Origin of the sequence: Leeuwenhoekiella palythoae (genome assembly GCF_900130045.1) — a bacterium.
Classification (GTDB): Bacteria; Bacteroidota; Bacteroidia; order Flavobacteriales; family Flavobacteriaceae; genus Leeuwenhoekiella; species Leeuwenhoekiella palythoae.
Genome location: NZ_FQXT01000003.1, coordinates 749,728 through 794,559, shown reverse-complemented (window position 1 = coordinate 794,559; position 44,832 = coordinate 749,728). Strand labels below are relative to the sequence as shown.

Genomic DNA, 44,832 nt, shown 5'->3' with positions numbered 1-44,832 from the left:
TTCCTGCGCTACGATCACTGAAGCATCGGTAGCATTCTGAAAGCTGATGTTGTGTATCTTTTCAAAACGCGTTTCTTCAAACTTTCCCGCGGGTTGGTAGGAGATTTTTTTGTTATCTTCTGAAGTTATTTTCATAATTAATAAAAAACTTAGATTAGTTGTTTTTGGTTGTGATTTGGTACGTCTGATCTGCCTCTACTGAAAAAGTAGTAAGAAAATAGTCCCCATCTGCTTTTAAGTCAAAAATTTTGATGTTCACATCAACAGGTATTTGCGTGCGTAAGGTGATTTTTCCAGTATTGTTTGCTTTTATCTTAGCAGATCGAAGTCTTCCCTGTGACCATTTTATGTCTACGTCAAAATTTCCACGGGCTTTTAATCCATTTACCTCACCGTTAGGCCAGGCACCGGGCAGGGCAGGAAGTAGGTGCAATTCATCCAAATGACTTTGTAACAGCATTTCGGCGATGCCGGCAGTAGCTCCAAAATTCCCGTCTATCTGAAACGGCGGATGCGCATCAAACAGGTTAGGATACGTCCCACCTTTATGCTCTTTGGAGTAGGGGTCAACGTACTGCATCAATTCGCGGATCATCTTATATGCGTGATCGCCATCAAGCAAGCGGGCAGCGAAATTGATTTTCCAGGCTTTGCTCCAGCCAGTTCCTTCATCGCCGCGCAGTTCAAAGGTTTTTTCGGTAGCTGCAGCGAGTTCCGGAGTGGTGAGCGGCGAGATGGAAGTACCCGGATGTAACCCAAATAAGTGCGAAACATGACGGTGATGCGGATCTTCTTCTTCAAAGTCCAGATTCCATTCCTGCAACTGGCCTTTGCCACCTATTTGATAGGGAATCAAACGCTCCTGAGCAGCAACAAGTTTTTCTCTAAACTCAGTGTCGGTACCCAGCACTTCAGAAGCTTTAATGGTATTGCTGAATAATTCACGAATGATGGCGATGTCCATAGTCGCCCCTTCGGTAACCGCATATCCTTTTCCGTCTACCAAAAAGAGGTTTTCAGGAGAGGTAGAAGGCGCTGTAGTCAATTGCCCGTCGCGTTCTACCAGCCAGTCTAAAGTAAAAAGAGCTGCTTCTTTCATTACCGGATATACTTTTGCCAGATAGCCTTCATCCTGAGTAAAAGCATAGTGCTCCCAGAGGTGCAGCGTAAGCCAGTTGCCACCCATATACCAGTTTGCCCAAAGCGGATCACCGTCACCAAGATCACCCACCGGGTTTGCCGTTGCCCAGATGTCTGAATTGTGGTGCAACACCCAGCCGTCTGCATCGTAAAACTCTTTAGCCACGCGGCTTCCGGTAACCGAAGCATTTTGAATATAGGCCAACAACGGCTGATGCATTTCACTCAAATTAGTGGTTTCTGCCGGCCAGTAATTCATTTCGGCATTGATGTTTGTGGTGTAATTTGAACTCCACGGCGGGCGCATTTCTTTATTCCAGATTCCTTGCAGGTTTGCCGCAGTTCCGCCCGGTCTTGAGGAAGAAACCAGTAAATACCTGCCGTATTGAAAATACAAAGCTTCCAGTTCAGGATCATTAGCTCCTTCAGAGTAGGCTTTTAAGCGAGCATCAGTAGGCTTATTGAGTTGGTCTTCTTGCGTTGTGCCTAAATCAAGGGTTACACGCTGCATATAGGCCGAAAAATCAGCGATGTGATCTGCTTTGAGTTGATCATAAGTCTTGGCTGAGGCCGCCTGCATAGATTCAGTCGCAAGTTTTGCTTCGTCAAGTCCGTCTTTATCCGGGCATTTGTCAAAACCGTTAAAGCTGGTTGCTTCGGTAAGCAGCACAACCACTTCGGAAGCATCAGCGATTGCCAGACTGTTATTTTCTACACGGAGCGTCCCGTCGGTATTTAGCACTTTGATGCGGTATTGAAAACGCATACCGTCACAGCCCTCAGGATCTTCATAGGTTATGGGTTCTACACCTTCGGGATTGTAATAGTTGGGGTTTACGTTTGCCGGAGCTTTCCCGCTAACGACCAACACCTGATCTTCGGTGACCGAAACTTCAGATCGCAGCTGGCTTTGCGCAGAAAAATTTAGGCTTAAGGCTTTTGCTGCATCAGCAGTAAGTTTTATTACCAAAACATTATCGGGTGCCGAAGTAAAGAGCTCACGGTTATACTTTACGCCATCTGCTTCAAATACCGTGGTGGTAATAGCATCGGCCAGGTTCAACGTACGTTTGTAGTTTTGCACAGAATCGTTTTTCAAGTCCTGATGCAGCAGCAAATCACCCATAGGCATGTAAGACTGGGTGTAATAGCCCTGCATTTTTTTGGCTAGAAGGGTTGCCTGCTCGTAATCTTTGGCAAAAATAGCTTCGCGTAAAGGTTCTAAATATTTAGAAGTATCGGGATTTATGCTTTGTGGTACGGGGCCACCGCTGTAAAGCGAACTTTCATTAAGCTGAATCAGTTCATCACTTACACGCCCAAAAACCATCGCGCCTATTTTACCATTCCCCAGCGGAAGGGCTTCAACCCATTCACGGGCAGGGGCATCGTACCAAAGCTCGGGTATTTCAGATTTGGCTAATTCAGGATTTTGAGTTTCTTCTTTTTTACAGGAAGAAATTATCAGGAGTATCAATAAAGCGAGATAAGAGCTGCGAAAAATAGTGTTTCTCATCAAATTTGTGTTTAGGTAAGGAATGTTATCCTTCTTAAATTTAAGGTTCTGGGTTTATAAGTTTCAAAATATAGCTGTAGGAATAGTCATCGTTTGTAAGGCGATATTCGGAATGCGGATATTCGCCCCAGCTGTTGTCGCCGCCTAGTCCACGTTGTGCCAAATCAATATGCAGAGTGGTTTCATCTCGGTAACGCAGGTTTGTAGGATGTTGATTCTTTTTTGTTTCACCGGGATCCAGCGCTTCGGTTTTGATGGGAAGTGCGCTAAACGATAGCGGTTGCAATCCCTCGACTTCAATCCCGTTTCCGCTGGCATCGGTGAGTTTTAGCCAGCGCGTATCGGTATGATAGCCGTATTCCTGGGGGCGAATGTATGGCATCTTGAGGCTGTCTACCTGAGCCTTGTAAATTCCGATAAAAGCAGCAGAATTACGGTCTGCATAATTTTCTTCCGGTCCACGGCCGTAATATTCCAGATTATCAAAACCGGCCGGTAGCTGCATGCGCATACCAAAACGTGGAAGTTCAGGCAGTTTTTTAGCCTTAAGATCAAGCCTGGCCGTCACACGGATGCTTCCGACATTTTGGATTACATACGCAAGTGTATAAGGCAGGTTAATATCGTTCAAATGATAGATGACTTGAATGGGCAGGCCTTCTTCGGTTTGTTTTTCAACTTTTACATCCTGAAGCGTCACATTGCTGTGAGCACTGCGCCAGATGTTCAGTTCTTCGGGCATTTTGTTCCCAAAATCGTTATCAGTAGGAGCGCGCCAAAAATAGGGCTGTGGTAATGCATCAAGCGTTACGGAGTCACTACTGTAAGAAGTAAAAACTCCTTTTTTAAGATCAAAAGTTCCCCGTGTTTCACTCGTCTCAAATATCAGCTGATTTTCTGTTTGTTTGACTTCCAGTTTTCCGGCTGTGGATGCTGATATGAAAACAGGTGGATTCAACGAAAACTGTGCTTTGGCAATCTCGTGACCGGCTGGTACAAGAGCGGTAGCGGTTTTGGTAAAGGCGTAAACATTCAGCAAATATTCAGCATCAGCCTGCCGTTTGGGTAATTTGATTTTTGCCGTACCCAAAGTCTGAGGAGCAATCGCTAGCGAAAAATCTTCGACCTCAATCACTTTTCCATTCTCAACCAACGCCCATTGAAATTGATACTCCTTCAGATTCGTGAAGTCAAATTCATTGAAAACCGAAAGCTTTTTCGACTCTTCATCAAAGTCGAACTGTACATTTTGGTACACCATTTTAACTTCCTCCAGAGCCGGATGCGGAGTGCGGTTTGAAGAAACCAACCCGTTGGCGCAAAAATTTTCATCATTCTGAAAATCGAGTCCGCCCAGATCACCACCATAGGCCCAATAGGTTCCCATATCGTCTTCAGTTTTAATTCCCTGATCTACCCAGTCCCAGATAAAACCTCCCTGCATCTGGTCGCTACTTCTAATGATGTCCCAGTATTCTTTAAAATTACCGGAGCTGTTGCCCATCGCATGTGCATATTCACACATAATATAGGGGCGGTACTTATCGGTTGCCGCGGCGTATTCCTTCATATGATCTATGCTGGGATACATGGGGCAAACCACATCGGTATTACGTTCTTCATTGGCCTGTTCAAATTGCACCAGCCTCGAGTCATCTCGCTCCTTAACCCAATCGTAAGCTTGCGGGAAGAAAATTCCGTTGCCACACTCGTTACCCAGTGACCAGACAATCACCGAAGGATGGTTCTTATCGCGCTCTACCAGGCGTTGAATACGATCCATTTGCGATGGGAACCATTCAGGTTGATAAGCCGGATGTTGATCTTTATTTTTAACCGCGTGGACATTGGCGCCCATTCCGTGAGATTCAATATTGGCCTCATCTACAAGATACATCCCGTATTGATCGCAGAGCTTGAACCACAACGGGTTCTGCGGATAATGGCTCGTACGCACAGCGTTAATGTTGTTTTGCTTCATCAACTTTAAATCTTTGAGCATCACCTCGCGCGAAGGTACGTGGCCTTTTACATCATCGTGAATGTGCAGGTTTACGCCTTTGATCAAAACGGGCATTCCATTGACCAGCAATTGCGCATTTTTAAGTTCGATAGCCCTAAAACCTATCTGTTCTGAAGTAAGCATCAGGGTTTTTCCCGAAGCGTCTTTTAAGGTCAATACTACATCATAGAGGTTGGGCGTTTCAGCACTCCAGGTTTGTACGTTTTTAATCGTTGTGTGAAAGTTCACCGGGGTTTTGGTTGTGGTAAATTTTTTAGTCGCGGAATAAACAGCCTTGGAAGCATACGCCGGAATGATTTCAAGTTGTAATGAACCTGATTGGGCGGCGTTATCAAAATTCTTCAAGTTTACTGAAGCATTAAAAACCCCGTCTTTGTAGTTGTTTTTAAGATCTGCTTTCAGGAAGAAATCCCAGATACTGGTTTTGGGCAGGGCATATAAAAATACATCCTGCTCCAAGCCGCTGAGCCTCCAGAAATCCTGATCTTCCAGATAGCTGCCGTCATGCCATCTACACACCTGAATGGCGAGTTGATTGCTTCCTTCCTGTAAAAAAGGAGTGATATCAAATTCAGAAGGAGATTTGGCGACTTTAGTCATTCCCGCTTCTTTTCCATTTACAAAAACACGCGCATAGCCCGATACCGAAGAAAGGTTCAGGATTACTTCTTGATCATCCCAGGTTTCAGGTATTGTAAAGCTGCGGCGGTACGTGCCCACCGGGTTATAGCTGTTATCTACAAAAGGCGGATTCTTAGGAAAGGGATAATCGATATTGGTATAAATAGGTATTCCAAAACCTTCCAACTCCCAGTTAGAAGGAACCGGAATGCTATCCCAGTCTGAATCATCAAAGTCTGTTTTGTAAAAATCAAGTGGTCGATCTTCCGGTTTTTTCACAAAATGGAATTTCCAGATGCCGTTTAAGGATTGGTAAAAGGGAGAAGTTGAAAACACATCGGCGCGTGCATCGGTTTTGTTAGAATATGCGATAAAATCGGTATGTGGCTCCAGTTTATTGCGCTCATAAACCAGCGGATTTTCCCATTCGTTAACCTCCTGGGCAAGACCTGTCAAGCAGAATAATAAAATAAAATATAGGGATGCGATAACTTTCATGAATTCAATTTTCTATACTTATATTTTGACGTAGATTTTCTTTTTGTCCATCCAGTATCCTAAAGCCCAGCAGAGGAGCATAAAGACAATAGCGGTCATCAACGCCCCGAAAGATCCCGGGAAGATGCGCTGAAAGATTTCTTCACTTACCCTTTCAAAAGCATCCTGATTTTCGTTTACCGGTATCAGACGCAGCGTAATGTAAAACAATTCAGAAAACAGGTAAATCACCAGCGGATTCTTTCCGAAGGTGTTGAAAAAATCGCTACCAAATTTGATGTTTTTTAATTCTACCGCAAAGATGAGTGCAGCCAGCATAGACAGGTTAAGGCCTATGGTTAGCATCGCAAAGGGGCTCGTCCACAATTTTTTGGAAATGGGGAAAATTAAGCCCCACCATTCGGCTAAAGCAAAAATGATAAACCCGGCCAGCATCAGTTTGGCAATAGTCTCGTAGGTTTTGCCTTTTCGTCTGATAAAAACACCCGCGAGATAACCAGCAAGCACGTTTACGATACTGGGCAGGGTGCTCAAAATACCTTCCGGGTCAAAAGGGATGGCATCTTTTTTATAGATATGGCCTTCGCCCAAAATGGCAAAGTCAAATTTAGCAGCGGCATTGGTTGCCATCTCGAGTTCGGCTCCGGGTTCACCAAAAGCATAGAGAATTCCCCAGTAGGCGAGGAGCATTGCGATACAGGCTATGAAAATAGCTTTGACTGAAAAATACCGCACCATCACTGCACCAAAAAAGTAGCACAGGGCAATGCGCTGCAAAACGCCCATAACCCGGGTTTCGGAGAATGGGGATAACTGCAGTTGCCCATCGTTGTATTCAAAGAACGGAAACCAGTACATCAAAAAGCCCAGAAGAAAGATGATTGCGGTGCGCTTGAGCACTTTTTTCCAAAAATCTGCAGGTGAAGCCTCCTGAAAGCGGCGCATCGAAAAGCTCATCGCGTTACCCACGGCAAACAGGAAGGATGGGAAAACCAAATCAGCCAGCGTAAACCCAAACCATTGCGCGTGCACCAAATAGGGGTACATCTCAGCACCGGTGCCCGGCGTATTTACCAAAATCATCAGGGCGATGGTTAGCCCTCTAAATACGTCGAGCGATAAAAAGCGTTCTGAAGTTTTGACGGTCATAAGCAGTGGATTAATAATTATAGTCAATAGGCGGCATGATCTTAGTGATCGGGGTGATTTTGCTTCGGTATTTGGTGTAAAGCGCTTTTGCTATTTGGTAAGCGTCACCACTAGGCTCAGTGGGGTAGGATTCTTCTTTGTTGACCCATTCCCATTCCCATTGTTTAATTTTTTCATCAAAGGCTTCCTGGTCAAAATTGCCCCAATCGGCTTGAACATCGGTGATGAATTGTTGCCAGCGTGGTTTGTAAAAATCGTTAAGCACCCCGCTCCACTGGCGGCATGAATACTCGTGCAACGGATTGTCAGGACCGCCCCAAAGCGTGATGAGGTCGCGGGCATTGCGCTCGTAAAGCGCTTTTTCTTCAGGTGTGGTGCCCCAGCTTCGCGCATCGGCAATCCAGGGACCCAGCAGGAAGTCTTTTCGCGTAGCAAGCAATTGATCCAAATCGCTGATAAGCGTCAACAATTCTTCGCTGTGCTTTTTAAAAGCCTCCTGATCATTATTGCGATAGGCAATAGCCATCTGTTGCTGCACAGGCAGCCCATAATTAGCAAGCACCTGACGGGTAAGATCAACAAGATCGTATTCAAAACCATCAGCATTTTTAAAGGTGTCACTGGCTCCAACAAATAAATCCCAGGCGGGCAGCAGATCAAGCGGATCGTAATTCATCTTAGTGCGTGCCCAGCGGCGGTAGCCTTCAAAAGTAGGACGCGCAGCGATGATAGATTCGGCGCCATCGCGTATCGTTGTGCCGTTGTAAGCCGTTTCTACCAGAATATCCCAGGCTTTGGTAATGCTGTCGTTTACCGCACCATAGCGGTTGCGGGTGTAATGCTTTAGCCAGGGCTTGAGTTCAATGGGCGTGTCGCGCCAGGTATTATCGGTCATCAGTTCGTAAAGCACCGGGTTTTGCTCAATGGCTTCCATCGTAAGACCGATTCCTTTTAAATTACCCGAAGTGCTGTCGCTTAAAGCTTTTGCAGGTTCCTGTGCGACCGTCTCGATGCGGCCAAACATACTGATATTTCCGCCAAAATTGTGCAGCATATTCCAGATCCATTGTTTGCCGTAGAAGGCTTCGGTTTGTTTCCAAACCGGTTCAATTTCGGTAGCCAGATCGAGAATGATCATGCGATCATCAGGCACGGTGCTAAGCAAACCTTTTATTTGAGGGGTTTTCCAGAAGTCTTTGTGGCTGTAAAACAACCAGCCCTGCATCACCCAGGTTGCCTCGGGATCTGCGGCTTTCATGCCTTCAAAAATCTTTTCGCTCAACTCACCCAAATACTGCGGATCGTCTGAAGGTGGCTCATTTTCGTTAAAGGTATCTGCCGTGTAGAGGTGATCTGTGCCAAAAACCTCTTCCTGTTTTTCTAAAAAGCGTTTTCCTATTTCTGCGAAAAGCGGATCGCCTGCATCCAGGATGTAAGTATCGCCAAAATCATTGCCCCAATTGGTTTTTTTGAGATTGGCATCGGGGAAGAATTTTTTGAAGGAAGCCGGAACGTGACCGGTAAATGCCGGAAGCACGGGCTTCATTCCCAGTTCGCGTGAGCGCTGCAAAATCTTTTTCTGCAAATCGCGATGACTTTCTTTCCAGCTTTGCGGAAGCGGACCGCCCCAGCCGTCCAAATTTCCCATCCAAAACCAGGAGAAATACGAAGGACCGCTGAAAAAGTCGTTGAGATCTTCATCGGTAAAGCCGTACGACTTGTAAACTTCGTCCCAAATGTATTCTTCACCGGTTATGGCTAAAGGCATATTGATACCGTGAAGCGCCATCCAGTCGATTTCCTTTTCCCAGCGTTCCCAGTCCCACCAGCTCATCGAGTAGTTGAAGGTGCAGTAGTTGAGGTAGTAGCGGTACTCGTAAGGTGATTCTTTACGTACAGACTGCTCAGGCAGGGGCAGGGTATCCGGGAAGTTGAGGTTGGTGCCATTCCAGGTGATCTGCCCATGAGCGTACTCTTTTATGTAATAATACAGGGCCGAAGCAATAGCCACGCCGTTATTTCCCCTTAAACTGATTTTACCATCCTGAGCTGCAATTTCAAAGGTCTGATCGCCGGCACCGGGTAGCGAATCAATACTAAATTGGTCAGCATACTCGGGCACCACGCGTTTTAGGAGACTCGTGTAGGGCGTTCCTTCCTGTGTCTGAATTTCTGGTTCTTTTTCTTTTTTACAGGAATTAAGCCCTGCAATTAGAAAAAGGCAACAGGCAAGCTTTAAGACAGATTTGTATTTCGGTTTAAGAATCATAACAGGTACTATAAAAATAATCTAAAACTTTAGGGTGTCCGGCAGGAATTTGGCAGCCAAATCCTCGTAATAGGGACGCAATTCTTTTACGTTTGGCGGGGTAGGAGCCTTAGAATACAAATCATACGGATTGAATTTTTCTACCCACTTAAACATTTCGTGATCGTGTTTGCTCATCAGGTGATCGTAAGCGCCCTCGCGGTGCTGCGAGTAAAACGAATGATAACGTATCATATACAAAGCCGGCTCGGGCAGATAGTCTTTCATAATGTGGTACAGGTACTCATCGTGACCCCAGGACATATGCACGTTATCTAAGCCGCAATTGGGTTTGTAAACCCCGTATTTGGTATTGAGGCGCTCATTGGTATAATCGGGATTTTGCTTGAAAAACTCCGGATACACGATTTTGTCTGAATAGGCACAACCTACGGGAAAGGTATCGCCCACAACAGCCCACTGCGGTTCGCCAAAAAGGCACAATACTTTACCCAGATCGTGTAAGAAACCGGTAAGCACAAACCAATCCGGATGCCCGTCTGCGCGTATGGCTTCAGAGGTTTGCAGTAAGTGCTGGGTTTGATCGAGATCAATGTCCGGGTCAGAGTCATCAACGAGCGTATTTAAAAATTCGACTGCATCCCAAAGCGACATCTCACGACGGTTAAATTTGAGGAAGTCGTTTTTCTTTTCGAGGACAAAATCATAAGTCTGGTTGATGTGATTGATGCGGTAAAACTCTTTTACCGTATCACGAGCCGGAGCTTCGTAATTGCGAAATTCTTCCTTGGCTTTATGAGCCTCTTCGGGATAACGTCGCACCACATCATCTTCCCACTCGTCAAGACTACCCAGCGGTTGCGCGTTTTGATTGCTATCTTTCATAACTATAAATTCAGGTTAAACAGTTCTTTTTATTTTTTTTTGCGGTTTTCTAGTTCCGTTTCATCAATTCATTAATCAGGACCCGAGGGAAACCATCAGGTAGAGCAAACCAATAATGAGTATAACTACGAGACAGGCGAGCAGGAAGCCCGCGCTGTCTTTTCTATTCCAGGTGTACAATTCCCAATTGCTATTGGGAAACAAAAGCCTTTCAGTAACCGGTTGATTTTTCAAGGTACTGTTGTCAATCGCCCTGGTGCGCATCTTCTGGTAGAAGAACATTAAATGTTCGTCGGGATCAGGTTTTGTTGCCAAAGCGATGAAGATGAGTGCCAAAAATGGAAATAACAAACGGATACCGAGTCTTATGGTTTCGTTTAAAGCATAGGGATTCCTGGAAAGATCCCAGCCCAGACGGTCGAGCAGGTACAATTCCAGATAAATGTAGCCGCGGCCGTAGCGCTCATCAGCTCTATTTACCGAAACTCCTTTAGACCAAAATATAGCTTGTTGCGGCATCGCATAGTCTACCGCGTTAGTACCTCCCAGCGTAAGCGCTTCCGGTTTTTTGATTTGTTCTTTTTCGCTTTGCGGAAGTTTTTCCCATTGCGCTATATCGTGTTTCCGGTTTTCAAGATCTACTTCTTTTACGTCATAATTTCGGGTAACGATTAGCGATTCGGTGAGCTTCGCCAGGCTTTCATCGGTGCGCATCGCCGGAAAGACTACCGGCAGGATCATGGGGATCAGATAAAACAGGAGAAGGGTGAGCAGAATCGAACACCAGGCTGCAATTCGGTTGGCACGTCGCCATTTTAATCCCAGCCAAAATGCTGCCACAAACACCACAAAGAACTCCCAGATAAACTTTAAAATCTGAAGAATCGTATCAAACTGCGTCGTGATTACCGCAGCCCCGATGAGAAAAATAGCGCCCGATATTCTACCGGCCCAGATGTAATGTCGGGCAGAGCGTTCCGGGTAAAAATACTTATAAAAGTTGTTGACGATGAGTCCGGAAACGGTAATCATCAGGCAATCTGCCGTTGACATCAAGGCAGCCATCAGACTGGCCAGCATCAATCCGACTAGGCCTAATCCCAGCGGTGCCAGTAATTGTGTGGTGGCATGACCCCAAACAAAATCGGAGTTCATGATTTTACCCCCGTAGAGTAAAATAGCGCAAAGCCCTACCATTCCCCAGAGGATGGTCACAATACGTTTCATAAACGTTCCGGTCACAAAGCCTGTGCGTGCCGCGTCTTCACTTTTTGCAGCACCGGCAGTTACCAGTTGGTTAGGCTGGGCTACGACCGTCATCCCCGATACCAGGGCCGCCATAATGATAAAATACCAGGTAAAGTCTAAAGTTGCTGGTGAACCAAAAACTTCAAAAGTACTTTCGGGCAATTGCTCGTGTAGGTTGGTGAGCGCCTGCATCATGCCGCTACCGCCGAATTGCTGATTAATCGCCTGCCAGGCGAAGGGTATGAGAATGATTGAAAGCAGAATGATAAAAATCCCCTGAAGCAAATCGGTGTAAAACGCGGCTTCGAGTCCTCCCAATGCCGTGTAAAACAGCACGATAAAACAGATGGTCCAGATGAGTAGATCTTCAGAAAAATAACTGAAAAGCGCCCGTGGATTTTCCTGTCTCAATTCAGTTAATTCCTGTTTTTCGGCCTGAGAGAGGTAGGTGAAGTTTTCGTTAGAAAGTTCAAAAAGGCGATCTGCTTTTTCTTTTTCGATCTTTTCGGTTGGGGTAAGCGCGGTTTCCGGCTTTCCGGTCATTGCCAGAGCCGTGGTGGTTACCGCTTTATAACCTACCGAAAGTAAACCCATCATGCCAATGGTTCCCACTAAGGCATAGGTTGCGGCCATTTTTCGCGAAGCGTAACGCTCCTCATAAAAATCGCCCATCGTGGTGATGCGCAGGCGTCGCAACCAGGGTGCCGTAATCCAAAACAGGGGCGTGGCAAAAAGCATTAAAAGCGAACTCCAAATGCCGCTGGCACCGTTTTTAAAGCTGGTGGTAGCCACTCCTGCGGGGCCATCGGCTGAGGTGGCCTGCCCAAAACTGGCGAAGGTAGAGAAGAGTTTTCCAAATTTTCTGCCTCCCAGAAAATAGTCTTCTTCCTTTTTGATCTTGAGGCTAGACCGTATGCCGATATATACTATAACACCAAAGTAAAGCGCCAGTACTATTATATCCAGATATGATAAGCCTAAAATCATGATTAATTTGAAATTTTTTCGAGTTGTGTTTGTCCTTGCTTAACGATGCTTTCCAAATGGTCAAATGCTGCTGAACCATTAAAATTATCGAGAACCAGCGGAGTGATATTTTCCGCATAAACCGCATTACCGTAATAATCAGGTATTTGAGTACCCCAGTTTACCGTGGTGTTTGAGATGTAAACATTGCTGGCATTTACCATGTAAAAACCGGCGGTTTGATCACCGATGAAATCAGCATCTTTGCAGGGTCTGCAATCGTAATACCCTCCCGGATATTCGGTGGTTTTTGAAATCTCGAGGTCAATATCGTTAAAGCGAATGTTATCCAGGAGGTCAGGCGATGCTGCTCCCAGAAAAATCCCGTTTTCACTTTTACATCTGATGTTTGCAAAGGTGATATTAGAAACCTTACCAATACCGGCTTCGGCAGCTCCGGGCTTTAATCTCCAGCCCGCGTCTTTGTGATCGTGCGAGGCACGTGGATAGGCGGTAATGTAGATAGGCTCTGCCATTCCCCACCAGACGTCAGAAAACTGTTTGCATTCTACCATAATATTCGAAAAAATGATGTCTGACACGGTGCCTTCATCGCGGTTTTGAATACCTATACCCCGGCAACTACCTGTAATAATGCAGTTATTAAAGGTGACGTGGCTGATGGCATCCATATTTTCAGAACCAATTTTAATAGCGCACGAAGTGCTGATCAGGGTACAGTTTGAAATTACGATATTTTTGCAAGGGCCTAATTCTTCGTATTCCCTTCGATTCTTAAGGCAAATACAGTCGTCACCAGATTCGATATGGCAATTGCTGATGCGTACATTTTGACAGTGATCGAGATCGATACCATCGCTGTTACGCACTTTAAGGTCGTTATAGATCGAAATATTTGCGATAGAAACGTCGTAACAACCTAAAAAATGCAGCGCCCAATAGGCAGCATTGCTAACAGTGATGCCGTGCATTTTTACATTTTTACAGGATACCAGTGTGAGTATGTGCGGTCTGGGGTCTATCGTCTCAAAAGGCTTCAGTTCATAGGAATCGTGAAGCTCATCGCCCATAAAAAAGATACCGTTGCCATCTATGGTTCCTCCACCGGTAATGGAAATCTGGCTGAGGTTTTCTCCACCTATCCAGATGGTACCTTCACCCAGATTTTGTCTGAACGCGCTTTTTACATAAACACTTTCGTCAGGAAAGGCCTTGAGTACTGCGCCCTGCTCCAGGTGTAATTCAATATTTGATTTGAGTTCAAAGGGGCCCGACAGGAAGGGTTTTCCTGCAGGTATAACGACTTTGCCACCGCCATTTGCAGCGCAACTATCTATAGCCTTTTGAATGGAAACCGCATTATTCGTAAAATTATCATTTACGGCTCCAAATTCGTGTATATTCGTTATGTTCATTAATTTTATATGTAGGACATATTTTAGATAGCAATATATTTAAAATATGTGTTAAAATTCCATTTTGAATGTTTTAAGTTTTCAATGTTTTTATCAGAAATTTGCCACTAACTATCACATCGCTATGTCTTCTAAAATAAAGCCCATTAAATCAGTTTCTCTGGTAGAGCAGGTAGAACAACGTATTCTTGAATTTTTAAAAGAGAATCGTTTTAAGTCTGGAGATTCTTTACCCGGAGAAATAGAGCTCGCCGAAAATCTGGGTGTTAGCCGAAACATCGTGCGTGAGTCACTTAGCCGTTTGCGTATGCTGGGCGTCGTTGAGTCTAAAAAGCGCAAGGGAATGTTTATAGCAGAACCCGATATTTTAAGCGGAATAGAACGCATCATGGACCCCGACCTGCTTGGCGAAGAAGCTATGCAACACATATTTGAGTTGCGACTGGTGCTTGAAGTAGGTATGAGTGAATTGCTGTTCATTAGAAAAAATGATTCCGATGTTGATAATTTACAGGAGATTGTAGACCGGGAGGCTAATGACCCCCTTTGTAAAACCGATCTTCAAACCCGTCTGGCTCACGAGATTGAGTTTCACTCGTATCTCTATAAAATGTCTGGAAATGGTACTCTAAACCGTTTTCAGTCTATGCTTTTACCCGTTTTTCATTATATGATGCAGCAGGAATCAAAGTCTGCGGCACAACCCAAGCGGGGTAGTATCTCGCATAATGATCTGGTTGAAACCTTGCGTAGTGGTACTGCTTATGAATTCAGAGAAAACATGCGCAATCACCTTACACCGCACTTTAGCAAACTGAGCTAAACGCTCATTTAATAACTGAATAAAAAAAATCCGTCAATCCGGGCCTTGCCTTGAGATTGACGGATTTTCTAGTTTTAGTAACCCGGGTTTTGGCTAATTGTTTGTCCGGAAGCATCAATCTCAGACTGTGGTATGGGTCTTAGAAGGTGTTTTTCGGCTATTGCATTGTTAAGCGCTGCGTGTGGGTTATATTCTAAAACGCGGGATATTAAAGTCCCGGTACGTTTTAAGTCCATCCAGCGGTTTACTTCACCAATCAATTCACGGGCGCGCTCATTTAAGATAAGAGCAAGATCAACATCTCCTGCAGTAAGCGGGGTTGTGATACCTGCACGTGAACGTACGGCATTAAGATAGGTTGCAGCAGCACCCGGATTATTGTTTTGCAATGCAGCTTCGGCAGCTATCAAATAAGCTTCAGCTCCACGCATAATAACCATATCGCGATCTCCAAAGGCACGCTCGTTAGCATACGTAAACGGAGCGCCCGGGTCGTCAAATTTCTTAAACATCGGCCAGTGGGTATTGGTAACTCCATCGTTAACCAGATACTGATCTGCATTAATAACCGCGTAAGGCTTGCTGTCTATACGCTCCTGACTCCAGGCTGTTTTTGGGAAATAAATAGCCGTATCGCCTACTTCAATACCGTCTTCAGCTACATCTGCGTAAATAACATATCTCAAGGTTTCGTCATTACGGGTATCTTCCTCATCAAACATATTAAAGAAAAACGGAGTGGGCATTCTAGCGATTCCATTTTGATATAAACTACCACGTGCTAAACCAGGATAGTTGAAGTATTCAAACTTATACAATAAGTGTTTGGTATTACCCCAGCCCAAACTAGAGGTTTCAGTACCAAACAGGAAGGAGAAGACCACTTCATCATTGCGTTGGTTTTCAATATCAACTACATCTGCAAATGTAGGCTCAAGCGGGTGATTGTCTATCACGGTTTCTGCCAGGGCAATCGCACGGGTATAATCGTCTGATGCGGCAAAAGACTTGTAACCACGGGTCAATAAAACTTTAGAAAGTAGGTGACGTGCTGCATCTTTAGATACACGACCAAATTCTTCCGGATTTTCATCAACCGCATTGATGGCATCGTTAAGGTCACTTACGATCAGCTCATAAACTTCCTGCTCTTCATCACGTAGAAAATCAGATTGAGCTGTAGTGATAGGTTCGGTGACAATAGGTACTCCACCATAGTTCTCTACCAGATTGAAATAAGACCAGGCTCTGAAGAATTTAGCTTCGCCGACCCCTCTATTTTTCAAACTTTCTTCAACACCTTCAATTAAATCTGCATTGGCAAGCAAGGTATTTGCAGCAGCAATCTGCTTATACTGATTAGACCAGTACACCTGCAATACATAGTTTGATGCGTTTAGATCTACATAGTCATTTATTGCGTCAGTACCTGTAAGAGGTGAGGCTCTTGTCACGATATCGGTACCCAGGTCTTCCAGCACATAAAGCATGTCTGGCTGATAGTGGGTAGTGTTTTCGCGTGTTATTTCGTAGATATAGTTAACGAGTTGGACAAAACTTTCCGAATTCTCCCGTGAAGATGGAATACTGATCGCCTGTCTGTTTGTTTCCTCCAGGAAATCGTCGCAACCGGTTACCAGCGTACCAGTAAGCAGTAAAGCGAGTGCTGAAGTATAAATTGATTTTTTCATAATACTAATTATTTTTTTAGAATGTAAAGTTTATACCGGCCATGTAGGTGCGTGCCATAAATGAGGCGCCATAAGTATTTCTACCAGCGTTTTCAGGATCCCAACCATCATATTCTGAAAAGGTGAATGGGTTTTGAACGGTAGTGTATAAACGTAATTTTTGAATTCCGAATTTTCGAATAGTCTCCTGAGGAAGCGCGTATCCCAAGGTCATAAAACCAACTTTTACGAAAGACACATCCATATTTTTAATGGCTTGCTGATACGGGCCACCATTACCGGGCTGAAACCAGTTGTTAGTGGGGTTGGTTGGTGTCCAATAATCGGTATCGTAACCATTCCATAATCGGGCGGGTTCACCATCATAGGAGAATGCACGCGCATTGTGGAAATTACTGGAGATGGTAACGCCCTGGCTGGTGTATACAAAGAAAGAGAAGTCAAAATTCTTATAGTTCATGGTACTGGTAAAACCTCCGGTCCATTTAGGGAGTGGGTTTCCAAGAATTACGCGGTCTCCCTGCTCTGTGATTTGCCCGTCACCATTCACGTCAACCACACGTACCTGACCCGGCTTTTGACCGTAGGTAGCCGCTTCTGCAGCTTCATCCAGTTGCCAGATTCCGTCAAATTTAAATCCGTAAAGCGATCCCGTAGGTTCTCCTACTCGGTGGATGAAAGTACCTCCCTGAGCTCCAAAAATGATTTCGTCACTATTTCCGTATAGGTTAACAATCTCATTACGGTTGCTGGCAAAGTTTAGATTGGTACTCCATTTAAAGTTTTCACCATCAAAAATCTTGGCGTTAAGACCAACTTCAATACCGCGGTTACGGGATTCCCCGATGTTATCAAAAGTTCCTCCAAAACCAGTCACGTTAGGTAAAGGTCTGTAGAAGATGATGTCTTTAATATCTCTATTGTAAATATCTACACTACCAGTAAGTCTGTTGTTCAGGAAGCCAAAATCAAGACCAAAGTTAACCTCAGAAGTACGCTCCCAGCTTAAGTCTTGGTTTGCCAGACCGTTTACGTACAATGTAGGTACACTCGCGTCGCCTATATTCGTGTAGCTTGACTCAAGTAATGAAAGTGTACCTAAAGGATTTAATCCTCCACCAATACCGTTATTACCGGTCTGACCATAACTTAAACGCAATTTCAGATCTGAAAATACTTTTTGGTTACGCATAAAATCTTCACGTATCACACGGTAAGCGAATGAAGCTGAAGGGAAAAAGGCCCATTTGTTGTCGTCAGATAATACAGATGCTCCGTCATATCTACCGGTAAGGGTAAGAATGTATCGATCCATCAAATTGTAATTAAGACGTGCGGTATAGGACTCTAAAGTTTGTCTGCTAAAACCACTGCCGTAGGAGTTTACGTTAGAACCTGCTCCCAGATTATAGAATAAAAAGTTGTCTGAAGTAAAGTTTCTAACCTGGATTCCGTAAGATTCATTGTCCTGTAAAAATCTGGAGTACACCAGAGTAGCAGCAAGACTGTTGTCCTTATTAATATCAAGACTGTAGTCAACAATATTATCCCAGGTATACGAATAATCTAGGAAGTTGTTGACCTCTGCCCGGGTATTACTCTGGTTACCGATGGTACTTTTGGTTAACAAACCGCGATACTCACCCACACGGGTGTATTTTACGTTAGGAGCAAATTTTGTAGTAATGCTCAAACCTTCAACAGGCTTTACGCTAAGCGAAATATTACCGATAAAATTGATGTACTTATTCTCAAGTTTCCAGTTTTGCGTATCGAAAATAGGATTACTAACCTGAGTTTCTTTTTGGGTTGGCAAGAAAAGCAAATCTCCGTTGTCGTCATAGGCTCTACCAATTGGTTTTAGACGGTATGCACTTCTGAAAGCTTCTAAACTACCTTCATTGGTTGTAGCCAAAGTAACGTAGTTATCATACCCAAAGGTTAACCAATCTGTAAGGTCACTCTGAATATTTCCTTTTAGGGTATAACGGTTAAAGTCTTCTCCGTAAATAGTTCCCTGATCTTCGGTATACCCCAAACCGGCGGCATAAACGGTTTTGTCGTTACCTCCGCTGATATCAAGGGTGTGGTTTTGTTGGAAACCGTTTCGAGTAATCAAATCTACCCAGTCAGTACTTACGCCGTTCGCGATGTTTTCACGTTCTTCTTCACTGAGGTAATCGTTGATATTTACTGCTTCTGCAGAATACTGACTGAAATTTCCATCTGTATTAGAAGCAAACTGGTTACCTACCACCACATCTCTTAAGAAAGGGATATAGGTCTGACCATTAAAAACAGGAGGAAGGTTGTAGATTTCTTTAAAACCTATGTAGTTGTTGTAACGTACGGTCATTTTTCCTTCTTTACCTTTTTTAGTCTGAATAATTACAACCCCGTTGGTACCACGCGAACCGTAGATCGCAGCAGAAGCCGCATCTTTAAGTACATCCATACGTTCAATATCTGCAGGGTTCAGGAAGGAAATATCATCAACAAAGATTCCGTCTACTACAAATAATGGGTTTTGTCCCGGGCTATAACCTCCATTACCTGCACCGGTATTAATCGTGTTAGCACCCCGTACACGAATGTTGAAACCTCCTGCACCGGGCTTGTTGTCTGTACGTTGCACGGTAACACCCGCAACCTGTCCCTGGATAGAAGAAACCGCGTCTACTTTATTAGTTTGTTCAAGTACTTCACTGCTTACGGTAGATACAGACCCGGTAAGGTTGGATCGTTTTACCTTACCATAACCAATTATAGCCACCTCTTCAAGTGATTGAACATCGGTTTCCATATTAACGGTTAGTGAGGTTTGATCGCCTACAGGTACTTCCTGCTTCATGTAACCTACATAACTAAACACCAATACGGCGCCCGGCTCAACCTGTAGTTGAAAAGAACCGTCAAAATCTGTAATCGTACCTGTTGTTGTTCCTTTAATACTCACACTTACACCGGGAAGTGTCTCTCCCGATTCGGTGTCATAAACAACTCCCGAAATCGTTTTCTGATCGTAATTGTCAAAAACTTCTCCCAATGCCGGAGAAGCCATAATTGTGGTTGTTCCCAGCAATGCCAGCACAACAAGTGTGATCTGTTTAAGCATCCTGAGTTGTAAAAGTGTTTTCATAAATGTTGTTTTAGTTTTGATATTCAAATCATTATGTATTTATGTAATTATGTAGGACATAACAAGATTAAAAAAAAAATGTTTGATAAAAACGATATAGTTAAAAATTTAACATTAATTAATTCTTTAAAGAATTTGATTTATGAAAAAAATATTAATGCTACTTATGAGAATAATTTCACAGGACGTCATTTTGAATTAAATATTTTTAGGCTAGGAACCTCTAATTAGAATTGCCTATGTACTGAAGCAGATTGATTCATACTACAGTGAATTTATAAATATACACTGTAATGGACTTGAAATAGAAAAACAAGACCTAAAGTGAAGTGATTATGCTGATATTATACTAATCTACTTCAAATTCTTTAGTGATTCTGTTTCCTAAATAAGAACGTCTACTTCTTCTGGTATTGTACGAGGTTTCTATCCGCTGAAAGATTCATTACTCCGCCTGAGACCTAAGCTTATCTTATGCCAATATCCCCACTCTATATTTAGAGAATTAAAGGAGTCACCTACGGCATTTTTCCAGCAGTTTCCTTTCCGACCCATAAATCGTTTTAACAGATCATTATAGCTTTTAGTATATTAGTAAATTTTTGGCTTTACGTCTCATTATTGCTAAGTTGACAACTGCAATAATATTCTCTCAACTCTATATCCTGTCTAATGCTGTAATTTCATATTCTATAAAGTAATAGTATGATATAAACTAACCTAGAGCAAAAGATGTAATATCGCAGCTTAAAATTCAAAATTGAAACCTTTTTGTTGCAATTTTTGATAGACCTCAGGATTGAATCTATAAAGTTTAGCAGCCCGATGGGAGACGTCTTTCTGCTTTTCATCGAGCGCTGTCAGCAAATTCATTCTAAGAATTTTTCTTCTGAAATTAGGCTTGTCCATCTCATAACCTAAAATCTCTTCGTATAAATGCATCAATTGAAGCAACGTAAATTTTTCAGGTAACATGTTAAATCCTATGGGCTCTTGCTTTATTCTACGGCGTAATCTTTTGAGACCTATTTCTAAAATATGAAGGTGGTCGTATATAAGGGTTTCTACTTCAGAAACCTTGAACCATGCTACTTCAGAAGCGGTGGCTCCAGGTTTTAGACCAACCCAATCTTCACGCTTTAGTAAGGCGTAATATCCAATGGTAATGACCCGAGATACCGGAAAACGATCCGGAGCACTAAAGGCACGCAATTGTTCTAAATAAATGTCTTTTATCCCGGTAAGAGCTAAAAGAAGACGGTTGGCTGCATCGTCGGTACTTTCGTCGGTGTAGATCCAACCTCCGGGTAATCCCCATTTATCTTTGCTTATTCCGTCTGCATGCTTAACTAAAAGTACCTCTAGAGATCCCTGATTGAAACCAAATATGACGCAATCAATGGTTATACTGTCTAAAATAGGAGCACTGTGGCTGGTGGTCTTACTGGCTTCGGTTGTAGTCATTCAGACTAATTTTAATAGTTCGAGGTTGCTAAAGTATAAAAATTTGTGAAATCAATATTTTAGCGTATACTTGTAGTCAAATAAACTATAAGATAATTAAGTAAAATTGATATATGTATTTTTTAGGAATCGATCTGGGCAGTTCATCAATCAAGCTTGCCGTACTTGATGCCAACACCGGTAAATCGGTAGTCGGCTGCACGGTTCCTGAACACGAGATGATTATGGATACCCCGCAAAGTGGCTGGGCAGAACAGGAACCCGAACAATGGTGGAATTATACGTGTAGGGGTATTCAAGAAATAGAAAGGAAAGGTTTTGATCTTAAACAAATTAAAGCCATTGGGATTTCGTATCAGATGCACGGTCTGGTACTTACAGACAAAGATCTTAACGTATTGCGGCCTTCTATCATCTGGTGTGATAGCCGTGCTGCGCCCATTGGCGAACAGTACTATCAGGAAAAAGGAGCAGCATTTTTTCAAGACCGGGTTTTGCAAAGTCCGGGGAATTTTACCGCAGCAAAGTTAAAATGGGTGCAACAACACGAACCGGAGCTTTTTGATCAGGTCGCACATATGATGCTTCCGGGAGATTATCTGGCCGCTAAATTTTCGGGCGTAGCACAAACCAGCAAATCGGGGCTTTCTGAAGCAGCGCTTTGGGATTTTAAAAAGAATAATTTAGCCGAAGAAGTCCTCAATGCTTTAGATCTTCCGCGTGCGGTGATTCCTGAGGTCGTGGCTAATTTTAGTCATCAGGCGACTATTGCACCTCAAATCGCTGAGTGTTTGGGCCTTTCTAAAGATGTAGCAATCACCTATCGCGCAGGAGATCAACCTAATAATGCGCTCGCACTTAACGTAAATCAACCCGGAGAAATCGCCACTACTGCCGGAACTTCCGCAGTAATCTATTCGGTGACCGATCAAGATGCCTTTGATACCGAAAATCGCATCAACACTTTTTTGCACGTGAATAACACCGAAACTCAAAAACGCAACGGCGTATTACTCTGCATTAATGGTTCAGGGATCTTGTACCAGTGGTTGCGCAAAATACTTTCCACCGGAAAAGATGAGTTGTTGTCCTACGATTTCCTTAATGCGCAAGCAGCGCAAGCTGGTCCGGGTAGTGCCGGACTTAACTTTTATCCTTTTGGCAATGGAGTGGAACGTATTTTTAATAACAAGAAATCCTTCAGCGGGTTGCAGAATTTAGATTTCAACAGGCACGGAGCCACCCATATGGTTCGTGCGGCTTGTGAAGGAATTGTTTATGCGATGAACTATGGCTTTGAGGTGATGCAGCATATTGGCGCCGATGGACATTCCGTAAAGGCAACAAAAGCCAATTTATTCCTGAGTCCGGTATTCAGAGAGATTTTTGTAAATACCACGCAAACTACCCTAGCGCTGTACAAAACGAATGGCGCTGAAGGTGCTGCGAGAGGAGCAGCCCACGGTTATGGATTTTATACCAGTCTGGATGAGGCCGCTCACGGACTAGAGTTATTAAGCACTCAGGAACCTCAACCCGAATTAAAACAACAGTACACCGATTTATATCAAACCTGGAAAAATAATATTCAAATAATAGAATAATGAGTACCTATTTTAAAAACATAGACCCTATAAAATTTGAAGGAAAAGAAAGCGACAATCCGCTTGCCTTTAAATACTACGATGAAAACAAAGTAGTCGCAGGAAAAACCCTTAAAGAGCATATGCGTTTTGCGATGGCCTACTGGCACACGCTTAACAATAAAGGTGGAGATCCTTTTGGCGCTCCCACCGAAACTTTTGCTTGGGATGCCAACCCTGATCCTATTGTACGTGCTAAGGATAAAATGGATGCCGCTTTTGAATTTATGACCAAGCTAGGTCTTCCGTACTACTGCTTTCACGATGTTGATCTTGTAGATGAAGCTCCTAGTCTTGGAGAGTTTGAAAAACGCATTGCTGCGATTGTAGACTATGCAAAAACCAAACAGCAAGAAAGCGGTATTAAACTGCTTTGGGGAACATCAAACCTCTTTAGTAATCCGCGTTATATGAATGGTGCTGCAACCAATCCTAATTTTGATGTGGTGGCCTATGCCGGTGCGCAGCTTAAAATTGCCATTGATGCAACTCTTGCGTTGGGTGGTGAAAATTATGTGTTTTGGGGTGGTCGTGAAGGCTATATGAGCTTGCTGAATACCGATATGAAACGGGAGCAGGATCATCTGGCGCAGTTTCTAACCATTGCCCGTGATTATGCGCGTAAACAAGGATTTAAAGGAAACTTTTTAATCGAACCTAAACCTATGGAACCTACCAAGCATCAATATGATTTTGATGCAGCAACGAGTTTAGGTTTCATTAATAAATACGGACTACAAGATGATTTTAAACTGAATCTTGAAGTGAATCACGCAACCTTAGCAAGTCATACATTTGAGCACGAATTGCAAGTAGCTGTTGACGCAGGAATGCTAGGCAGTATTGATGCCAATCGCGGCGACTACCAAAACGGTTGGGATACAGATCAGTTTCCTATTGATGTGTATGAAGCGACTCAAGCGATGCTGGTTATTCTTGAAGGTAGTGGAATTCAAGGCGGCGGCATCAACTTTGACGCTAAAGTGCGCCGTAATTCTACTGATCTTGAAGATAAATTTATCGCCCACATCGCCGGGATGGATACTTTTGCCCGCGGACTGATCGCTGCAGATCACGTGCTTCAGCATACTTCTTATAAAGAACTACGCAAAAACCGCTATGCTTCTTTTGATCAGGGGAATGGTGCAAAATTTGAATCTGGGGCTTTATCGTTAGAAGCGCTCAGTACCTTGGGACACCAAACCGGAGAACCAAAACCATACAGCGGAAAGCAAGAGTTGTTCGAGCAGCTTATTGCTAATGCCTTTTAAGGAATACTATTTAATTACCAATACAAAGTTTGTTAGTTTAATTATAAGTGTGTGTTGACTAACAAATCAAGAGTCCCATTTTATGGGACTCTTTTTTTATTATAACATTTGGAGACAACTTGTTTCAAAGAAGTAATTAAGTACACTGCAATGGTTATGTACTATATATGACACTACTTAATATTATTTATGGTAATACTATTGTTTTTCATTTTTCTTACCTCTATTATTCATCAAGAGTAATAGATAGTTTACGCTAGGTTACATAAACATAAAATGCGTAAAATGTAACCTAGAATAAAGTATATGTAACATACCTTTAACGAATTTTAAGATTATCCAAATACATTTGTTAACGGTTATTAATAAAAGCATAACGTTTTATAATGATCGCTTTTGGATGTTACACAGGATAAAGAATAATTTGGTTTTGTTTAACATTTGATAAAACATAAAGAGTGTGTACTCAATCGATTTCGGATTCTTCGATAACTGAACTATATCGATGTAATTCTCAGTTAAACTGTAAAGCTAATATGTTAATATGAAAATAAAATTCTCAAAAAGTGACTATGCGTTTAAAAGTGCATTATTTGGAGTAATATCTCAAATAATCATTTCTGGTCCTCTATTAGGGAAGGAATCTACTCTATTAAACCCTTTAGAATATTCAATTCAACAACAAACTACCATTTCTGGAACCGTGTTATCTGAAACTGATGGTTTGCCAATTCCAGGAGTAAATGTATTGGTAAAAGGAGTGTCTGGGATGGGAACCGTAACAGATTTCGATGGTAATTTTACTTTAAATGTACCTTCATCAGAAAGCGTATTGGTTTTTAGTTTCGTAGGATTTCAAACTATTGAGCGACGTGTTGGTACCAATACATCTTTTACCATTCAATTGAAGACTGATGAAACCTCATTGGAGGAAGTTGTTGTAATTGGTTATGGTCAACAGAAAAAAGAAAGTGTAGTAGCTGCAATAGCTCAGGCAAGCGGTGAGGATTTAGAGCGTGCAGGAAATGTACCCAATGTTGGCTCTGCTTTAGCAGGGAATGTGCCAGGGGTTATCACAACTGCCAGTACAGGCCTTCCCGGAGCTGAAGACCCAAGAATTTATATCAGAGGACAAAGTACTTGGAATGATTCTAGTCCTTTAGTGCTTGTGGATGGAATCGAACGTCCCATGAATACCGTGGCAATAAGTTCAGTAGAGTCCATTTCGGTTTTGAAAGATGCGTCTGCTACAGCTGTATACGGTGTGCGAGGCGCAAACGGTGTCATATTAATTACTACTAAAAGAGGAAAATCTGGAAAAGCTGTTATTCGGGCACGTCTCAATTCTTCAGTAAAAACAGCCTCTAAACTTCCGGGGAAAAAGGATGCATACGATACCTTTTTAGTACGTAATCAGGCTATTGAAAATGAATTGTCTCTTAGACCAGAATCCTGGGGCTTTTATCAACCTCAAAATATTATTGACAAGTATCGATTTCCTGCAAACCTAGAGGAAAGTGAACGTTATCCAAATGTTGATTGGGATAAAGCTTTATTTAGAGATTTTGCCCCGTCCTATAATGCCAATCTAAATATCAGTGGAGGCTCTGATTTTGTAAAATATTTTGCAGGCGCAGATTTTCAATATGAAGGAGACTTGATTAGAGAATATGACAATGGAAGGGGGTATCAACCTGGTTTTGGCTTTAACAGGCTCAACGTGCGCACGAATTTAGATTTTCAATTAACCAATACCACAACACTTAAAGTTGGATTATCTGGATCTTACGGAGTACGTAAAACTCCTTGGAATTTCGGTGGTGGTGATTATGTGTATTGGATAGCCGCCTATACAACTCCGCCAGATATTTATTTACCACAATATTCAGATGGATCTTGGGGCTACAATGCGCCTTCAGGCGGAGGTCAAGGTAATGCTATTAGAAACTTGGCGATCAGTGGAGTGCAATATTTGACGAATACACAATTGCAAACCAATTTTACTCTTGAACAAGATTTGGATATGCTTATTGATGGGTTGAGTTTTAATGGGACTATAGCTTTAGATAACACGTTTGTTGAAGCCAATAGAGGGATCAATGACCTATATAATGATCCGCAGGAAAAGTACATTGATCCTGATACAGGGATTGTAACGTACAGACAAACTTATGATGCTAACACTGGATTTGATTATCAACAGGGGGTGAAGTGGTCTGCTCAAGACGGGGCTGTAAACAATGGCGCAGCCTATCGCAGATTGTTCTATCAAACACAGTTGAATTACACCAAGAATATAGCACAGAAGCACGATATCACCGCTATGGGATTGTTTAATAGAAATGAGTTTGCAACTGGTAGTGTATTGCCATTTTATCGAGAAGATTGGGTGTTCAGAGCAACATATGGCTATGACAATAGATATCTCTTAGAATATAATGGAGCCTATAATGGATCTGAACGTTTTGCTGCAGGGAATCGTTTTGCCTTTTTTCAATCTGGTGGTCTCGGATGGAATATATCTAACGAAGCATTTATGGAGGATATAAACTTTGTTAATAATTTAAAACTAAGAGCCTCTTATGGAGAGATTGGAGATGATAATATAAATGGAAGGTATTTATATCTCACCCAGTGGTCTTATGGAGGACAATCTCGATTGGGAGTGACAGGAGAACAGGCAGAAGCAAGTCCATATGTATGGTATGTAGAATCAGCAGTGGGAAATCCAGAGATCAGTTGGGAAAAAGTAAAGAAATCAAATATTGGTCTTGATTTTGGGTTTTTGAACGGAAAAATAAGTGGAAGTTTTGATCTTTTTAGAGATCAGCGTGTCGATGTATTAATATCTGGTGACCAGCGGGCTATTCCCGAGTATTATGGAACTACCGCGCCAGTTGCAAATCTTGGAGAAGTTGAAAATAAAGGATATGAAATTGTTCTCAATTTAAAACAGGATTTCGGAACGGATTGGAGACTATGGGCAGAACTGAATATGACTCATGCGGAAAATAAAGTTATAGAAGGAGATAACCCGCAACTCTTACCAGAATATCAGAAAAATAATAATAAAGCCATAGGGCAGGCCTATTCCTACGTTGATAATGGGTTTTATAATACTTGGGATGAGCTATATGCTACTACCCAATTTAACACCGATGATGCTCAAAAATTACCCGGAGGTTATCAAATTATAGATTTCAATGCTGACGGAGTTATCGATGGATTTGACAATATACCTTATGGATTCTCAGGAGCACCACAAAATACTTACAACGCTACAGTAGGATTCCAGTGGAAGGGCCTAAGTGGATTTGTACAGTTTTTCGGAGTAAATAATGTTACCCGCCAAGTCGTATTTAACAGCTTCGGAAATCAAAACAATATTGTATATGATGAAGGTAGTTATTGGAATTTAAATAATACCAACGCAGATGCTCCTGTTCCAAGATACGTGTCAACGCCTAATGGAGCTAGTGACGGTTCTCGATTCTTTTATGACGGATCTTATGTCAGACTAAAAAATGCAGAGATTGCCTACACCTTGGATGAAAACTCAAAACTTCTTAAAGGTTTAGGGTTTGAAAGCTTACGCCTATTTGTTAATGGAAATAATCTCTATGTATGGACTAAAATGCCAGATGATAGAGAGTCCAATTTTGCGGGTACCGGATGGGCATCTCAGGGGGCTTATCCAACCTTAAAACGATTCAATTTAGGACTGAATATTACCTTTTAAAAATTATTGCTATGAATATAAATACCCACGGAATTATGCGAATACTAATAATGATTGTTGCGGTTTTAAGTCTTTGTTCTTGTGAAGACTACCTCGATAAAGAACCCGCTTCAATAATTTCAGAAGAAGAAGCATTTAAAAATTTCACCAATTTTCAAGGGTTTACTGAAGAACTGTACCATTGTATACCAGATTTTTCAAACGCCTACTGGACCAATTCCTGGAATTGGGGAGATGATGAAATTACTTCTGCAGATATGAATTTTCATGTCATCCATAAATTTGATAATGGAAACTTTTGGGGATGGCAAACAGAATATGACGGCTGGGGGGCCTCTTGGATGAATCAAGCAGATGCATCAAGAAATGATGATCGATTTCAGAAGGATTTATGGAAAAATGCTTGGTATGGACTGCGTAAGGTGAATTTAGGTCTAGAAAATTTAGAGCTTATGACTGACGCAACGTCACAGGAAAGAGATTTTATCAAAGGTCAATTACTCTTTTTTAGAGGTTGGTTTCATTTTCAGTTGATACAGTATTTTGGAGGAATGCCCTACATTGATTATGTATTACCAAGTGACGAACCCCTAGAATTACCACGACTGAGCTACCACGAATGTGCGGATAAAGTTGGAGCAGATCTAAGAGAAGCTGCAAACCTTCTTCCTATTGATTGGGATGATACTCAAGCAGGAGCCGCAACTCGTGAAAAAAATGATCTTCGTATCAATAAGATCATGGCTCTTGGATATCTTGGAAAAAATTATTTATGGGCATCTAGCCCGCTGATGAATTTAGAATCTACAGGTTCTAAAAGTTATAATGCTGATTATGCCAAAAAAGCTGCAGCTGCCTTTGGAGAGCTTCTGGACTTGTGTGAAAGCGGAGCAGCACCTTATGAGCTGGTAGCCTTCGAAAACTATAGCGTAAACTTTTACACAACCGGTCAAGGATGGCGTATTCCTGGAGGATCCGAAGCAATCTTTAGAGGTCCTTACTACGGAGCTAATGGCTCTAACTGGGGTACAAGTAAACAATACCAACCAGCTATTATTCAGGATGGGAGTAATTTTATGCCTACTGCAAATTACGTTAGTTACTATGGAATGGCTAATGGCTTACCTATAGCAGATATTACCAAACCAGATCCGATATCGGGCTATGATCCTGAATATCCTTGGAAAGACAGAGACCCAAGATTCTATCATGATATAATCTTTGACGGGGTCAAAGTTGTTCAGGGGGCTATGCCTGATGATGTTGAACAACATCGCTTTGCAAACCTGTACACCGGAGGTAGCTACAGGGATGTTAGCACCGGAAGTAGATCTGGATTTTTGAATTATAAATTTATTCCCATAACAGCAAATAGATATGATGACGGCTTTAATTATGGGAATAACCTTAATCTTCATTTGCCTTGGATGCGCTTAGCGGATGTTTATTTGATGTATGCCGAAGCTGTTGTACAAGGATACGGAAGTCCAAATGCGAAATCTAATAATTTTTCCAAAACTGCAGTTGATGCAGTAAATACCATCCGTAATCGAGCCGGTGCAGGAGAGTTGTCTGAGAGTGAAGGTGGATATATTTCATCAATAGATGGTTTTATGAGTGAATTGCGCAGAGAACGTGCTGTGGAATTATCTTTCGAAGGACATCGTTTCAATGACCTTAGAAGATGGATGTTGCTTATCGAAAAGCCTTACACCTTAAAAACCTCATTGGAATTTGATCGTTCCGGAACACTCAATACTGAAGATCCCACAGAAAATAGGGTACTTAACCTTAGAGAGGAACTGATATTAGAGCGGAACTATTCTTCTAAACATTACTGGCTTCCATTGAAAAATGCGGATACCAATATGTATGTGGAGTTTCCACAAAATCCGGGTTGGTAATTTACGCTAGCCTCCTATTAAAATTCAATTATAATCAAAGTAAAACTAAATGAAATACGCACAATCCAATATAGTATTGTTGGCTTTAGCTATTCTATCCTGCTTGACACTTACTGCTCAATCAACTAACAGCGTGTTGGTTGAAGCAAGAGTATTGAATGATCAAGGAACACCTATTCAAGATGCACTTGTTGAAGTAGATGATACGGAGCTATTCTCAGTAACTGATGAAGAGGGGCGCTTTAGCATTCAAATGAACGATACTTCCGTTTTAGAAATATCAGCAACAGGATATCAAGAAGTCACCTTAAGTGGCTTAGAAGATCAAGAAGATGTGATTCTTATTTCCAATCTGGATTCTAAAGTTCAAGTAGCTTATCGCGAAGTGGATAAAGATGAACTGATAGCAGGAGGAATCTCGCATATAAATTTAGAACAGTTAATTGAAAAAAATTATACTACCTACAGCCTAGAGAATCTAAATGGTTTTATAGGAGGTTTCAATGGAGGAAATATTTGGGGGATGAGTAATTATCTCGTTTTAGTCGACGGTGTTCCCAGATCCGCTAACAGTGCCTTGCCTATAGAAATTGAACAGATCTCATTTTTGAAAGGTGTTTCTGCAGTTTCACTTTATGGAAGTAGAGCAGCACAAGGAGTAATTAATATAACGACCAAAAGGGGGCAAATAGGTAAACAACGAATTGATGTGCGCGTTAATGCAGGATTATTTGTTCCTAAGCGTTATCCAAAATATTTAGGTTCTGCAGAATATATGACCTTGTATAATGAGGCCAGAGCCAATGATGGTTTAGCACAACTTTATAGTGATGAGACAATTTATAACTACGGTTCAAACACTAATTCTTACAGGTATCCTAATGTAAATTACTATAGTGATGCGTATTTGAAAAAGGTAAATCAACGTTATGATGCTACACTACAAATCTCTGGAGGGAATGAATCTGCCAAATATTACACAGATATAGGTTTTTTAAGAATTGGTGATTTTGTGAATTTTGGACAGGCACGTCAGAATAAAACGGAACGCTTTAATGTAAGAGGGAACGTTGATTTAAAAATCAATGATTGGATCAAAGCTTCTCTTGGAGCCAATGCAATCTATTATAGCGGTAGGGGAGTCAATGCTAACTACTGGGAGAGTGCAGCCACCGTTAGACCTAATCGATTCGCTCCTTTGATTCCTGTTGATCGTATTCCAGCTGATAATCAAGCTGCACAACTATTAGTCGATAATAGTTCCAACCTCATCGATGGACGCTTTTTATTAGGGGGTACACAACTGGATCAGACCAATGCCTTTGCATCGATTTATGCAGGAGGATATAACACCTACACCAGTCGTGAATTTCAATTCAACACCGCAATTGATGCAGATCTTAATCGAGCCTTGAAAGGCTTAACATTTAGAACCATGTTCGGTGTAGATTATGCGACTTCTTACAATCAATCTTATAATAATCAATATGCAGTTTATCAGGCCAGTTGGAATACAATGAATGGGGTTGACGAAATTGGTGGACTGACAAAATACGGACAAGATGCAACAGATGGGATTCAAAATATTAATAATAGTGCCTATCAGCAAACCATCGCTTTTTCAAGCCAGTTAAATTATTCTGCTGATATCGATCAGAACCAACACTTTTCTGCGATGCTTGTTGCAGGAGGATGGCAACAAACACAATCCGGCGCTTATCATAGAATTAGCAATGTCAATCTTGGACTACAATTAGCATATGATTATAAAAATAAATATTACCTCCTGTTTAATGAAGCGGCAATACATTCAGCGCGATTGGCAAAAGGTAACCGTACCGGGTATTCACCTACTGCCACTTTAGCTTGGAAAATAGATAAGGAACCATTTCTAGAAAACTCAACACTTATTGATGATTTACAATTGTCAGTAACAGCAGGTATTGTAAGTACTGATTTAGGAATTAATGATTATTACCTATATGAGAATGTTTATACTCAAACTGATGGCGCCTGGTACAGTTGGCGGGATGGAGCACTAACTAGAACCACAGATTCAAGACAAGGTGGAAACAAAGGGCTAACCTTTGCAAAACGTAAAGAATTCAATGTGGAACTCAAAGGATCACTTTTTGAAAAATCATTTGATTTTCAAACAGCTTTTTTTAGAAATCGAATGAAAGGCAATATTATTCAAGCCTCTATATTATATCCAAACTACTTTCAGAATTTTTACCCCAATAGCTCGTTCATTCCTTACATCAATTATGAGAACGATGATCGTGTAGGTTTTGATTTTGACTTTACCTACCATCATCGATCCGGTAGTGTAAATTGGTCTTTAGGTGTAGCTGGTATTTATTATGATACCCAAGCCTCTAAACGCGCCGAAATGTTTGAAGATGCCTATCAATATAGAGAAGGTTTACCTCTAGATGGATTATGGGGATTACGCAGCGATGGACTTTTTGATAATGAGGAAGAGATCGCAAATGCACCAAGTCAAGATGCTTTGGGGAATGTTGCTCCAGGAGATATAAAATATATCGATCAAAATAATGACGGAGTTATTAATGCTCAAGATGAAGTTTACTTGGGCAAAGCGGGATGGAATGGTGCCCCACTTTCTGCTGGAATTCATTTAAGTGCAACCTGGAAAAATTTAACGCTATTTGCACTTGCTACAGGGCAGACAGGAGCGTATGCCATGAAAAACAGTTCTTACTTTTGGATAGACGGTGAAGACAAATATTCAATTATAACCAGAGATCGCTGGACTCCTGAAACTGCTGATACAGCCACTTTTCCAAGATTAACTACCCAAAATAGTGCTAATAATTATAGATCCTCTGATTATTGGATCTATAAAACGGATCGGATTGACCTGGCTAAGATACAATTGAGTTATGAATTGCCTCAAAATGTATTAGGAGATTCTCTATTCAAAAACTTGAATATATACATCAGTGGAGCTAATCTATTGACCATTTCTCCTGAACGTGAATTATTAGAATTAAATATAGGAGGAGCTCCCCAAACGCGCTTTTATAATTTGGGTTTAAAGGCTCTTTTTTAATAAATAAATAAGATTCAATACTTATGAATACCAAAATACTATTGCTCTTAATTGTAGCTTGTATAGCTACAAGTTGCGACGACCTCTTTGAACCAGCAATTGAAAATAATCGTGGTTTAGAAGATGCCTATGGCGAAGCAACTTATGCTGAAGGCCTATTGCTTAATGGTTATATCCGCATTCCAACTATGAACTGGTCATTCAATGACGTCGCAACCGATGATGCAGTTTCTAATGACATTACTAATGATTTTCGACAAGCAGCTACAGGACAATGGGCATCGAATTTTAATCCATTTACACAGTGGCAGGGCTCAAGATCAGCCATTCAATATTTGAACATCTTTTTATCTGAAGCAGATAATGTGGAATGGTCAACTGATAACGATATCAATGTATTGTACAATAGAAGACTTAAAGGAGAAGCTTATGGTCTTAGAGGGCTCCATATGTACTATTTATTACAGGCGCACGCTGGTCTTGCAGAAGGTGAGTTATTAGGAGTGCCCATAATATTAGACCCAGAAGATCCGGAATCTGATTTTAATATTCCAAGATCAACTTTTAGAAACTGTATGATTCAACTTCTCAGTGATTTAGAACGTGCCGATGAAATGTTAGCACTTGATTTTGAAGATATAAATGATCCCAGTCTACTGCCAAGTGGTATTGATAATATCAATGATTACAACCGTGTTTTTGGCGAACGAGGGAGACAACGTATGAGTGGAAGAATAGTAAAAGCACTGAAAGCACAAGCAGCATTATTAGCAGCAAGTCCCGCTTTTGGAGCTTACAGCGGTATATCGTGGGAGCAAGCGGCAAACTATGCAGGTGAAGTAGTTTCTTTAAATGGCGGAATATCAGGAATAGCACCCAATGGACATACTTGGTATACCAATGCTTCACAAATCAATCAATTGGGTGGGGGGTCAAATCCTCCTGAAATTTTATGGAGAGGTGATGTAGGACAAAGTAATAATCTTGAAATGGATCATTTTCCACCTTCCCTTAATGGAGCGGGGCGTTTAAATCCAACCCAAAATTTAGTCGATGCCTTTCCAGATTCTAATGGTTATCCTATTTCTAATCCTCTAAGTAATTTTGATCCGAATGCCCCCTATGAAAATAGAGATCCGCGTTTGCGTACCTACATATTAGTTAACCAGGGTACTGCTGGGGTAAATAATGCAACCATTACTACTGCTGCAGATGGTAACTCTATCGATGCCATTAATCGCGAAGCTACCTCTACTAGAACAGGATACTATATGAAAAAATTGCTGCGTCAAGATGTAAATCTTGATCCCGTTACTACCAATACTCAATTGCATTATAAACCACGCATCCGGTATACAGAATTGTATTTGATATACGCAGAAGCAGCAAATGAGGCTTGGGGTCCAAGAGGTACGGGCACTCAGGATTTCTCAGCTTATGATGTAATTGCTGAACTGCGACAACGCGCTGGAATATCGCAGCCTGATCTTTATTTAGAATCAATAGGTTCTGATAAAGTGGCTATGCGGGAACTTATCCGAAATGAAAGACGCTTGGAACTCTGTTTTGAAGGATTTCGTTTCTGGGATTTGAGAAGATGGAATTTAAACCTCAGTCAAACAGCAATGGGGGTGTCAATAGAAGATAACAATTTTGATTATATAAATGTTGAGAATAGAGCATATCAAGACTATATGCAATATGGTCCTGTGCCGTATAGTGAACTTTTAAAATTTGAAGCCTTACAACAAAACGAAGGTTGGTAAATGCAAACCTATAAACATACTATTATGAGAATATATTTTAATTTACTCCTGATACTTTTAATCTGTTGTTACAGTTCTTGTGAAAATGGGGAATGGGAATTCCCAGATTATGAATATCAAGCTGTTTATTTTGCCTATCAATATCCCGTGAGAACGATTACTCTAGGGGAAGATATTTTCGATACAACCTTAGACAATCAAGGGAAGTGTGAAATTCGTGCAACTGTCGGAGGGGTCTATGAGAATCAAAACGATATAGCCATAGGTTTTCAAGTTGATAACTCTCTTGTAGAAGGATTTTTGTTTGGAGAAGGCGAAAACCCGATACTTCCTTTACCTACTACACATTATAGTCTCGCAACAGATAAGATTGTCATTCCTGCTGGTGAATTATCAGGAGGAGTAGAGGTACAGCTTACAGATTCCTTTTTTAATGATCCAAAAGCATTAGAGCGTAACTATGTGATTCCAATTCGAATGTTGAGCGCCACTCCAGTAGATTCTATTTTGTCAGGTGAGGCTCAGGTGACAGATCCAAGACGTGGTAATGCTCTGGATTGGGCAGTACAACCTAAAGACTTTATATTTTATGCTATTAAATATATCAATCCTTGGGAAGGATATTATTTGAGAAGAGGCCAAGATATAATAACTGGTAGAAATGGTAATTCTGAAGCCGATCAGACAATTATAAGACGCGAAAGCAATGTCATTGATGATGAAGTGGTAATGCTAGATTCTAAATCAAGGTATCAAATCAGTTTTGACACAGGAATTCAGAATAAGGAGGGGGTTGATTTAGGAATTAGTTTATTGGTAACTCTTCAAGACGATGGTACTGCTACAATTAGTTCTCCAAATCCAACGGAATACAGCATATCAGGTAGTGGAAGTTTTATAAAGGATGGAGAGAAAAATAGCTGGGGTTCTCAAGACCGAGATGCGTTATACCTCACTTATGAAGTTGAAACCGAAGAACTATCAGTTTCAACAAAAGACACCCTTGTTATGCGTAATCGTGGTGTAAGTCTAGAAACCTTTTCACCCATACTTCAGTAAATCATAAGAATTAAAAATTCTCGATAATCATTTTGCCATGGAAACATTTTATTTAAAACGATTGCTTTTAATAGTTCCGATTCTTTCTGTTTTTAGCTGTGTTGATCTAGATCCTTTGGAATATCAAGTAGAAAAACCTTTAAGTATAGAGCAGCAAGAGGAACTGGATCAATTAGAGCCTTTAAAGGAATATATAGGTGAATCCTCTTTAAAGTTAGGCGCCGGAGTAAGTATCTCCTCTTATAATAGTCAAGGAACCGTTTTCAGCCTAAGTAATTCAAATTTTCAAGAGCTTACAGCAGGTTACGGTATGAAACATGGTGCAGTAGTCAATGATAATGGAGAACTGAATCTTGATGAGGTGAGCCAATTTGTTAATCATGCCAAGGAGGCCGGATTAAGTATTTATGGGCACACCTTAGCGTGGCATTCCAATCAAAATGCTACGTTTCTAAATAGTACCATTGCCCCAACTATTCTTCCAGCACAATCTAATCCAGAATGGGAGACTATACTAAGCATTGACTTTGAAAGCGATGATCAATCGGGATATCAAAGCAACGGACCAAATGCAGCATTGGCTTTCACCTCTGATGGTGCAGGTTTTAATGGAGAAGGAAGAGCCTTAACTATCACTAATGCAGAGGTTCGTCCTAATGAATGGGATTCGCAACTTTTTGTAACATTCCCAGAAGCCACAGAAGTTGGACAGGTTTTCAGATTAGAAATGGATATTAAATCTGACGTGGACACCTCTATAAATACTCAAGCCCATACCGCACCAGGAAGTTATAAGCATTATGATTTTTTTGGAACACTTACGGCTAACCCTACTTGGAAGCACATTAGTATTGATGTTACAATCAACGAAAATACGTCTGGCTGCAATACTATAGCCTTCAACTTAGGTACCACTGCTGCAACTTATCAATTTGATAACATTGAAGTATCAAAATATAACGAAAATGGTAACGGTCCTGATTGGGAAGATCTTCTAGACCAACCTTTCGAAACTGATGCTCAAAATGGTTATCAAAGTAATGGTCCTAATGCGGTATTATCATTTACCGCTATGGGAGAAGGGGCAGAGGACTCCGGTAGAGCTTTAGAAATTACCAACGCTGAGGTGCGCCCAAATGAGTGGGAATCTCAATTGTTTGTGACTTTCCCCAAGGTTACAGAGGTTGGACAAAAGTTTAAACTAGAAATGGATGTAAGAGCTGATGCAGTAGCAGCTATAAATACACAGGCACAAACCGCCCCGGGAGCCTATAAACATTATAATTTTTTCGGAACCATTAATGCCACAACCCAATGGAAACACATTAATACAGAAGTTACTATTAATGAAAGTACTGCGGGTTGCAATACGATAGCATTCAATTTAGGTCTTACTGCTACAACCTATTACTTTGATAATTTAAAAGTCAGTTGGTTTAATGAAGAAGCGGGTCAAGATATAATCATCGAAATGTCGGAGGAGGAAAAGAAGGATACTTTATCATTCCATCTAGATAAGTGGATATCTGGAATTATGGAAGTTTCCAAATCCAATACATTCGCTTGGGATGTTGTTAACGAGCCCATGGATGACGGTAATCCATATGAACTTAAGTCTGGTATAGGCAAATCGGAAATGGCCGCTGACGAATTTTATTGGCAGGATTATTTAGGAAAAGATTATGCGGTAGAGGCATTCAATCTCGCGGCGAAATACGGCAATGCAGATGATATATTATTTATAAATGATTACAACCTTGAATATAATATAGATAAGTGCAAGGGGATAATTGCATATGTGAACTATATAGAAGAACAAGGTGCTCGAGTTGATGGAATTGGAACACAAATGCATATCAATATTGATTCAGATCGATCTAAGATAATTGAGATGTTCAAACTCCTAGCAGCTACCGGGAAACAAATTAAAATCTCCGAATTGGATATTGGTATAGGTGTTCAAACAAAAGACGCTACTGAAGAGTTATACTTGGCTCAAGCAGATATGTACCATTTCGTAATTTCAGAATATTTTAAACTAATACCACAAAACCAACAGTATGGTATTACGATTTGGAGTCCTACAGATAGTCCTAGCAATTCATCTTGGAGAGCAGGTGAACCTATTGGATTATGGACTGAATCGTTTACAAGAAAGCTAGCCTACAAAGGCGTTGTAGAGGCACTTCAATCGAAAGAAATTAACTAATAGTCATTTTAACTATATACCTCGATTTTTTTGTATATTCTTGTATAACATTTAGTTCTAATAAAGTTTAGTCTACCGCTCCATTATCAGATTTTAAATATCACGAGTTTGATTTAATAACTGCTCAATCTTCACGGGGAGAGCTCTAGTGTGTAGAATGAACTTAAAAAATAGTTGAAATACGATGAAACCTAACCACAATACGATTTCTATTGTAGAGAAAATAGGCTATAGCTTAGGAGATCTTGCAGCAAATCTTATTTTTCAGACTTTAATGACTTTTCTGGCATTCTTTTATACAGATGTATACAAGATACCACCTAGCAAGGCATCCTTTATTATTTTTACAGGTGGGATGATAGGTGCTTTTTTCAACCCGGTGATGGGTATAATTGCAGATCGAACCAAAACTCGCTGGGGAAAATTCCGTCCCTGGATTCTATTTACATCCATTCCTTTTGGAATTGTAGCAATTCTTGCATTCAGCACTCCGGATTTTGATTTGACAGGAAAAGTAACCTATGCTTTGATTACCTATATATTGTTGGTAATCATTTATTCAGCTAATAACTTACCGTATGCTTCTCTTAGTGGGGTTATGACCGGAAATATGTCAGAGCGTAACAGTATTTCTTCATATCGCTTTGTGGCCGTTATGATTGCTCAATTTGTAGTACAAGTACTCTTATTACCGCTAGTACTGATTTTAGGAGATGGAGATAAAGTAGAGGGTTTTAAGCAAACCATTTGGTTGTTCGCCATTGTTGGTGTTATCTTTTTTATCATAACCTTTTTAACTACACGGGAGCGCGTCTTACCTAAGGCAGAACGCGATTCGTCTATAAAACAGGATGTTAAAGATTTATTGAAAAATAAGCCTTGGCGAGCTGTATTACTGATTACCATCTTTGTATTTGTAACGCTTTCTTTGAAGGGAGGCATGTACGTGTATTACTTTAATGATTTCGTAGATAATGCTAGCCTGAGCACTTTCTTAGAAAATATAGGTTTTAATGGATTCATATTAAATCTTAATAAGTGGCTCATTAATATGGGTTTTGTAGGATTTACTTGGCCTGATGATCCTGCCACCTCCGGTTTTAGTCTATTCAATGCTGGAGGTATCGTCATGATGATGATAGGAATCGGATTTTCTAAAACGTTAGCCGATAAATTTGGTAAACGTGATGTTTTTGGACTTAGTTTATTTCTGTCCGCAATTTGTTTGGTTGCATTTTTTTTCTATGCTGAAGATGCTATCGCGTTAATATTTATCACTCAATTAACGCATGGTTTTTTTTACGGTATCTCTACACCATTACTATGGGCGATGATCGCTGACGTGGCGGATTACTCAGAGCTGATTAATTTCAGGAGGGCAACAGCAATAATTTTTTCAGCAATGATATTTGGCCTTAAAGCCGGTTTAAGTATAGGGGGGGCTTTAGTTGCGGGATTATTAGCGTGGTACGGCTATAATGAGCAGGCCGAACTTCAAGATGCATTAACCATTTCTGGTATCAAACTATCGGTAAGTATTTATCCAGCACTTTTTTTCTTTATAAGTGTTACTTGCCTGATTTTCTACAAAATTAATAAGGCTAAAGAGCTTGAGATACAAGAAGAATTATCAAACAGACGCGAGCCTTCGCCAAAAAGATTATAAACTTAATTTACTTAAATGAACTATTTATCATCACTTATTTTAATAGCAATATTGCTGGTAAACTGCAAATCTGATAAATCTGAGGATGTTGCCCAGTTAAATGAAAAACCTTTAAAATTAAAAGAAGCTCTTGCAGATAAATTCTTAATAGGCACAGCATTGAACGCTAGACAAATTGCGGGATATCATCCAGAAGAATTGGCGGTTGTACGAGAAAATTTTAATTCTATCGTTGCTGAGAACTGTATGAAAAGCGAACGCCTAGTCGCAAATCAAGATGTTTATGACTTCACAACCTCTGATAAATTTGTGAACTTCGGTATTGAAAATAACATGGTGGTTCACGGGCACACTCTAATTTGGCATTCTCAAACTCCAAAATGGTTCTTTAAAGACAGTCTTGATCAGGAAATAACTCGTGAAGAACTTATTCAAAGAATGAAAAATCACATCCACACTGTTGTTACCCGTTACAAGGGTAAAATAAAAACGTGGGATGTTGTGAATGAGGCGGTTTTAGACGATGGGACATTGAGAAAAAGTAAATTTTATAATCTTCTTGGAGAAGATTTTATCAAAATGGCATTTGAGTTTGCGCACGAGGCAGATCCTGAAGCAGAATTGTATTACAATGATTATTCAACTGCTGTGCCTGAAAAAAGAGAAGGCATTGTACGTATGGTCAAAAAATTACAGGAACAAGGTGTACCCATTCACGGCATCGGAATGCAAGGTCACGTAGGGATGGATTACCCAGAACTTGAAGAGTTTGAAAAAAGTATCACAGCTTTCGCTAATCTAGGTTTAAAAGTTTCAATCACTGAATTTGATATTACAGTTCTTCCTTCTCCTTGGAAAAACCAAGGAGCAGAGGTTTCAGCAAATTTTCAATATAAAGAAGCTATGAATCCGTATCCAGAAAAATTACCAGATACAGTGAGCAACGCCTTGAATCAACGTTATTTAGAATTTTTTAAATTATTTCTGAAACATCATAAGAAGATTGATAAAGTCACGCTTTGGGGAGTTAATGATGGAAATTCTTGGAGAAATGATTGGCCTGTAGCTGGTCGTACAGATTACCCGCTGTTATTTGACAGAGATAATAAACCCAAGAGTGTAGTAGACTCAATTATTGCAATCGCAAAAAAATAGATTTTATTTTGGATATAAGTAATAACACATATCATATTAAAATTTGGCTTTTAGGAATATGTCTGTGCGCGCTTCAGGGAGTTGCGCAAAATACGGCATCCAACCCGTTAATCTATGCAGATGTCCCGGATATGGCTATCATAAGAGTTGATAGTACCTATTACATGAGCAGTACTACTATGCATATGAGCCCCGGAGTACCTATAATGAAATCAAACAATCTTACGAACTGGAAACTCATAGGCTATGCTTATGACAGACTGGTTGACAATGATGCAATGAATCTTGAAAATGGACAGCAAACTTATGGGAAGGGTTCGTGGGCAAGTTCACTAAGGTTTCATAAGGGTACTTATTACTTATCAACTTTTTCAGCAACTTCTGGGAAAACGCATATTTATACAACTAGAGATATTGAGAATGGCCCTTGGGAAAAACACGAGTTTGCACCTTCATATCATGATCACACGCTCTTTTTTGAAGACGGTAAAATTTATATGATTTGGGGTGCTGGAGAAATTAGTATAGTTGAGCTTGAAGATGACTTGAGCGGAGTAAAAGAAGATACTCAGCAAGTTTTAATTGAAAATGCAACAAAGCCTATAGGTGCTTCAGTCCTTTTGCCCGCCGAAGGGTCGCAACTTTTTAAACACAAGGGGAAATTTTACTTATTCAATATTGCTTGGCCTCGTAACGGTATGCGCACGGTAATTATTCATAGAGCAGATCGAATTACCGGCCCATATGAAGGTAGAATTGCACTTCAAGATAAAGGTGTAGCTCAGGGAGGACTAATAGATACGCCCTCAGGAGATTGGTATGCGTACCTTTTTCAAGACAGTGGGGCAGTGGGTAGAATTCCGTATCTAGTCCCTGTAAAATGGGTCAATGACTGGCCGGTTCTCGGGAAAAATGGTAAAGTACCCAAAGAACTAAACTTACCTAAAAACGAAAGTTTAATTCCAGGAATAGTTAATTCAGATCAGTTTGAACGCAAATCGGGAGATGCTATGCTTCCACTGGTTTGGCAGTTTAATCACAATCCTAATAACAACTTATGGTCAGTTTCAGAACGTCCAGGTTATTTACGTCTAAAAACTGGAAGAATTGACACGTTGTTTACCCAAGCTAAAAATACACTTACCCAGCGGACTATCGGGCCAGAATCTTCAGGGACTATCAAAGTGGATGTAGCGAATATGCGCTCTGGTGATTTTGCCGGTTTGGCAATTCTTCAGCAAAAATTTGGACAAATCGGTGTAAGCTTTGAAGGAAGTAAAAAGTACATTTTTATTCGCAAAAATGAGGGAGATGGCACTTTTATATCAAAAATTGAACTTAAGCAAGATGTCGTGTATTTCAAAATAAGGTGTGATTTTAAAAAGCGTACAGACAAAGCTTATTTCTATTATAGTTTAGATGGTAAAAACTGGCAATCAATCGGTGGAGTTTTACAAATGCAATACACGCTTCCTCACTTTATGGGGTACCGCTTTGGTTTATTCAATTATGCTACAGAGAATGTAGGTGGTTATGTCGATTTTGATTATTTCAAAATTTCTGATAAACCATCTTACTAAGAAATCAATTAATGATAATAACGTATACTAAAACTTGCGGATTTTTACCTGAGATGAAATGCAACCTTGCATTTTTAGGAGCGCTTATATGGGGATTTCAGGCTATTTGGGCACAGAATCCCTTGATTCGCGATCAATATACTGCAGATCCTACCGCACGCGTGTTTAATAATAAACTATACGTCTATCCTTCTCATGACATTATGTGTACTGAGGATAAAGGAGAGCCCGGATGGTTTTGCATGGAAGACTACCACGTATTTTCATCTAAAGATCTCACCATATGGAAAGATCACGGAGAAATTCTTCATCAGAAGGATGTGCCGTGGGCTTATGATGAAGGGTATAGCATGTGGGCTCCCGATTGTGTCGAGAAAGACGGTAAATACTATTTCTACTTTCCTACTAAACATAAGGATACTGAAGGATTTACCATAGGTGTTGCAGTAGGTAACCATCCGGAAGGTCCATTTACTCCGCAGAAAAAACCTATTGCTAATGTAAATGGGATAGATCCTAATGTTTTTATTGATCACGATGGTCAGGCGTATATCTACTGGTCGGGACGTGATATATGGGTAGCTAAGCTAAAGCCAAACATGCTTGAACTTGCTTCAGAACCCAGCATTATTGCAAATTTACCGAAAGAAGGTCACCTCGAAGGTCCTTTTATGTTTGAGCGTAGTGGCAAATACTACCTGACCTATCCTCACGTAGAAAACAAAACAGAACGTCTCGAGTATGCGATAGGTGATAGCCCAATGGGACCTTTTAAGGTTACTGGGGTGATTATGGATGAAAGCCCAACGGGTTGCTGGACCAATCATCATTCCATTGTAGATTATAACGATCAGTGGTATTTGTTTTACCATCATAATGACCTTTCACCAGACTTTGATAAAAACCGATCTATACGGGCAGATAGTCTTTCTTTCAATACAGACGGATTGATAAATAAAGTAATACCCACATTGCGTGGTATCGGAGTTAATAAGGCTTCAGAGGAGCTTCAGTTTGATCGGTATAGTGCTAAAAGTGCCGATGCAGAATTGCATTTTAATAATTCGCAAAACACGTTTCAAGGTTGGAATATTGCTTTGAAGCAAAACGACTGGGTACAATACAATTCCGTAGAATTTGATGAAACTTATGCTAGTCTTACGATACGCGTGAATGCCTCCCTAAAATCACAACTGGAGATTGTAGATGCAAGCAAAAATACCATACTTGCAGCTATTGAGATTCCCGCAAATACAGGGTGGCTTGAATATAAAGCAGCCCTACCTCAAATAGCGAATGCTGTTTACGATTTACGATTGGTGTTAAAAGCAGGTCAGGCAAGCATAGATTGGATACGCTTTATGGACTAAAGCTGTAGAGTAAGCGCAACAAAAGAATTATAAAAATAATAGCAATAAATATTAAACAATGAAAGAACCCAGATACTTAGTAGATCACGCATATATGGCAGATCCTTCTGCTCACGTATTTAATGATAAAATTTATATATATCCTTCTCACGACGTTGAATCTGGAATACCTGAGAATGATAATGGAGATCATTTTGATATGCGTGATTACCATGTGTTCTCCATGGATTCAATTGATGGTGAGGTAACTGATCACGGTGAAGTACTTCATGTAAAAGATATTCCATGGGCTGGTAGACAACTATGGGATTGTGATATCGCTTGTAAAGATGGAAAATACTACCTGTATTTCCCTCTGAAAGATCAAACAGACATTTTTCGAATAGGTGTTGCGATCGGAGATAAGCCTGAAGGTCCATTTAAGCCATTAGAGGCACCAATGAAAGGTAGTTTCTCAATTGATCCCTGTTTATTTAAGGATGATGACAATACGCACTATATGTACTTTGGAGGTTTATGGGGCGGTCAGTTGCAACGTTACAGAGATGGCAAAGCTATTGAGTGTGGCGCAGAACCTGAAGATCAAGAGCCGGCCCTACCTCCTAGAATAGCAAAGCTGAGTGATAATATGCTAGAGTTTGCCGAAGTTTCTAAGTCCATAATGATATTAGATGATGATGGAAAGCCTTTAACCGCAGGGGATCATGACAGAAGATTCTTTGAGGCTTCTTGGATGCATAAGTATAACAATACGTATTATTTTTCGTATAGCACGGGCAATACCCATAAGTTATGTTATGCAACTGGAGACAATCCATATGGCCCATTTACGTATCGCGGAGTGATTTTAACACCAGTGGTAGGCTGGACCACTCATCATTCGATCATAGAATTTAAGAACAAATGGTACATTTTTTATCATGATAGTGTACCGTCTGGAGGTAAGACCTGGTTGAGAAGTATGAAAGTAATTGAATTCAGTTATAATTCTGATGGTAGCATAACAACACTACAGGGGACTAAATAACAATATTATTAACTAAGAGGCGTAAGCCTCTTTTTTTGGCATTTTCATTATCTATTCATTATAAAATCGTTTTATAAATTCAGTTTAAATATGCAATACTTTAATAATTTAATTGCAACCCTAATACTAATTATACTTTTTCCATTCTGCTTATTAGCTCAAGATAAAGCTGTAGTACGTGATAGTATTAATACCTATAGCAATTTAGATTTTAAACATATGAAAGCCCAACTGGGTATTACTACTGAGAACCGACCTGGACCTTCCGGGAATCCTAAAGATCCCAATGCGGCTAATACAGATGAACTTAAAGTTCATAATTATAACTTACCAGAGTTGTTACTGTCTTCATCAGGGCAAAGAATATTAACCGAAAAACAATGGGAGCAAGAAAGACGAATGGAACTTCTTCAGAGCATTGAAACTGAAATGTACGGTACTATTCCTAAACATATCCCTAAGGTTTCTTGGTCCATACTAACCTCTAAAGATACACTGA

General features: G+C 40.8%; 25 protein-coding genes and 1 pseudogene (1 of these 26 only partly in view). 15 read left to right on the top strand and 11 right to left on the bottom strand.

Features of this window, described 5'->3' with window-relative positions; translation table 11 throughout:
• Positions 1 to 154: 154 nt before the first annotated feature.
• The 7 genes from BUA96_RS10495 to BUA96_RS10465 form a co-directional block, all read right to left on the bottom strand.
• Positions 155 to 2,656, bottom strand: a complete 2,502-nt coding sequence (locus BUA96_RS10495; protein WP_128755758.1) for a glycoside hydrolase family 95 protein — start codon at positions 2,654 to 2,656, stop codon at positions 155 to 157.
• Positions 2,657 to 2,696: 40 nt separating this feature from the next.
• Positions 2,697 to 5,798: a beta-galactosidase, LacZ type gene (locus tag BUA96_RS10490; protein ID WP_072982831.1), complete on the bottom strand. Its 3,102-nt coding sequence runs from the start codon at positions 5,796 to 5,798 to the stop codon at positions 2,697 to 2,699.
• Between the two features lie 18 nt (positions 5,799 to 5,816).
• Complete coding sequence (locus tag BUA96_RS10485) at positions 5,817 to 6,947, bottom strand: acyltransferase family protein (protein ID WP_072982914.1); 1,131 nt, start codon at positions 6,945 to 6,947, stop codon at positions 5,817 to 5,819.
• Positions 6,948 to 6,957: 10 nt separating this feature from the next.
• A complete protein-coding gene (locus BUA96_RS10480; RefSeq protein WP_072982829.1) occupies positions 6,958 to 9,216 on the bottom strand; it encodes an alpha-N-acetylglucosaminidase in 2,259 nt (752 codons plus the stop codon).
• Positions 9,217 to 9,237: 21 nt separating this feature from the next.
• Entirely contained in the window at positions 9,238 to 10,101 is an 864-nt protein-coding gene (locus BUA96_RS10475; RefSeq protein WP_072982827.1) for an inositol oxygenase family protein, read from the bottom strand.
• Between the two features lie 75 nt (positions 10,102 to 10,176).
• Positions 10,177 to 12,336, bottom strand: coding sequence for a sodium:solute symporter family protein (locus BUA96_RS10470; RefSeq protein ID WP_072982826.1), 2,160 nt, complete (start codon positions 12,334 to 12,336; stop codon positions 10,177 to 10,179).
• A 2-nt stretch (positions 12,337 to 12,338) separates the two neighbouring features.
• Complete coding sequence (locus BUA96_RS10465) at positions 12,339 to 13,751, bottom strand: glycoside hydrolase family 28 protein (RefSeq protein WP_072982824.1); 1,413 nt, start codon at positions 13,749 to 13,751, stop codon at positions 12,339 to 12,341.
• A gap of 124 nt (positions 13,752 to 13,875) precedes the next feature.
• On the opposite strand from BUA96_RS10465, the gene BUA96_RS10460 reads away from it, so the two are divergent.
• A complete protein-coding gene (locus tag BUA96_RS10460) occupies positions 13,876 to 14,574 on the top strand; it encodes a FadR/GntR family transcriptional regulator (RefSeq protein WP_072982912.1) in 699 nt (232 codons plus the stop codon).
• A gap of 74 nt (positions 14,575 to 14,648) precedes the next feature.
• Here BUA96_RS10460 and BUA96_RS10455 read toward each other — a convergent pair whose 3' ends face one another.
• The 4 genes and pseudogenes from BUA96_RS10455 to BUA96_RS10445 form a co-directional block, all read right to left on the bottom strand.
• On the bottom strand, positions 14,649 to 16,265 hold the full coding sequence (locus BUA96_RS10455) for a RagB/SusD family nutrient uptake outer membrane protein (protein ID WP_072982822.1): 1,617 nt from the start codon (positions 16,263 to 16,265) through the stop codon (positions 14,649 to 14,651).
• Positions 16,266 to 16,281: 16 nt separating this feature from the next.
• On the bottom strand, positions 16,282 to 19,404 hold the full coding sequence (locus BUA96_RS10450; RefSeq protein WP_233430634.1) for a SusC/RagA family TonB-linked outer membrane protein: 3,123 nt from the start codon (positions 19,402 to 19,404) through the stop codon (positions 16,282 to 16,284).
• A 349-nt stretch (positions 19,405 to 19,753) separates the two neighbouring features.
• Positions 19,754 to 20,012: pseudogene (locus tag BUA96_RS17145) on the bottom strand (IS3-like element ISLbl1 family transposase); the annotation flags it as partial.
• Positions 20,013 to 20,151: 139 nt separating this feature from the next.
• On the bottom strand, positions 20,152 to 20,868 hold the full coding sequence (locus tag BUA96_RS10445) for an NUDIX hydrolase (RefSeq protein ID WP_072982820.1): 717 nt from the start codon (positions 20,866 to 20,868) through the stop codon (positions 20,152 to 20,154).
• A gap of 113 nt (positions 20,869 to 20,981) precedes the next feature.
• On the opposite strand from BUA96_RS10445, the gene BUA96_RS10440 reads away from it, so the two are divergent.
• The 14 genes from BUA96_RS10440 to BUA96_RS10375 all read left to right on the top strand — a co-directional run.
• Positions 20,982 to 22,472, top strand: a complete 1,491-nt coding sequence (locus BUA96_RS10440; protein ID WP_072982819.1) for a xylulokinase — start codon at positions 20,982 to 20,984, stop codon at positions 22,470 to 22,472.
• Complete coding sequence (gene xylA, locus BUA96_RS10435; protein ID WP_072982817.1) at positions 22,472 to 23,782, top strand: xylose isomerase; 1,311 nt, start codon at positions 22,472 to 22,474, stop codon at positions 23,780 to 23,782. The genes BUA96_RS10440 and xylA overlap by 1 nt, the downstream gene beginning before the upstream one ends.
• 544 nt (positions 23,783 to 24,326) lie before the next feature.
• The gene (locus BUA96_RS10430; RefSeq protein WP_084673120.1) at positions 24,327 to 27,521 is read left to right on the top strand and encodes a SusC/RagA family TonB-linked outer membrane protein; all 3,195 of its coding nucleotides are present in this window, start codon (positions 24,327 to 24,329) and stop codon (positions 27,519 to 27,521) included.
• Between the two features lie 11 nt (positions 27,522 to 27,532).
• A complete protein-coding gene (locus tag BUA96_RS10425; protein WP_072982815.1) occupies positions 27,533 to 29,425 on the top strand; it encodes a RagB/SusD family nutrient uptake outer membrane protein in 1,893 nt (630 codons plus the stop codon).
• Positions 29,426 to 29,474: 49 nt separating this feature from the next.
• On the top strand, positions 29,475 to 32,501 hold the full coding sequence (locus BUA96_RS10420; RefSeq protein WP_072982814.1) for a SusC/RagA family TonB-linked outer membrane protein: 3,027 nt from the start codon (positions 29,475 to 29,477) through the stop codon (positions 32,499 to 32,501).
• A 23-nt stretch (positions 32,502 to 32,524) separates the two neighbouring features.
• Positions 32,525 to 34,267: a RagB/SusD family nutrient uptake outer membrane protein gene (locus BUA96_RS10415; protein ID WP_072982812.1), complete on the top strand. Its 1,743-nt coding sequence runs from the start codon at positions 32,525 to 32,527 to the stop codon at positions 34,265 to 34,267.
• On the top strand, positions 34,268 to 35,326 hold the full coding sequence (locus BUA96_RS10410) for a DUF5627 domain-containing protein (RefSeq protein ID WP_233430633.1): 1,059 nt from the start codon (positions 34,268 to 34,270) through the stop codon (positions 35,324 to 35,326).
• A gap of 37 nt (positions 35,327 to 35,363) precedes the next feature.
• Complete coding sequence (locus BUA96_RS10405; RefSeq protein ID WP_072982810.1) at positions 35,364 to 37,535, top strand: endo-1,4-beta-xylanase; 2,172 nt, start codon at positions 35,364 to 35,366, stop codon at positions 37,533 to 37,535.
• Between the two features lie 184 nt (positions 37,536 to 37,719).
• Positions 37,720 to 39,201 carry an MFS transporter gene (locus BUA96_RS10400; protein ID WP_072982808.1) on the top strand — a complete coding sequence of 494 codons (1,482 nt, stop codon included), beginning with the start codon at positions 37,720 to 37,722 and terminating at the stop codon, positions 39,199 to 39,201.
• Positions 39,202 to 39,216: 15 nt separating this feature from the next.
• On the top strand, positions 39,217 to 40,356 hold the full coding sequence (locus BUA96_RS10395; protein WP_072982806.1) for an endo-1,4-beta-xylanase: 1,140 nt from the start codon (positions 39,217 to 39,219) through the stop codon (positions 40,354 to 40,356).
• A gap of 8 nt (positions 40,357 to 40,364) precedes the next feature.
• Positions 40,365 to 41,936 (top strand): glycoside hydrolase family 43 protein, encoded by a 1,572-nt coding sequence (locus BUA96_RS10390; RefSeq protein WP_262490506.1) that lies wholly within the window; start codon positions 40,365 to 40,367, stop codon positions 41,934 to 41,936.
• A 53-nt stretch (positions 41,937 to 41,989) separates the two neighbouring features.
• A complete protein-coding gene (locus BUA96_RS10385) occupies positions 41,990 to 43,306 on the top strand; it encodes a family 43 glycosylhydrolase (protein WP_072982804.1) in 1,317 nt (438 codons plus the stop codon).
• A 58-nt stretch (positions 43,307 to 43,364) separates the two neighbouring features.
• Positions 43,365 to 44,333: a glycoside hydrolase family 43 protein gene (locus BUA96_RS10380; protein ID WP_072982802.1), complete on the top strand. Its 969-nt coding sequence runs from the start codon at positions 43,365 to 43,367 to the stop codon at positions 44,331 to 44,333.
• Between the two features lie 90 nt (positions 44,334 to 44,423).
• Positions 44,424 to 44,832, top strand: the 5' end (the start) of a protein-coding gene (locus tag BUA96_RS10375; protein ID WP_072982801.1) for an alpha/beta hydrolase family protein. It continues 962 nt past the right edge of the window; 409 of the gene's 1,371 nt are visible here — the first part of the coding sequence; it begins with the start codon at positions 44,424 to 44,426; its stop codon lies beyond the right edge, outside the window.

Excerpts from the sequence above, each read along its gene's own strand:
- BUA96_RS10495 (WP_128755758.1), bottom strand. The coding sequence starts at position 2,656 with ATGAGAAACACTATTTTTCGCAGCTCTTATCTCGCTTTATTGATACTC.
- BUA96_RS10490 (WP_072982831.1), bottom strand. The coding sequence starts at position 5,798 with ATGAAAGTTATCGCATCCCTATATTTTATTTTATTATTCTGCTTGACA.
- BUA96_RS10485 (WP_072982914.1), bottom strand. The coding sequence starts at position 6,947 with ATGACCGTCAAAACTTCAGAACGCTTTTTATCGCTCGACGTATTTAGA.
- BUA96_RS10480 (WP_072982829.1), bottom strand. The coding sequence starts at position 9,216 with ATGATTCTTAAACCGAAATACAAATCTGTCTTAAAGCTTGCCTGTTGC.
- BUA96_RS10475 (WP_072982827.1), bottom strand. The coding sequence starts at position 10,101 with ATGAAAGATAGCAATCAAAACGCGCAACCGCTGGGTAGTCTTGACGAG.
- BUA96_RS10470 (WP_072982826.1), bottom strand. The coding sequence starts at position 12,336 with ATGATTTTAGGCTTATCATATCTGGATATAATAGTACTGGCGCTTTAC.
- BUA96_RS10465 (WP_072982824.1), bottom strand. The coding sequence starts at position 13,751 with ATGAACATAACGAATATACACGAATTTGGAGCCGTAAATGATAATTTT.
- BUA96_RS10460 (WP_072982912.1), top strand. The coding sequence starts at position 13,876 with ATGTCTTCTAAAATAAAGCCCATTAAATCAGTTTCTCTGGTAGAGCAG.
- BUA96_RS10455 (WP_072982822.1), bottom strand. The coding sequence starts at position 16,265 with ATGAAAAAATCAATTTATACTTCAGCACTCGCTTTACTGCTTACTGGT.
- BUA96_RS10450 (WP_233430634.1), bottom strand. The coding sequence starts at position 19,404 with ATGAAAACACTTTTACAACTCAGGATGCTTAAACAGATCACACTTGTT.
- BUA96_RS10445 (WP_072982820.1), bottom strand. The coding sequence starts at position 20,868 with ATGACTACAACCGAAGCCAGTAAGACCACCAGCCACAGTGCTCCTATT.
- BUA96_RS10440 (WP_072982819.1), top strand. The coding sequence starts at position 20,982 with ATGTATTTTTTAGGAATCGATCTGGGCAGTTCATCAATCAAGCTTGCC.
- xylA (WP_072982817.1), top strand. The coding sequence starts at position 22,472 with ATGAGTACCTATTTTAAAAACATAGACCCTATAAAATTTGAAGGAAAA.
- BUA96_RS10430 (WP_084673120.1), top strand. The coding sequence starts at position 24,327 with ATGAAAATAAAATTCTCAAAAAGTGACTATGCGTTTAAAAGTGCATTA.
- BUA96_RS10425 (WP_072982815.1), top strand. The coding sequence starts at position 27,533 with ATGAATATAAATACCCACGGAATTATGCGAATACTAATAATGATTGTT.
- BUA96_RS10420 (WP_072982814.1), top strand. The coding sequence starts at position 29,475 with ATGAAATACGCACAATCCAATATAGTATTGTTGGCTTTAGCTATTCTA.
- BUA96_RS10415 (WP_072982812.1), top strand. The coding sequence starts at position 32,525 with ATGAATACCAAAATACTATTGCTCTTAATTGTAGCTTGTATAGCTACA.
- BUA96_RS10410 (WP_233430633.1), top strand. The coding sequence starts at position 34,268 with ATGCAAACCTATAAACATACTATTATGAGAATATATTTTAATTTACTC.
- BUA96_RS10405 (WP_072982810.1), top strand. The coding sequence starts at position 35,364 with ATGGAAACATTTTATTTAAAACGATTGCTTTTAATAGTTCCGATTCTT.
- BUA96_RS10400 (WP_072982808.1), top strand. The coding sequence starts at position 37,720 with ATGAAACCTAACCACAATACGATTTCTATTGTAGAGAAAATAGGCTAT.
- BUA96_RS10395 (WP_072982806.1), top strand. The coding sequence starts at position 39,217 with ATGAACTATTTATCATCACTTATTTTAATAGCAATATTGCTGGTAAAC.
- BUA96_RS10385 (WP_072982804.1), top strand. The coding sequence starts at position 41,990 with ATGAAATGCAACCTTGCATTTTTAGGAGCGCTTATATGGGGATTTCAG.
- BUA96_RS10380 (WP_072982802.1), top strand. The coding sequence starts at position 43,365 with ATGAAAGAACCCAGATACTTAGTAGATCACGCATATATGGCAGATCCT.